The organism is Hyphococcus formosus, assembly GCF_046736345.1.
In the GTDB taxonomy this organism is placed as follows: domain Bacteria; phylum Pseudomonadota; class Alphaproteobacteria; order Caulobacterales; family Parvularculaceae; genus Hyphococcus; species Hyphococcus formosus.
The window spans coordinates 115,344-172,327 of sequence record NZ_CP157210.1; the positions used below are offsets into that span (position 1 = coordinate 115,344).

Below are 56,984 nucleotides of genomic sequence, written 5' to 3' on the forward strand. Positions count from 1 at the left end.
CCGTTGCGCCCATCGGGTGCCCCATAGCTAAATGGCCGCCATTGACATTTACCCGATCAAGATCCGGTTCATAATCACGCATGAATTTAACCGGCGTCACCGCAAAGGCTTCCATAAACTCAATCGCGTCCATATCCGATAATTGCATATTCGCTTTTTTCAAAACGGCATCCATTGCGCGAAACCCTGCGGTAAGCTGCAAGAGGGGACTATCGGCTGTCTCGGCAAAAGCGATAATTTTCGCAATCGGTTTGATACCCAGCGATTCGCCAGCTCCTTGTGTTCCGAGCAGGGCAAGACCCGCACCATCCGCGATCGGCGGGCAATGGGCGATCGAGTGACGGTGCTCTAAGCTAGATAAATCGGGCATTTTTGACAAAATAATGTCGTCAAACCCGGCTTCGCCCATCGATTGGAATACGGGCTCAAGGCTGCTCAGTTTTGAGCCATCACCATGGTCGCGGATGTTTTCGTCGTGATCGAGCGCAATAGAGCCGTCGTCATTTTTGATTGCTAAAACACGATTATCGAATCGTTTTTCCGCCCATGCCTTCGCCGCTAATTGATTGGAGCGAAGGGTGAAAAAATCCATATCTGCAGCGGATATTCCCTCTACATTGGCCAGTAAGTCAGCCCCGACGCCAACCGGTGCCCAGCCCATTCGGTCCGCAAGCGTCATATCCGTATAAAAGTTGGCTTCATCGGTAAGAAAGCCGACCTGCGACATGGATTCGACGCCGCCGCTGATGACGAGTTCGTTCTCGCCACTTAATATTCGGCGCGCGCCCGCAGCAATTGCACTCAATCCACCAACGCAGAAATTATTGATCGATAGCGGAGCAACATTTGAAGGCAGGTCGGATAATAATTTAGACGCAACGGCAATATGCCCGCCCTGCGCGCCAATTTGCGTCACGCAGCTCAAGGTGAATGAATCAATCTTATCGACAAGCGCGCCTGCATTGCGTTGGCGTAATCCGTCGATCAACTGACTCACCAAGATCGGTGGCCTGACTTCCGCCATTGACCCATCAGCGCGCCCGCGCCCTCGCGGGCTTCGAACCGCATCGTAAACAAAAACTTCCATTAGATCCGCGTCCAGCCTTTTAGATTTTTTGTGTGCACCCGCAGCAATTCCCCCAGACAATTATAAGCCTGAAAAAGAGGGCTTGACCGCTCGAGGCTTTCTCTATCGTATAGCTTGCATTGTCATACCTAGCAAGGAGGGAACATAATGAACATAGAAATACGGCAATCAACGCGCGCTTTCGGGCTGTCAATCGTCGCCGCGTTTGCGCTTGCGGGCTGTTCTGCGGCCGATAGCGCAGACCCCGCGCCAAAAGCCAGCGCCAGCGAAAAAGCCGGTGCGGGCGAAGAAGAGATTGCTGTTGTCATGGAAATGGTTGATGCGTGGAATAACAATGATTGGGAAAAGGTCGTTGATCTTTTCGCCGATGATGGTGTTCTTCATTCAATGATGATCGAACCCATTACCGGTAAAGAATCAATCCGAGCACGAATTAACCATATGGGTGAGGGGCTTGAGACCATCACGCTGCACATTAAAAATATTGGTGTCGGCGGAGATGTCGTATTCATCGAGCGAGTCGACGATTTCGTTTATAATGGTCATTCTGGTCAGGTTCCCGTTGCTGGAGTCATCGAAATCGTTGACGGAAAGGTAAAAGTCTGGCGCGAATATTATGACCGCGCGGAACTTTTACGTGAAATGGGCGTGGCCGTCGATTTTGATTCTGAGGCTCGTTAATGAGTACGGAAATCGAAAATCCGCAAAAAAATAACTCTGGAAACCTAAGCTACCCAAAGCCCTTAATTGCCTGGTTTACTGTCGCCGCATTGTTTGTTGCGTATATTTTTTCGTTCATTGATCGAATGATAATTGGTTTGCTTGTCGAGCCAATGAAAGCGGATTTGCAGATTTCCGATACGGAGATCAGCCTGTTGCAGGGAATGGCATTTGCGGTCTTTTATACGATCGCAGGTATTCCTATTGGCAGGCTGATCGACCGCTCTTCGCGGGTGAAAATTATTTCGATTGGCATAAGCTTGTGGAGCTTGATGACGATGGTTTGTGGTTTCGCGAGCCATTATTGGCAGTTGTTTCTTGCACGCATGGGCGTTGGCGTAGGTGAGGCGACGCTTTCCCCCGCGGCCTATTCAATCATCACGGACAGTTTTGCCCCAAATCGATTGGGGCTCGCTATGGGCGTGTACGGATTAGGGTCGGCGATCGGCGCTGGTCTTGCTTTTATAATTGGTGCTGCGGTCATTTCTCTTGTGGCGAGTACAGGCGATGTTGTCCTACCGATCGTAGGCGAGGTCCGGTCTTGGCAGGCAGCGTTTCTGATCGTGGGGGCGCCGGGCTTTTTGGTTGCCGTAATTTTTACGATTTTACCTGAGCCTGCCAGGCGTTCAGTAACGGGTAAGCCGGTTGAAACCGCGCCCATGAGCGATGTGATCAAGTTTGTCAAAAGCCGTTTCTCCGTACTCGCAGGAATATTTTTCGCGGTCGGATTTGTGAACTTGTCTGTCTTTGCGGCGGTGTCGTGGTTGCCCGTTCTCTATATGAGAAGCTATGGGATGGCGCTTGCGGATGCGGGCTATGTCGCCGGCGGGGCGATGGTGTTTGCAGGGTTCGTTGGTCTATTGGGCGGCGGATGGATTTGCGACAAGCTTGGCGGTCTGCCGCATCAAAGAATTATGGTTTCTGCCGTAGCTGGTATAGGCGGTATTATTGGTGGCTTTTTGTTTCCATTAATGCCCGGGCCGATTAGTGCAACTATTCTATTTATAGTGTTTTTCATCGCCTGTACGACGCCCGTCGGGGCGGCGGTATCGGCCTTACAGCAAATTTCACCCAATACGATGCGTGCAACATTATCGGCAGCGTATCTTTTTGTGGTCAACATTGTTGGCATGGCGTTCGGTCCCACGGCTACGGCGCTGATTGGCGATGTTTTCTTCCCTCAAGATGGGGGTATCCGCTATGCGATGGCCATTGTGGCCGGGCTCGGTTTTGTCGTGGCTGTTGGTTTGTTTCTCAATACAGCGCGGCACTTAAAGGGATGGACACCGGATGAGGCTATCCCTGCGGAGCCAGTCAAATCACCAGCGCACGCGCCAAATCTCGGTCCGGCTGTGGCGGATGAAGGCGTTGTTTGAGTTTCGCCAAAGATTAAACTAAAACCAATTGGAGAGGCGATAAAAAAGATTATAAACGCAGGCAAATAATGAAACAGCCAAAGCTAATAAGAACCTGTTCCATTTGGCGGGCATTAGAGGTTATTGGCGATACCTCGGTTTTGCTGATCTTGGAATCGATTTGGCTAGGTGCCCATCGGTTTGACGAAATTCGTGGACGGACAGGTCTTTTAAAGGCCTTACTTAGCGATCGTCTAAAGCGACTGGTTGCAGCCGATGTTCTTGAAAAACGCCTGTATAATAAAAACCCGCCCCGCTACGAATATGTAGCGACGCAAAAGGGGCGGGACCTTTACTGGACTGCGCTTATGCTACTTCGGTGGGAGCGCAATTGGGGTACGAAAGTCGGTAAAATTAAAATCAAGCTGCGCCACAAGACATGCGGCGAGATTTTTGAGCCTGTCCCGCTGTGCGGCCATTGCAAGGAGCCGGCGCTTGCCCGTGAAGTAACCTGGAAAGAGGGCCCTGGTGTTGGCCTGATGGCCCCGAAATATAGCCGGCGTCGTCAGCACCGCGAGGTCGGAAGCGACGAAGCCGAAGCAACCTCTTTGATGGAAGATTCGGCGCAATTAATGGGCGACCGTTGGGCCGGTTTAATCCTTCGCTCGATTTTTACCGGTTTGCGCCGTTTCGAAGAGATTCGGAAAGATACGGCAATTGCCACCAACATACTTTCCGAACGTCTGGCATGGCTTCTCGAGAAAGAGATTATCACACAGCATCAATATTCCGACGTGCCCGTAAGATATGAATATCGGCTAAGCGAGAAGGGCCTTGATTACTATCCGGCTTTGCTGATGCTTCTTCAGTGGGGGGATAAATATTATGTTTCTCCCGAAGGGCCGCCGCTCTTATTGACGCATAAGCCGTGTAACAAGACGCTCGATGCAATCGTGGCGTGCTCTCATTGTCATGAAGCGATCCTTGCGCAGGACGTTGAATTCGAGATTGAAGAATCAAAAAGTTCGGCAAAAAAATCAGCATAACCTAGCTTTCATTATCGTACCGACTGAATTAGACTGGCCTAATCAGCTAAACGGGCGGAAGCGATGGGCGTAAACGCTGCGAGTGATAAAGGCCGGGTCGCCATAGTGACCGGCGCGGGCAAAGGGCTCGGTGCAGCTTATGCCCGTGCGCTTGGTGCGAGCGGGTATCGGCTGGTCGTCAATAACCGAAAGCGTGAAGGCGAACCGTCCTCGGCTGACCGTATTGTCGAAGACCTGCGAAACTCCGGTGTTGAGGCAGTTGCGGAATATTCCGACGTCGCGAGTGCTGACGCATCAGAAACCATCGTCAACAAGGCAATCACGGCATTCGGACGGCTCGACGTCGTTGTATTTAATGCTGGTATCGTTGGTGAAGTCGGATGGTTTGGCACCAATGACATTGAAAACTTCCGAAATGTATTGGAAGTCAACTATATCGCGAATGTGCAATTGGCATTAGCGGCGCTGCCCCACCTAAAAGAGTCAGGCTCTGGCCGGATGGTGTTCGTATCGTCGGCTGCCGGGTTATATGGCGCACGCGGATTGTCCCCCTATGCGGGTGCCAAAGGTGCGTTGACGGCATTTGCGTTGACCTTGAGTGACGAGCTCAAGCGATATGGAATCGGCGTTAATGTAGTGACGCCATTCGCAGTGACGCAAATGACAGAAGGTGATTTTGGTGCCGATAGCGAATATGCAAAGCCAGAACATACGGCGCCAGCAATTGTATGGATGGCGAGTAAAGACAACCCAATGACGGGCCAGATATGGGTGGCAGCCGGTGGTCATTACCGACGAGCAGTAAGTGTTGAGACCATTGGTGGGGCAGGCGAAAACACCGCCGAGTGGCTTATAGAAAATATCGACCTGTTGTCGTCGCTTGAAGAGATCAAGACATTTCCCGGCGCGCAAGAGGCCTTCCGTGATATTTTTAGCGAAATAATTCGTAGTCAGAAAAAGAACAATCAGGGCGAGAATTGATATGGGTTATAAAGTAATTCAGTGGGCTACCGGCGCGATGGGAAAAACCTGTTTGCGCGGGGTGGTTGATCGCCCTGATCTCGAACTTGTTGGCGTTTACGTCTATGGTGACCGAAAAAATGGTTTGGATGCTGGTGATATCCTTCGCCGCGAAAAGGTCGGCGTGACAGCCACAAACAATATCGATGAAATTCTTTCTCTCGACGCTGACGTTGTAATTCACGCAGCAAGACTTCAGCCTCCTTATGATGGGCATGATGATGGCATCTGCCGACTGTTAGAGGCTGGTATGAATGTGATTTCTATAAACGGGAACACATTTCCGGGGCACTGGCCTGAGAGTCGGCAAAAGCGGATTGCGGAAGCCGGTAAAAAGGGCAATGCGAGTTTCATGGGGGCGGGGCTCAATCCCGGCTTCGCTGCCGAAAAACTAACCACGGCAGCAACGGGAATTTGTTTGGGTGTCGAGAAGGTAACAATATCGGAAACGGTTTTGTGTCATGAAATGCGCAGTCCCGAATATGTTTTCGATCTTTTAGGTTTCGGCTCGGTCCCCGGAGAGATCGATCCAAATGCGAATGATTGGGCACCCGGTGCGTTGTTAAACGACATGTTCGAAGAAGTGGTGGCCTGCGTAGCGGATCGAATGTGTCTGCCGCTTGATGCGATAGAGCGGGACCACCGGATGTTACCGGCGAAAGAGGATTTGACGATTGCGGCAGGCGAAATCAAAAAGGGGACCGTCAGTCATCTCGACTGGTGCTGGCGCGGTGTTGTTGATGGAGCACCTGTCATCAATCTTGAGATTGCATGGGTTATGAACGCGGCCCATCTTGATCTATCCCCCGACGATTTATGGCGTATAAGGATAGATGGAACACCGACCGTCAATATAGCGCTCGGTCTAGAAGCCCCGGCTGGATTTGAGGGACGAACATCCGTCGAGCAATTGGCGGTCGCGGGCTCCGTGTTAAATTCAATTCCGTTTGTGGTCGATGCCGCGCCGGGACCGGTCGCGACACTGCCGTCGACGCCGTGGCAAAAACCGGTTAGCTAGTCGGCCATTCTGCATTCCATAAAGGTGTTGTTTTGCTTTCCTCTATGGCTTGTGCGTATCCCGCTTTAAGCTCGTCAATGATTTGCTTTGCTGGGCGAATTTCCCTGACGGCACCGACGCCATGCCCCGCAGACCAAAGGTCGCGCCATGCCTTTATGTCTTTTTGAGACTCGGCAAAGTCTGGGCGTCCACGGCCGGCAACTGCATCTAAATCAACGCCTGCGCGCTCTAGGCTCGCTTTCAGGTAATAGGCATTTGCACCGGTAATCGCGCTTGATGCGACGAGGTCGCGGAATTCTGCCGCAACGACAAATTTCCGATAATCAGGATGCGCAAGCGTTTCATCAGCACCAAGAAAATGTGTCCCAACATAGGCTAAATCTGCCCCTAGAATTTCAGCAGAGCGAACGGCGCGGCCAGTATTGATCCCGCCGCCCAATACGATGATCCCATCAAAGAACTCGCGAACTGCCGATACAAAGGCGAATGAACCCATCTCGCCGGTGTGCCCACCGGCACCGGCGCTAACAAGAACAAGCCCATCAACGCCTGCATCGGCGGCTTTTCTTGCATATTCGACGGAATTCACATCTGCGAAAACCAGCCCGCCATAGCCGTGAACCGTCGGGATAATTGGCTTCGGGCCGCCAAGGGCGGTAATCACGATTTCCGGTTTATACTTCTCCAGCATCTCAATTTCAGCGGATAGCCGATCATAAGAGGAATGGGTGATCATATTCGCCGCGAACGGGGCTAGCCCGTCGGTGTCGGTGAAGGTTGCCGACAGCCACTCTTCGAGCATTTCCGGGGTCCGCGCGAGCGGGAAGGGGAACGAGCCAATGATGCCTTCACGCCTGACGGCGCGCACAAGTTCCGGCCCAGAGACAAGAAACATTGGCGCAACAATAATAGGGAGTGCTACTCTGCCTTCGAACCGGGATAGTAATGTTCTTGATTTGGTCGTCATGTTCTTGGGTTTCCCTATTTATTGAGATGTATATGTAACTTGCATTAACGTACCTAAAGGGATACCAAACTTTATGTGGCAATACCAGACCCGGAATTTCCTCGGGTTCGCTTGCAGGAGACATTTCAATGACGACAAAAACTTTCGTTCTAGGTGGCTATCAGACAGATTTCAGCCGAAATTGGGCACGCGAGGGCCTGTCGTTATTTGATATGTTCAAAGAAACAGTCGAAGGCGGACTAAATGCAACCGCCCTTGAGCCGGATCAGATCAATGCGGCGCATGTGGGTAATTTTACCTCTGAGCTTTTTTGTAATCAGGGCCATTTAGGCGGTTTCTTTACTGCTACGGATTGGCGGTTTGATGGGATGCCGGCCCAACGGCATGAGGCCGCCTGCGCGTCCGGTAGCATGGCGATGATGTCGGCGATGGCTGAAATCGAAGCGGGCCGTTATGACGTCATTGCTGTATTAGGCATAGAGATGATGCGGAACGTGCCTGGCGATCAGGCGGCGAAATTTATTGGCGGCCCCGCCATGTGGGCAGATCGTGAATGCACGGATGTTAAATATCCTTGGCCGCATATTTTTTCTGAACTGGCTGATGAATATGATCACCGATATGGCCTGAAATTCGAACATTTGGCGGGCATTTCAAAGATCAACTTTGACAATGCAAGACGCAATCCCAATGCGCAATCGCGGAACTGGACGTTCACCGACGAAAGTTTTCAGGAGAATGATGAAGCCAATCCCCTAATTTCCGGGCGTATTCGCCGTTCCGATTGCGGGCAGGTCACTGATGGTGCGGCTGTCGTATTTTTAGCGAGTGAGCGCGCTGCGCGCGAATATGCGCAAAAGCACGGGAAATCTATTGAAAATATTGCCCGTATTGATGGCTGGGGACACAGAACCTCACATATTTCGTATAAAGATAAAATTGAAGCAAGCCGAAATGGAGACTATGTCGTGCCGAATGCGCGGCGAGCGATCGAAGACGCATTTGCGCGGGCAAATATTTCAATTGATGATCTAAGCGGAATTGAAACCCATGACTGCTTTACGTCGAATGAATATATGGCGATCGATCATTTCGGTATCACTGCACCCGGTGAAAGCTGGAAAGCCATTGAAAATGGAGATATCGCAATGGGCGGGCGCATTCCGGTCAATCCAAGTGGTGGTTTGATCGGGCTAGGCCACCCGGTCGGGGCGACTGGTGTGCGGATGATGCTTGATTGCGCAAAACAGGTTACCGGCACGGCGGGCGATTATCAGGTCGAGGGCGCAAATAAATTCGGTATTCTGAATATTGGCGGAAGTTGCACGACCGTCGCATCCTTCGTTGTTGCCGCATAAAAAAAGAGAGCGCCAAAGCGCTCTCCTTTTTGAGTTCTCACGGTTTAATCATTAAACCGGGGGGCGACCTCGTATCGCTCTTGCAACCAATGCAATGACGAACAATACAAGGAATACAAAGAACAAGATTTGTGCGATGCTCGCAGCGCCGGAAGCGATGCCGCCGAAACCGAAGATGGCTGCAATAATCGCAATCACAAAGAATGTTAGTGCCCAACCAAGCATGGTATCCTCCTTTGGTTATCACGATCGCCGCGCCAGTTTTATCAAACGCTGCGATTGAATTCCGAACACGGTCACTCGCGGTTGGTTCCGGTAAAAATATCCGCAAATTTAGGGCGTATGCTGTAAACGTTGTAATCCGCGTTTAACCGGACGAAACGTATCCGCTTCACCGATCAACAGGCCGATTGGGCGCAAAAAGTCTGAGTGATCGCAAATCGTTTTGAAGATCACGAATACCGGGATTGAAATTACCGCGCCAGCGGGGCCCCACATCCATGTCCAGAAACTAACATTGAGGATTATGGCAAGCGGGCTGATGGTAAGCCTTACCCCAATCAGCGTGGGCGTCACGAAATTTGATTCGATGAAATTAAACGCGATGAATATCGCCGGTACTGTTAAAATCTCGACCCAGCTGTCAAATTGAACAAGGCCGGAGATCGTCAGCAACGATGTCAATATTATTGGCCCAAGATAGGGGATAAAATTGAGAATAGCCGCTAGGCCGCCCCAGATATATGGCGAAGGCATGCCAATTGCCCACATCGCAAGGCCGGTGGCGACGCCCAAGCCAATATTGATCATCAGCATCGTGAACATATAAGCGCCCACTTTTTGCTCGATTGCCCGTAGCATCCTTGCTGTTTGGCGCATTCCCGACATCGTACCGCGCAGCAAAATTAATTTGCGCCGAATATCCAAACGCGAGGCGAGAAAAAAATAGGTTAGAACGGCCGTAAAAAGGATCTGGACGATGAAGGTTCGGGCGGAGGCAAATAAAATATCGCCGATTTCCGGGCCTTGTACGGTCACTTCTTCAGTCGTTTTGTCGTTTCCCAGTTTCGCCAGATCATTGACCTGTTCGGAAACGTCCTGGACCTTGGAGACAGCATTTTCGACCCCCGCAAGTTTGTCACGGGCCTGTTCCATCACCGTGGGTAGTTTTTCGATCCACGCTGCTCCCGGTTGGATAACCAGATATAAGCCGTAGATAAATAGCGTGAATGCCAACAATACAACGATGAGGGCGCGCAGGCCGGTTGGCACAGCGCGCCGACGTAACCATTCTGTGGCGGGGGCCAAGAGAATACTCAGAACGAAAGCTGTCGTAATCGGAATTAAGACAGGCCGCGCAAACCAAAGGCCTGTACAAACTGCGACAACGGCAATGCATGCAGTCGCGATTGCAGTGATAATGAGGAGCCGGTCATTAAAAGAGAGGCTTTCAGGTTGCCCGAGAAAACCAAATGCGCCGGGCAGGCGAAAGGTTTTCGGCCGATCGGTACTGGTCGCGGAATAGTCCGTTTGATCTGTGCTGATCGTGCCGTCCATCATCGAAATATCCCAAGAACCCGTAGCCCATTGCGCAAACAAAATCGGCTAGTGGTTGGTTCCGGTGAAGGGGCTAGGGCGCGTTTCCGACGGTGAGAAGGAAAAAGCCGGAATAAGCTGCGATAAGAACGATTACGAGAAACGCAGCGAGTAGCGCTCTCTTTTTAACGTAACCAAAGTCTGTTGTGCGTGCGACATCGGAGACGGCCGCTGCGACTTCTTCGGATATGTTATGGGCGTTGTATTTTGAAAGGGCGATCCATAGGCGATTTGGGCCGCTCTCGGTCGCGATCATGGCTTCGGCATAGGCGCGTTCAAATGCGATCCCCGCAACCAGTTCGACAAGCGCTTTCTTCGGATTCCATTGGTGCATGCGGATCAACTGTAAAGCCGGCGTTATAAAGGGAAGTGTTACCATCGCATCACGGACGAGATAAGCGCTGATCAAACAACCGACTACAATTTTTAGTCCAGTGGATGTCAGGTGCCCATGAGCATAAAGGAGATAAACCGCCCCAATCAGCCCGGCTTTGATGAGCAAATTCAGAGAGAAGGAAAGCAAGCGCTCGGAAATCACCTGACCGATTTCCTTATTCATCTCGGTCACTGCAATTGCGCGGGCGGTTTCAATTTCGGTAGGGATTTTATTTTCGATTTCGCGATTTATGGCGCGCCGACCGAGAATGGCAGCCCCGCCAAGTGTTGCCGCCATAATGATCAGTCTTGCAATCATTTATCTATCCGCGTGTCGCGCTCACCCAGTTCGAAAATCGCGCAAAATCTCAACCGGTCCACGCGATGCTGCGCGATCAATGAATTGCCGAAAGAGATCACGCATGTCCTCGCGGTATATTAGCAACTCCGGGTGGAACTGCACCCCCATGTAATAGTGCATATCGGGGTCTTCAATGGCTTGAACGATGCCGTTTCGCTCCCGCGCCGTGACGCGCAGATCTTTGCCCAGCCGTTTGATGGCTTGTTTATGAAGTGAATTCACGCGGCTACAGGTTGCGGCGAATGCCCGTTGCAACAAGGAGCCATGTTCAATGTCGATCGTTTTGCGGAAGAAGATCTTACCGGCCACGCCATTCGGATAGGCCGTATCTTCATATTCCGCCGTCACATCCGCATAGAGCGCGCCACCACGAACGACATTCATCATCTGCGCGCCGCGGCAAATACCGAGCGCAGGGATATCCTCCTGTTTAGCTTGTTTAGCCAGTTCTAATTCAAGCGCATCGCGATCACGATCATAAACATATCCTTGTTTTGGCGTTTGGTCATAAAGCATCGGGAACACATCCTGACCGCCGCCAAACAAAACACCATGAATGAGTGGACGCTTCCTTTGCTCATCCGGGGTCAGGGCAATCGGTTCACCGCCACAGATTCTGACGGCAGCGGCCACAGCCGCATAGGCCCAGTTGTCTTTCTTGACGGGCTTGGTGATACCAATGACAGGCTTGGTAAGCTTACGCATGGTCTTTATCTTTTAATCTCCGGCGGTAGTTTACCGTGGCGCGCGAGTGAACTGAGAACGAAGAGAATGCCAAGACCTGCGAAGGGGTCGTTGACCTCCGAGAACTCGTCACTGCTATGTTTTGCGATGTCAAAGGCTTCGACGAGCCTGAAACACGCATCATCGAGATCGACAGCGTCGGATAACGCTGATGTAACATTGCCAAGTTTATGGAAAAAGCCACTATTCTCGTCACTCTTCCACGCCTCGCTGAGGCGGTCGAAGTGAATATCAGACTCGGCAATTTCCTGCGCCGTTGACGCCAACCATAGGCCAGGTGTTTTGGTAATCTCGCCAACACGTACCGCAGGCGGATCATCAATTTCGCCCGTTGTAAAAAGTTGATAGAGTAACCATGGGAAATCTATGCCCGATTTTACCGAATGAAATAGCCCGGCCCAAAAACGTGGATTGACTTCTATGATCGTCGGTTTGTCGTTCGAATTTCCGGTCCACAGAAAGTCAATTTCCGCAACGCCGGTCCAGTTGGTTGCTTTCATCAGTGCTGCGGCTGGTTCCACAAAGGGGCTATCTTCTACGGTTTCACGGATTGATCCCGCGCCGGTTTCCGCAGGAAAAGATTTCAGGTTTCGATAGGCCATATGGGCAATGAGCTCGCCGTCGCGGAATAGGCCAGTGAAGCAATAATCCTCACCATCGACCTTTTCTTGAATAAGCGGGGCTTCGCCAGTTTTTTTCAAAAACTTCTCATGCGCATTGATCGTCTCTTCGGCAGTTTTAAAGGTTTCTATACCGCGCCCGCCGACGCCAGCGATCGGTTTAATCATAAGAGGCGGCGTCATCTCCCGAATCTTCGATGCGGCGATTTCTGGATCATCGGTATGAAGAGTAACAGGAACTCGCGCTTTGGTTTCTGCGGCTGTATCGGCAAGGTGGTGTTTCGGGAATATTTTCTCGATGCTTTCCCAACTCGGCCCCGCGATTTTTATAAACGGCTCAAGGCGGTCACGATTTTTTGCGATTGCCCGCGTATTTTGGAATACCGGCATCAATAAATAGGGACGGTCATCGTCTGGCCGGAACTTTTTAATGTTCTCGATCATGCACTCGAAATAGGCGTCTTCGTCGTCTTCGAGCGCCGGGTGGACGAAAGTGTCCTCCACATGCCGGGAGAATGACTGGACCGTTAATCCGACATTGTCGCAGCCGATAACCTCGACGCCGCGGCGGCTCAGTGATTGTGCAATCACGAGGCTCATTAAACTTCGGCCATAGGTAACAATGACGCGTCCCGGTTTCACAACGTATCCTAACTTTCGCTAATTTTGCCCGTTGCCGCAAAAACGCGCGGAGTGGCCCCTTGGTTCCGCCGGATAGGCATTTGCCGGGTTCACAGCCTATTGGAACCACGAAAATGCGGCTGTGTTTACTACCCGTATGCTAACAGAAATGAGGCAGAAAATGCAGAAACTGGCAATCGCATCATTATTGTTTTTCGCGAGTTCAACGCTAGGTGGCTGCGCGCTTGGTGTCGCTGCTGGCGCTGGTTATGTCGCCCATGATGAGGCCACCGAAAACGACGGAAATTTTGACCCGCTTGAAGAGGTCCGCGGCGAAGGTGACGGCAAGAACTAGGGTTTAAGCCTTGCCACCAGTGAGTGAATTAAATCGTGATTTTCACGGTCAGGAGAAAATATGGCTATCACGGATGAAATAAAAAGTAAGGAAACAAAGCAGGCTTATGAAGAGTTTTTGTCTGACTTTGCGAAATTGCGTGAGGATATAAACACGCTCAAAAAAGACTTTTCCGAACTTACGAAACAAGGCGCGAGCGACGCAAAATCGGCGCTAAAAGAAGGCGCAAACACGGCAGAGGCCCAGACGCGGGAAGCCGTTGAAAGCGCCGCAGATGAGCTGCAGGAAATGCAGCGGCAGGCTGAGCGTGCAATTCGGAAAAAGCCATTGAGCGCACTCGCAGGTGCCGCAGCAATTGGCTATTTCATCGCAACATTGCGTAGGTAGATATGATTTTTCGGGCCATCGAAAAGGCGCATGATGCGGTCGAGGATGTCGCTATTGAAGCGGCCTATGGCATTGCTGCGATCTTGCTGACATGTTGCGCCTATATATTCGCGGCGGTCGGCGTCGTGCTTTGGCTTGCGACCATGATGCCGCTTTATGCGGCGTTGTTGATTGTCGCGATTTTTACGGTCATTTGTGCCGCTATTGTCTATCTGATTGGCCAACGCCCGCAGAGTGAGCCAAAAGAAGAGGAAGAGGCACCGACGGGAAGTAGTCAATTAACGTCCCTCGCCAAATCATTCTCTTCTATGGGAGCACCGCTGGATCTGGTGGCGTCGGGCTTGCTCGCGCGCCAAATGAAGAAAGCACCGATCGCGACGATCGCCGCGACCGCAGCGCTCGGCGCATTCATTTCGGTGATGGCCAATAGCGACGACGGCGAAGGTTAATCAACCGCTTTTGGGGCCAAAACGCGTAATGCTTTTGGCCTGATCTCCACGTTCACGGGGGCGGGCAGCTCCATAGCTTCACCGTCAATTGTAACGGATAAAAACCCGCTTTCATTATCAATGCGTAGCTCTTTGCAGGTGCCGACATCAATCATTGATGAGTCGGCGAGATTGCCTGTAACCGCATCCGTTAACGCCGTGATGAAATCCAATGTGGATGCTGCGCTTGCTACATATAAGCCCAAATCACCTTGGCTCAGCGAAGCGCGGACCGGACGAAGCGCTTCTGCACCTGTATAGATATTGTTTGCGACCATGATGGTGTTGGTTTGCGCATTGCGTTGGGTGCCGTCCACCAAAAGCCGGTAGTTTTCGATTTCCGTATGGGTCAACGCGCCCAAGATCTCGGTTACGGAATCGATGGTTTCGACAATTCCCTCTGCGTCGCGTAATTGCTCGCGCGAATCTGCAACCGCAGTATAAGTGCCGAAGACAATGTTATTTAAAAACGCAAATTCATTGATGAAAGCGATATCAACGCTGCGTTCCTCAAGATCGGGTATTTGCGCAATCGCAGTTCTCAAATCGGGCGAAAAGCCAAGATCCTGCGCAAAGGCATTCATGGTTCCGCCCGGCAAGGGAAGCAGACTGATTTCGTGATTCGTAATAATGCCGGCGATTGCCGCTAAGGTGCCATCACCCCCAAGTGTAATTATAGTATCTATACGACTTTCTTTTGTGGCTTTCTTTGCAGCTTCAATAAGCTTTCCTGGATGTCCGTTTGCAATAGTTACATCCGGCATATCGGGGATAAATTCTGCAAGCCCGGTCAAGGCTTCCTTAACCCCTAGCGTCCGAACGGCACCCGAGGATTCGTTAATGAGAATGAGGACGTTTTTCATAATGGCTAAACATCAACTATTGATCATTGTTCCGTCTTAGGGCGGGCGAACTAAATTTCTCGTCAGGTGTTTAAGGGGCATGTTGAGTGAAAAGCCCCATATCGAACTAAATATCGTCACGATGGATGACGTCCAGCAATATGTTGATGGCCGGCTACCCGCAAACCGTCGCGATATGATTGAAGAAACGCTGATCGAAGATGATCGCGTCCGCGAATATATCATGGTCAAGGCTGACGGACCCCAAGAGCCAACGGATGAGACGATCGACCTGCTCGGGAAAGCTGTCACGCCCTGTAACGACACAATAGCAAAATATCAGGATATGACTTTGTCGGAGTCTGGTGAGCGAATTACCGACTTCGTTAAAGGGCGGTTGTGGAGTCGGCGTCGGCTGTTGGATCAGCTTTTATCGCTGAGTCGCGTCTCTGGGCCCGCCAATGATCAGGACGATGGCGCATTTAGCAATAACGAACCGTCGAAATGCGTCGCGCTGGCGGCAATGGCCGATTTAGAGCTTATGATTCAGTTGCGTAGAGCGTTTGACGCGGCCAAATCCCCGCTCTGGAAAGCGAAAATTGCAGGTTGGATTTCGGACGTTGATAATGATCGTTTGCGCATATCCTGGCTTGCAAGTGACCTTATCTGATAAGAATTTTTGGTAAGGTATTGATTTCTATACCTCGTAGCAATGCTGCGAGGTTTTTTTGTGCTTTAAAACGACATAGGTGACCGATATTATTGGAGTAAGTTACATTTGTATGATAAGCGAAATGCAACTTATTGATTTCTCGTGATTTTGGATAAAAAGATGGCAAGTTCGGAAAATTTGAAGCGTACAGAAAAGCTTCAACTCATGCTGGATGAGGAAGAGTTGAAGGCGATCGACGACTGGCGCTTTGAAAACCGCATGCCTACTCGTGCGGCCGCGATTCGTGAGCTTTTGCGGCGTGGTTTGCTTGCAGCACCACATTTTGCAGAACCCGATACGGACGACGCTTCCACGCGGGATTTTGGTGTTGTAGACGAAAAAGTCCGCGCAACTTTGGGCGACGAGACCAACTAAAAATTCCGAAAATTTAATGCTGGGACGCAGCCGGGCCGGTACTAAACCGCCCGGTTTTTTCGTTGTGGAAAAATCCTCACGCATGAACAGAGGGTTGCCGCCAACGTACACAACATACGTATGTTGTGTACGTTGCCCATGAGCGCACCTAAACGTCATGACATGCCTTAACGCATGGTCTGTTCATTGCTTCACCCTAATGACCGGAGCTAGTTGTGTGCCTTGCTAAAGCCATGTTTCTTATACGCAATATGTACACGAATTACTTTGAAAAATATTTTTGTTCGGTATAGATGGTTAGGTGCTCGCAGCAATTTACAGGTGAAAAAAATGAGCACGACCTTTACAGCAGATGAACTAAACGATGTTCTACCGGCGCTAAATCGTTTTGCTCTATCTCTAACGCGAAACGAAGACGCTGCGCACGATCTCGTGCAAGACAGTGTAGAACGTGCACTGATGAAATCAGAATATTATGAGCCAGGTACAAATTTTCGCTCTTGGATGTTTACGCTCTGCAAGCGACTTTTCTTGAATCAAGTTCGCAAGCAAAAGTCGCGCGGCGTGAATGTTGAGATAAGCGACGCGCCACAGCAGAAAATAGCCGCAGATGCGCCGCAGGACGTGATTCTCGAATGCAGCGAGATGCTCGATTGCTTTGATAAGCTACCAAAGCGGGATCGGGTTGTCCTGTCCCTTATCGTGATCGAAGGCATGAAATACGAGGAAGCAGCGAAACGTTTGCGCGTACCTGTCGGTACGGTGCGGTCGCGTCTTTCACGTGCAAGATCACGATTAAAGGAGATGACGGCGGAGTGGGCTGCGTATCGTAAAGAACCGCTTGGCGACGCAAATAGCGCTGCGCAAATCGCTTAACCCCGATAAAGCGCCTAACAAGATTTAACCCGCCCCTTGGGGCGGGTTATTTATTTGTAATGATTGCGGTGGGGCGATTGCTAAGCCGGAACAATGATGTCGCCATTCTGTTTTTGCTCATGAAGAAGACAGGAGGTCTACAATGAATTCCAAGAATGGCGTGTTTGTTCTGCTGGCGGTGATTGTTATCGGTGTCGGCGCAATCTTTTTAATCAACGAAGCCAATGAAAGCCCATTAGAGAATGCGGCTGAAGATCTCGGTGAGGCTGCAGAAGAAGTTGGTGACGGTCTTGAGGATGCGGGAAATTAGACCCGTCTATATATTCATCGATCAATGGAAATGCGACGCGTTCCGACGGGCCGTCGCGTTTTCTAGCTTATCAGCAGAAATATAATAAATCCGGTTACCATTATACCCGCGATGAAACCAAATAAAATCCAAGCGATTCGTCGGTTGTTCGAGGCAATATCATCTACGTCGCGCATTAGCTGTTCGTGATAAGAGCCATGGGCATCACCCGATTTTAAAATAGTGCTGCGCAATTGATTTTCCTGTGACCGCTGATCGAGGATGGCCCGTAAGGTATCTGGATTGTTTGTAAGCCAGAGGAACACCCGCTCGCGTTCAGCAGGGGATAGCTCGTTATCCAAATAGGATTGCAATTCCAATTCGCTTGGTGGGGATGATTTGTGTATTTCGCTCACTTCAAACCCTGTTTAATTTCTGGCGTCTAGCACCAACATGGGTGCGGTAGAATAGTTCCTCAATTTGTAACAGAAAACCATCATTCCTCGTTCCAGTCGCCTGACTTGTCTCGAATGAATCGGTTTTCCGCTCCACCGGTAAATTTATTGCCCTGCAAAAACCGCGTTTGAACCGTTAGGCCAGACGCCGACGCGAAGATGTCATTATAGGCCGGTGGTTCCTGGCGCGTACGCACCGATGTTGCGGTTCCGGCCTGTATCATCACCAGTTTCCGGTTCTCGATTTCATATAATTTCGCGCTGGAGTGATGCACATGGCCGGTCAGGGCGATATCTAACCCTTTATCGGCGAATGCAGTCATTGCCTCGCGACCGCGCCCCACAATACGGGAGCCGGCTCTACCGGGGCCCTTTGTGAAGGGGTGGTGGGCGGCGATGACTTTGATGTTCTGGGATGGAGCCCGGTCAAGATAGTCGGCCGCATTGATGATTTGTGTGCGCGATATGCGCCCATAGGACCAATTCACATCGAGCGCAGCGCGTCGCGCGGTATTCAAGCCGGCAATCGTCAGCATTTCGTCCGTATAAACCGGATTAATCATGCCCGAGAGAAAGCGCTCAAACCGGTTATAAGGGGTGATAAAGCGCGACCAGAGATTTATAACGGGTAAATCGTGATTTCCCGGGACAATTAGTTTTTTCGCACTCAAAGCGCCCAAAAATTCACGCGCAGCCTCAAACTCTTTCCGGCGTCCCGCTTGCGTCAGATCGCCAGTAATAACCACAATATCTGGCTTGCTGGTTTCGAGATCATCAATTAGCGCGTTTACGGCGTATTCGGACGCCGCGCCGAAATGAAGATCTGAGATATGCGCGATATGTTTCTCGTCATTTGCCATCATATTACTAACACGTGGCGGCCGGAATCGGTCGCGATTCTTTAGCGAAATTCTGTATTCTCGATGTCAGCCTTTTAAAACGGCGGAATTCGGCGGCATCCCCATTTCCGCTTTGACCGAATGGTAAAAGGGGTAGCGCGTTTCCGGCGTAAGAATTGGCTTTCCGCCGATCATTGCAGCGACAAGTGAAAATGTAGATGCGCGATTACTTTGTGCAATTGCATCACATTTTGAAAGACAAAGTAGTTCGATCATAGCGTCTTCAATATTAGTTTTGCGAAGGTTGCTCTCTACTATTTGGTTGTCGTTATCTTGAACCGGCACCACCTTTTTTATCTTGCCAACTCGCATCATTTTCGAAAACGACGCTTCGCCGTCCATGCTATCGCTAAATACGGCATATTTATCGGCACCGTATTTTTTTATCATATTCATGATATGGGTGTTTTCGACGAAATGGACCATTCCCTGAGGTAAAACGCCATACATGATGTTCAAGTAAAGGGGCAATTCGCGATTGAGACCTTGCTTGCGCATCAAAAAGGCTCTGAATTGCTGGCGGTGATGAGCAGCCCGATCCGTTCTCCTTAGATGTACACCAACTAATTTTCTTGCCTGAATATTATTCCGCCACGCCGTTGCTTTTTCATTGAGTACGGTGCGGACCGGTAAGCTACGCAATGACTGGATGAACCGAAAGGCGAATTCGCGTTCCGTCATGCCAAGACTGAAATGCGCATCTAAAGAATTAAAAATTCTAAAGGGTTCCCAAGGATGGGTTTCTATCACTGTGCTATCAGGCGAAGGCGTATCGCACACTGACCAGTTTGGTGTTTCGTCAAAAAGGTCATGATAATTACCGGGGCAGGAGGCGTCGTTGATCCAACGAAATTGTACCGGCCGATCCCCAAAGCAAGCCCTTGCCGCCGCCAGCGCAATAAGCCGATTCCCCACGCCGCCGATTGGCCCCGACCACCAAATTTTTTCCGGTGCTTTGTTAATATTTTTACCCCGTTCTAGGTGGCTCTATTCAAAGGGTCGCAAATTCGTTTGCCGTAAACTTAAAGGTGAATGACGTTACTTATAAGTAAAATGTGCCCCGCTCAATGCGGGATGCCTAACGGGCCATTCACTTCGTCGCAATTTTGCGCGCAATGTCTATGCAATCGGGTTCCGGGATGAAACTATTATATAGGTAAGTCTAATTCGTAATTGTCGGTGATTGGTCGCTTCGGATAGTTTGTGATAATTATTGACGGGGCATATTGGGGGCGGTGCGTGCGATTTATTTATTTTCTATTCGCGATTTTTTTAACGACGGTCAGTGGGAGAGCGTCAGACACTATCGATGATTTCATAGACGCGGAAATGGCGAATGCGGGCGCGCCAGGCCTTTCCTATGCGATAGTGGAGCGCGGCCAGATACAGTCCGGCGCTCGGGGCGAGATCCGTCGCGGTAGCGACGAATTAATCACACCGGACACGCTTTTCCTCATTGGCTCAATTTCAAAAAGTTTCACCGCCGTAGGGGTGATGCAGCTGTTTGAAAAAGGCTCGATAGATTTAGAGAGCGAGATCTCTGCCTATTTACCGAGTTTTGTAGGCCGACCATCTGGCAAAATAACGGTACGACAACTACTGAGCCACACAAGTGGATATTCCACAGTTCAGGGCAACAGTTTCGACACTTCGGCCGATCATGATTTGTCGCGCCAGGTAGAAAAAATGGCGCAATGGTCACCCAAATATGCGGCAGGCTCGAAGTGGCAATATTCGAATGCAAACTATGTCATTCTTGGCGCGATCATAGAGGCGGTCAGTGGTCAAGAATATGCTCGTTATATAGAGAGTAAACTCTTTCTTCCGATCGGTATGACCCGAAGTTTTGTGGCGGAGGGGCGAGTAACTCATCCGGTTGCAATTGGGCATCGACCCTGGTTCGTCGGCAAGTGGCCTTATGCGGATGACCGTTCATACCGCTTAATCGCACCGGCAGGTGGCATTATTGCAACCGCGGATGATATGGCGAAATATTTAGCGGTTATGGTGAACGGTGAAGACGACATCATCAGTGCGCAAAGCAAATCCGCAATGATGCGTCCTGCAAGCGCCACGTCGCCTTATTACGGTTTGGGCTGGTCGGTTAACAGCCAGGCTGGTGTAGCCTTTCATGCAGGCACAAGCCCTGGCGTTGAAACGCTAGCGGTATTGGTGCCTGACGAACACAAGGGCGCTATTGTAATGGTAAATGGCGGTAGCGGGATGGGGTTCGGCGAAACAATAAATCTCCGCAACGGTATTGCCTCAACAGCACTCGGATTGGAATACGCGCCAGAGACAGGACAATTCAGTAGAAAACTGCTTTTCCTGACATTCATTGTGCTGCCCTTTGTATTTATCGCAAGCGCACTTAATGCCGTCATAAACCGGCGCGCATTGCGTTCGAAATCCGGGATCGCGGGCGCATTCAGTTTATGGTTTCCGTTGATTATGACGCTGGGGCTTGCTTGGTGCGCGATTTATTTAGTCCCAAGCCTCTTTGGTGTTTCGATCAAATCTTTAATTTTGTATCTGCCCGATATGGCATGGGCGATGGTGATAACGGCTATAACTGGCGTGTGCTGGGCAGTGCTAAGATTGGGCGTATATTACACTGACCGAAACCGAGGCCCTTGATTTTTTTCCGCCAATTTACGCTCAGGACGGTGATGCTTTTGACTTACCGCTGCGGCGCATTGCCTCTTGAGAATGGCTTGCAATAGAAACCGATTGGTGCCTATTTACTGTCCGGGCGGGAGAACGAAGTGCCACGGTCATTCGAAATGCGATTTCTGGCAATGCGCGCAATTTTGGTTGCGCTGCTCTCGCTCGCCCAATTTGTGCCAACCGGATTCGCAGTAGCGTCTGGCGATGAGGGTGTTGAGCTTGTCATTTGTACGGCCGACGGTGCTAAATCGGTTTCGTGGGATTCCTTAACCGGGGAAGCGTCACCTTACGATCAGCCGTCGGAACACTCAGATCCGGATTGTGCAGCCTGTCTTACATCTTGCCGAATTGCGGCGGCGGACATTAGTGCGCTTGTCCACTTTTCGCATACATGTCCAGAATACGAGTCCGTGGAGGTGGCATTTGCTGCCGCAGCGCCAGCAGTGCACGCGGCTCGTCCACCAATGCCATCCAGGGCACCTCCTGCGTCCTCAATCTAATTATTTGCATAAGTATCAGGCCATCTCGCTTCCGCCATTGGCGGAGTGTGGCCGTGTAAATTCTTTAGTTTGAGGAAATCAATGCGTAATTCAAACCTGCGCGCGATAGCGCTCGCGCCCCTTTATCTGTTCGCAACGCCAGTAATCGCGGCGGACGCCAATACTGATTTTGACGATAGTGATGTCATCACGGTCTATGGTGAACAAACGCTCGATTTTAATCCGGAAGTCGCTAGTCGGCTCGGATTGAGCAATCGTGAAACGCCAGCCATTGTTGACGTAGTCTCGCAACAATCATTGCAGCGCCAAGGCGCTCGCAATGCCATCGAAGCGATGAATTCGGTTCCCGGTGTTGCGTCTGGAAATTTACCGGGCTCGGTTGGTTCTGTGTCCATGCGCGGTTTTCATCGCGCGATCAATTACCTTTATGATGGAGTTCGTCAGCCAAATTCCGACGCCGGTAATCGCAATTATGACGCGTTCATGTTTGAGCGCATTGAGGTCATTAAAGGTCCTGCGTCAGTGTTATCCGGTGAGGGGGCACTTGCTGGCGCAATTAATTTTGTCCCGCGTCAGCCGCATATCGGTGAAACAAGCGGCGAGATCTTGGCAAGCTATGGGAGCCGCGACACGGCGCGCATAGCCGGTGATCTGAATGTTTCTTTGAACAATGCGGCCGCATTCCGCGGAAGCTTGTCTTACGGGCGATCTGACGGATGGGTTGAGGACACAGGCTCTGATAAATTGGCGGGGCGTTTTGCCGTTCTATTAAAGCCGTTAGACGACCTTTCGGTTACGCTCTCCGTTGACTACATCGAGGACGACTTCTCGACCGCCTATTACGGCACGCCTGTTGTATCACCCGAGATCGCGCTAAACCCGTCTAACGCCGTTTCCGGATCTGCGGGTCTCGTGCTTGACCGCGCGATGAGGAACATAAACTTCAACGTCACCGACGGCGATATGGGGTCCGAGACATTGTGGTTGCGAAGCCGCATGAATTACGCAATTTCTGAGTCCTGGAGCATCGTTAGTGATACCAGCTATTATGATTCTGATCGACGATGGCGTGATGCGGATGAATATACATTCAACGCAAGCTCGGGATTGATCGACCGCTACGCAACGCACATCACTCATGATCATCAATATTGGAATCAGAGATTACATCTAAATTATGATGGAGAATTATTCGGCCACCATAATCGGTTTACAGCAGGTTTTGAGATCGGTGAAACCGACTTCTTCACGTTGCGGCGGTTCGGATCGGTGCCCTCTGTGGACCCATTCAATCCGGTTCGCGGTACATTCCCCGAAGAAAATGCCTCGAACTTTTCTTATCGGCAGGACGTTACGGCTGATGTGACGTCAAAAGCATTCTTTGTAGAGAATGCCTTTAATCTGACCCCAGAACTCCTGCTGGTCGGCGGAGCGCGGCTGGATGATTTTGAACTCGACCGCGAAGTTTTGGATATCGGGACGGGAGATATCGATCAATATAGTCGCGACTATGATCCCATCACCTGGCGGTTGGGAGCGGTTTACAGCGTTGTCCCAGAAACGCAGGTTTTTGCCCTATTCACGAATGCAGCATCACCGGTAACCGGTCTGTTCTTCCTCAGCTCTAGCCGCGCATCTTTCGATGTTACAACCGGAAGGTCATTCGAAGTCGGTGTGAAATCATCGTTGATTGATAATCAGCTCCATTTAACCGCATCGCTTTTTCATATCCGGCAAGATGATATCCTAACCCGCGATCCAATTGACCCGTCACTAACGATTCAAGGCGGCGAACAAACATCAAAAGGGGCCGAGCTAGCGCTTTCATGGACGCCAAATGAGGAATGGACAGTAAGTTTAGGCGGTACACTGCTCAATACGACGTTTGAAGGTTTGATTGAGCGGGGCGGCGCTGATCGGTCTGGAAACCGTCCGGCAAATACGCCAGAGCGATTGGCAGATCTTGTTATCACCTATGCGCCGAAAACCCTTCCTGTATCGATTACGGGAATTGTCCGTCACAATGGTGATTTTTACACGGCGAATGATAATGCCGTTAAGGTCGAAGGTTTTACTGTGCTCGACGCTGCAATTTCGTGGGACGCCTCGTTCGGCGTTGTTTCCCTGCGCGGGCGGAATTTGACCGATACCTTCTACGCTGATTGGTCTGGATATTCGTCAGGCCTCGTCTTTATCGGTGAACCTCGTGGTGCCGAGGTTTCCTTTTCTCGCCACTTCTAAAGGTCAATGCGCCAGCTTGTGTTCCATCATGAGCTGGCCCTTATCGGAACAATCACCATGTCTGAATCTTCGATAAAAAGTGAGATTTTAGGGCGCAAAGCGCAATTTCACCGGTTGCTCTTTCGGTTGCATTTTTATGCGGGAATTATCGTCGCGCCCTTTTTGCTAATTCTTGCGGTTACGGGCGCGATTTATCTGTTCGTGACGGAAATAGAAGACCTTGCCCATCCTGATTGGCGCTTTGTAAGTGAGCAGGGTCGCCATCTCTCACCCGAAGAAATGATTGGCGGTGCGATAAAAAAATACCCCGGCGCGACACCAACGCGGATAGATCTTCCTACCGCGCCAAACCGAACCGCGGTGGTATTTCTTACCCCGCAAGAGGGGGAGCCTTTTCGGGTGTATGTCGATCCGGTCTCAGGTGAAGCACTCGGATCATTCATTTATGCGCAAACACTCGTGGGGTTTTCTGACCTTATGCACGGATCATTATTAATGGGCGATAGGGGGGACCTTATTGTTGAGCTTGCTTCGTGCTGGGCAATTATTCTGATCATCACGGGGCTTTACTTATGGTGGCCGCGCACGTCCAATAAACTATGGGGCGTATTTATCCCGCGATTTACCAAGGGCCGTTCAATGTGGCGCGACCTTCATGCGGTTACCGGGGTTTGGGTTTCGTTCTTACTTTTGTTTTTGCTGCTAACTGGTCTTCCATGGTCAACAAATTGGGGCGGATATTTGCAAAAGGCGATGGAATTGGCAGATATCAGTTACCCCGCATCCTACCGATCGCACATCGATCATGATGTAACCACAAGCGATGGGTCCGCGGCAGTGTTAGCGGATACCATGTCGGATATTCCATGGACGTTGGAGACCGCACCAGCACCGCATTCTCACCATGGCGGCAAAACACCAATCAGTATTGATGAGGCAACAAAGAAGTTCGCACAAGAGGGACTAATCACTGGTTATCGATTGGCACTGCCGAGCACGGCACAGGATGTTTATACCGCTTACACCTATCCTGATCAGCCACAGGGACAGCGCACAATCCATTTAGATCAGTATACGGGCGAAGTACTTAACGATGTCAGTTTTTCTGATTATGGTATTGGTGCCAAAGCAGTTGAGCTAGGCGTTGCCCTACATATGGGAAATTATTTTGGCGTTCCAAATCAGCTTTTAATGTTATTTGCAGCCCTTGGGGCCGCCTTGCTTGCGATCAGTGGGCCGGTGATGTGGATGATGCGGCGAAAAAGCGGCCTCGGTGCGCCAAAGGCGATTGGATCGGGAAGGGCAATTTGGGTGCTCGCATCAATTATGGTGGTGTTCGGAATATTGTTCCCCGTACTAGGTGTTACGGCATTGTTCGTCTTTGCGGTTGAGCGCCTTGTCTTGAGCCGCTTTGCGCCCACCCGTGAATGGCTAGGGTTGGCGAACTAGGCTGCATCACTGAAGGATAATAAAACAGAAATGTAGCACACCCGCTCTCGAAATGATGACACATGCCGGGCAGGTGGTTCAAAGCAATAACGTCGAAGTCATCGACGTTTCATGCATACGATCAAACTGATCAAGGCCCGATTTATGTTGGCTAAGGCAACGCTTAAAGATCAGCCTGATGACGAAGGAAAACAATTCGCCATCGGGCTGACGGAGCGGCTAGAAACCGTTGGAGTCAGGTTTCCAGCCACACCTTGGGGGAGATCGTCCGAACGGCTATTTCTTTGGACCCGCACCAACCGGACGTAGTTCTTTCCACCGATCAATGAACTGGACCGCAGCATTCACAAAAACTTCCGTATCTTTCCGGCCAATTTCGGCATTGGCCAGTGACAGGTCTTGCTCGCTCCAAACGCCGGTATCGGTCATGTCTTTGGTATCGGTACCTTTGCCGGTCGATTCCTGCTTCAGCGCCTCGACCAAAAAGACAAGGCGGGCCGTGTCGTCGCCAGCTTCAATCGCTGGCACCATGTCTCGCAGGTGAGGCAGCATATGCAGCTTCGTTTTTTTGGCCCGTTCCAGATCGACGAGATTCGGCTGCAGATAAAGCGAGCGGCTGGTTTCGTTTACGCCGCCATGGCGGTCGAAATGATTCCGTTTAGCTAACTTATCAGTTTCGAGAAAGGGCCGTACGGCCGTGCCAAGGTTGACAGCGATGCCGGGTGTTTCCTGATTGATGCGATCGACAATGTACGAGGTTGTCGCCGAATTACCGCCATGAGCATTCAATAAAAGGAAGCGCTTAAAGCCCTGTCCGATCATGCTCTGGACCGCTTCGAAGTAAACCTGCTGCAGGGTCTCAGGTGAAACAGAGATCGTTCCCGGAAAATCTAAATGATAGGGCGAGTTACCAACATTCATGATCGGCGCGACCAGCACATCGGTATATTGTGCAACCAGCTTGGCGCGTTCAGTGCCGTTCAGGAAATCAGTACCCAGCGGTCCTTGCGGCCCATGCTGTTCAATGGCACCGATTGGAATAATCACCATATCGTTGGTCTCAAGATACTCCGCTACCTCGGCCCATGTCATGTCGGGAATAAGGTTCTTGGTCTCCGCTGGCTTGGCCAATGGATTGGTTTCAGGGAGCGTGATCCATTCATGATCAGATTTGGATTCTGCGTGAGCCTGCATTGTAAAAGCAGAAAACAAGCAGAGGGACGCGCATGCCCGTATTAGGTTTCCTCTTAAAGTCATAAAGTTCTCCTTGTAATAGGCCGGACTAATTGTCCGGCCTTGATGAGAGTGGGGTTGCAACGATTAGAAATTGAACCGGACACCGGCTGTGTAGATGCGACCGATGGTGTCATAGATCGTCCGTGCGGTGCCGCTTTGTGTGAGCGGTGGATCGTTATCGAGCAGGTTCTGGATTGTTCCGTACAGCGCAATGCGATCATCACCGGTGTCGTGAATGGCGATTTCACCCGAAAGATCGAAGTAGAGCCGGCCGCTAACGCGTTCGACATCAACATTGTATTCTTCGGTCAGAATTCCGCCACCGACATAGCGGCCCGTTACACTGAAACGGTAGTCATTGTTCGAATAGGTGACCGATGTATTGGTCCGCCAATGCGGTACACCGCCGACGCCGCTGGTGCCGGTGACTTCGGTGTTACCCGCAAAGTGGCGCACACCATCAGCATCGACCATGTTCAGCTTGTCGACATAGGTGACGAGCGAATTAAGATCGAGATTTGCTGACCCCACCGGAACAGAATAGGCCAACTGGAAATCAAGACCAGATGTTTCGAGCTTCTGAACATTTGCCGGACCTGTTCGGATCACGGTGATTTCACCAGACGTGTCCGATCGGGTAATCTGTGAACAGACTTGTGGCGCATCAGTATAGCAACGTGTTACAATTTCTGATGCGCTGAGTGAGTTAATTGCGCCGTTCAGCGTGATATCATAATAATCCAACGACATTCGCAGACGCGGAATCGAGGTCGGTGTAAATACAATACCCGCCGTTGTTGTATCGCCTTTCTCTGGCACCAAATCAGGATTCCCGACGGCGAGATTCCGTACCGTATAAGTCGTGCCCAAAATCGGATCATCAATGGTCGCGGTGAAGTTGTTGCCTTGGGCAAAGAGTTCATCAAGACCCGGCGCGCGGATGTCACGCGATTGCGTAATCCGCACCCGGATAGAATCATTGATCGTATAGTTTAAGCCGGCTTTCCAGGTTTTAACCGTGCCCGAGGAACTGTAGTCCGTGATTCGGGCCGCGACGTTCAGGTCAAGATTCTGGGCCCATAATTGGTCCGCAGCCAGTGGGACGACAGCCTCGACAAAGCCTTCCTTCACATTCTGGCTGGCGCTCCACGGTTTATTGTTGCCAATCCGAAAAGCGTTGACGAGCGAGAGTTCATCCGATGTTACGTCGACAGACTGGTGCCGATATTCGCCACCGACGGCGACCGAAACAGGGCCAGCCCAAGTGTTAATCGGTTCGCCATTAATCGTCATGGCGACGACCTGTTGGTTGATGTCCCAGTCGCGTATCGAAGTGCCGTTCATCCAGGTAATTGCTTCATCAGAAACATTGCCATAACCAAAGAAATTGGCTGGGACACATCCGTTGCCGGGATCTGTTAACGTCGAACGGCAAACGATGCTGCCTGTGCTGGGGTCGAAGACGGCGTCAATCGACTGTCGCCACAGGTCCGTGATGCGATCGTCTGTATAGCGGGTGAGGACAAGCGTCCGACCGACAGCGCCGTAGGCATCAAACGACCAGCCGCCGCCGAGTTCGGCTTCAAGCCCGGCTGTGGCCTGCCAAGTCTTGGAATTGATGTCAAAAAGGCCACGTGCATAATCTTCGAAACCGCGGCCCATGGTGAATGAATCAATGCCGTTATCCGCCATAACCTGAGCGACGGAAGCCGGTAGATAGGCATTATCCGCCTGAATGGTAATTTGATCGACGCGTAGGTTACTACCCGTTTCAACGTCGCTGTAGGCATAGCCGAATTCACCGAAAATGGTGACATTGGGCATAACTTCGTAATCAGCGTGCGCAAACGCGCTGTAACGTTCGATAGGGCTTTCCAGTACGCGTATTCCGTTTGTCGAGATGCCGTCGCCGCCATCCATCCGCGTTGCACTGACATTGTCGCCATAGGTAAATGGTACCGCTGAGCCATCATCAGCAAACTGAATGCCTTGCAATAATGACGGCGAATTGATCACACCCCCGTCCGAGCCGTTGGCGTAACGCGCATCACCGACAAGTAAATAGCGCGGTTCGCCATTGCTGGCGGTGTAATTGGGATTCTGAATTGCGCCTGCCGTGCCCCATTCGCGATCGCTGAGCGCGCCGACGCCGCTGTTCTTCCGTGTTTCCGCGCCAATGACGAAATGACCGCGGCCGCCATCGAACGAAGTCCCATAGGCAACGCTACCAAAATAATTGCGATGGTCGTTGTGATCGGTAATGCCGCCTTGGAAGTTTCCTTTGAACCCTTCAAGCTCAGTGTTCAGATTCAGGTTAACAACCCCAGCAACTGCGTCCGACCCATAGGCCGCTGATGCACCGCCGGTAACGACATCGACGGAAGAGACCAGCGCCTGGGGAAGGAGGTTGATGTTTAGTGCGCCTGTGGTGGTGGTTGGTACATAGCGCTTGCCGTCGATTAGCGTCAGCGTGCGAAGGTAACCAAGGCCGCGCATGTCGAGAAAATTCCCGCCTGCAGCATTCGATAGGCTCGACGATGTTGCGGGCGTCAGTGCCGAGCGTAGGGCTGGCAGTTGGTTGATGGCATCCGCGATATTTGGCGCAGCAACCCGTTCGAGCATCTCTGTGCCCATGGTGGTGGTCGGCGTTGTCGCTGTAAATCCGTCCCGTTTGACCCGTGAACCCGTGACGACGATGGCGTCGCCGGTTGTAGTACTATTGTCATTTTCTGCGTCTATAGTCTGCGCAGAGGCTGCCGTGGTTGATAATGCGGCGAAGCTGACGGCAGCAAGCAGACAAAGCTTGTGACGTCGTAAAAATGCTCGCTGCATTCGGGTGGAATTCATTTTGTCCGATGTTGTAATCATACTGGCCTTCCTGTTTGGTGCCGCTCCCGCACCTGTTCGCTGAAATCAACGGACACAGGATCATCGAATTGCTCTTCGCGAAAAAAGCACCAAGTTCGCTCCCCCCTGTTGCAATATCCGCAACGTCGCGGAGGGGCGCGCAGCATATTCGTGCGTAAAGTTGCCGTTTATCGCAGAATCATGACCCCATGCTGGGCATTGCCGCGGCGCAACACGAAACGTCAATTTTACAACTAAACTCGCGGTGTGACTTTTTTGCATTGCACAAATCTGTCACAATGCCGTCGGGTGATCGCTGACGGAGGCTTATATATGTTCCCCGACCCTTTGCGGGCGTTCCGGAGTGTGGTGAAAACCGGATCGATGCGAAAAGCTGGTGACGCGCTTGGACTGGCACCGTCATCGGTTAGTAGGCAGGTGGCCATTTTGGAGCGGCAGATGGGCACGCAATTGTTTCGCCGATCGGTCAATGGCCTTTCGCTGACCTATGCCGGAAAAATGGTCGCCGAATATTCAGATGATGTCGTGATAGGCTTCGATTCGCTGCGCGCAGATCTCGACGATTTGCGCGGCAATCAGCGCCTCATCAAACTCGCTATGGTGGAAAGCGTCGTTTCGGCTGGGCCAGCGCAAGCGATTTATGAGTTCAATCAACAATATGAAAATGTTCACTTTGAATTCGAGATCCTTCCAGCGCCGGCGGTCGTCGAAACGGTCCGTCAGCAAGAATGCGATATCGGCATTACCTTCAGTGCCGACGTCGATGACCTGATCAGAACCGTCGCGCGGTTCGCCGAACCCGTTCTTGTGGTGGTGCCAAAAGACCACCCACTGGCCGAACGGCGCGCGATGCCGGTCGCTGAACTCGTGGATTACAATGTGGCCTTGCCTGCGTCTGATTTCGGCGTCCGGAAACGTTTTAACCGCGCCTTGGCCCAAGCCGAAATTCAATTGCAGCCGAATTTGCAAAGTAACTCGTTCGAGGCGTTACGCGATTTTGTTCGTTCTGGTGCGGGAATTGCGGTTTTGCCGCGTGGCGCGGCGTTACGCGAACAGGAGGTTGGGCGCGCCCATTGCGTACAACTTCAGGACGCAAATTTCGATGATAGCTCGCTTGATATGATCGTATACAAACAACAACGCATCCCACGATTGGTCAATCTTTTCATCAAGACCCTGCGCAGCGCCATTGAGGAGCATCGCTAGGATTACCGTTGCATGTTTCGCAACAGGGGAGGGTAATCAGCGTTCTATCTCTGACACGGCCAAATGTTGAATCTTGTCAGCAAATGCAATGACAAGGATCTTGTGCTGTATGAAGCGTGCGGCAATTTTCGGAATGGGTGCGATTGGGACATCGCTTGCGAGGGATTGGGCAAAGCAGGCACCGAAAGGGTGGGAATTGTCTGCGGTGTGCGCGCGACCTCGTCAGAGCGCAGCCATTCGCGATCTTCTGCCGAGCGGAACGGACGTGTTGGAAAGCGTCGAAGATCTACTTCGGATGCCGTTGGATGCGGTGATCGAAACGGTCGGCCATGCGTCTGCCCGCCGATATGGGGTAGACATTCTAAGCGCGGGTCGCGATCTCTATTTACTTTCCTCGGGTATCTTGGCCGATAAACAACTCCACGCCGATCTGATCGCCGCTGCCCGGCAAGGTCAATCGCGCATCATCGTTCCGACAGGTGCGCTTGCCGGTTTTGACGGATTGTTGGCGATGGCATTGTCTTCGGAAGCGACGGTGACCTATCGCTCAACGAAACCAGCCAAGGCTTGGCGCAATACGCCCGCAGATGGCGAGTTCGATCTTGATGCGCTGCGCGAACCGCTCGTGTTTTTTCGCGGTACGGCGCGAGAAGCGGCAAGCCTTTATCCGAAGAACGCCAATTTGGCCGCCAGTGTTGCAATCGGCGGCGTAGGCTTCGAAGCAACGAAAGTTGAACTGGTTGCGGATCCGGCTGCAAACGGCAACCTCGCAGAATTGGAAGTGCAAACGCCCAATTGCGTGTTGAAGTTGCAGATGGGTGGCATCGCAGAACGCGACAATCCTAAATCATCAGCCATTGTCAGCTCGAGCGTGCTGGCTGCTCTGGTGCGTCAGGAAAGCATTATCCGACTCGGCTGACCTAAGCGCGCTTAAAGGGACAAGTGCATAAATCCAGACAGTAAAAAGGGCGCGGTTCATGATGGCCGCGCCCTTCTTTGTATTTCTGGTTTATGATTTGGTGAGCAGTATCGTCGCTGTCAGTAAGATTATACCGGACTAGCGACAGGATTTTGCTCGACCTCGTCTTCGGCAGTTCGTTCGTTGCCTTCCCATGCTGCCACCGCGACTACCGCCACCGCATTGCCCAATACGTTGGTGCCTGACCGGCCCATGTTCAGTAGGTGGTCTACACCCAATAGCAACAAGATCCCTTCGTCCGGCAAACCAAATTGGGGCAGGGTGGCTGCAAGGGCGATTAGCGAGCCGCGCGGCACCGCCGCTATACCTTTACTGGCAAGCATGAGCATCAACATCATGGAAACGATCATGCCTAATGGCAGTTCGATACCATAAGCCTGCGCAATGAAGATCGATGCAAATGTGCAATAGGTCATTGATGCATCAAGATTAAAAGAATAACCGAGCGGTAGGATGAAGCTGACAATGCGCGGCGGTACGCCGAACCGTTCCAACGCTGCTAACAAACGTGGATAGGCGGCTTCTGAACTGGATGTCGAAAAGGCGATGGCTGCCGGTTCGCGCAACCCTTGCAAAAAGGCAGGCAATCTGTCGCGCAGAATAAACCATCCGATAGCGAGTAGAACAAGAATTAGAACGCCAAGCGCAATATAATAGCCGGCAATCAACCACGCGACTGCGCCGAACACGCCCGCGCCCTGTTTGGCGACTGTGCCGGCAACCGCCGCGAAAACACCGAGCGGCGCAAATAGCATGACATAGGTCGTGATCTTCAGCATCAATTCCGCTAGTTGCGCCACGGCCGTGCGTATGACTGAACCGCGCTCTCCCAGAGACGACAATCCCATACCTGCGAAGACCGAAAATACCACAATCTGCAGGACGTTATTTGTTGCGAGCGAGTTGACCACCGAAGTTGGGAACGCCCCCGTAATCACGTCTTCCGCTGAAAGCTCAGCCGCAAGCGGCGCTTCGGTCGGGCCCGTCGGCATCGGAATACTTAGCCCGGCACCAGGTTGAAGTAGCAGTGCCATCATTGTGCCGAGGACGAGCGACACAACTGATGCGCCTAGGAACCAAATCATGGCTTTGGCCCCAACGCGAAGGACAGATTTACCGTCTCCAAAATTGGCGATGCCGCTCGTCAGCGTGGCGAAGATCAGCGGACCGACCACCATCTTGATCAAATTAAGGAAGATTGTACTGATGGTCCTGAAGACTGTGGACATAAGTTCGATCATGCCGTCGGAGGCCACGGCGTCTAACGTCACGCCGACCAGCGCGCCAAGCGCCAGTGAGCCAAAGATGATCCATGAAAAACGTCCTGCATTGATAATCATTTTAGCCCTCTTTTTTACCAGTCAGTCGTGATCCGCTAAAACGCGAAAAAAACAAGGATATCAGGCACGAACGCCAGAGATATTCCTCATTCGCGATGCGCGCGTTGCGTGTTGTGCAACGGGTGCGGTCGAATTTTGTCGATCCCCATTGGCCAATCGAATGAAATGGGCGGGTCTATGCCATGTCCGGGAAATGAAACAGCACGGTCGTGCGCAGGCAAACAACATTTATTGCCGCTTTGAAAACAGCATCAGTTAGACCATCAGAGAAATAGATCAGCGAATCCTATTGGGCCTCGCTACACGACGTCACTAGCGTCTTGCGAAAATGGCCACCCCATTCGAAGGCCGCTGAATGTACGGATGAAGTTTCGTGTTGTGTTTCCCATTGAAAGGAAAATGCGCCTGATACGATCCTATCGAAGGGGAAGCGTTAACTGCGCGATCGGGAAAATCGGTACAAAGAGCGGCTGTCGCCTCTTTGGTTGTGATACGTTGGCGTTATGACCACATTATCTAAGAGAGACGGGCGTACACGAGTGAAGCAAACGTATCTGTTCCGCACCGCAATTCGGCAGCGTCAATGCAACGTGTATGGTAAATGGCGCACTGGGGTTCTGTTACAAATGTTGGGATCCTAAAAATATATCCATCAAAGGCCGTTCAGGACCATATTATGCTAATGTGTTGATTCTAAGTCTCTAAATAAGGAGCCGAATGATAATGGAAGCTCTCCAGCAATCTGAACCGTTCGACCTTTTACAAGACAGGTACCTAGGTAAGTACGTTTATGTTCTGATCGATCCTCAAGACCAATCAATCTTTTACGTTGGGCAAGGCCTGAAAGAGCGGGTTGGCTCACATTTTAATGAAACGCGAGATGCAATTCGTGGCCTTATAAAGTGGACCCCAAAAACCCGTCGGATATACCAAATCTGGAATACAGGCTTGGAGGTGCGCGTTGCTATTGTTCGCAAGAAATTGCGCGATTCGGATGAAGCAAGTCACATCGAAGGAGCCTTGATTCAAACGATTACCAATATCGGTTTTGAGCTAACGAACGAAGTACAAGCGCCGAAAACTGAAAACCATGGGTGGTCCGAATTATATCAAATTCGCAGGGAGGCAGCTTCCCCCATCAATCCGTCGCACCCAATTAACCTAGTGCATCTTTTCAAGGTTGAGAATGAGGTCAATAGACGGGTCAAGTCTGGTGGCAGTGCGGCGGATCCAAACCTACTTTTCGAGGCGTTAAGGCGGAGTTGGTACGGTCGCAAGAGTGCGCCACCTCCTTGCGGATATGCAGTGGGTTACGTCGGCGTTCCCGCCGTCAGCGTGATTGCATGTAAGATTGCAGCTTGGCAGCGTTGCTCAGTGAATCACGGAAAGTGGGAGATGATTCGCGAGGAACCTGACGATAAAATCGTTACGGAATTGCTCGAAAAGAACTGGTCTCTAATTATACGGGCGCGAGGCGGTGCCAAGTCTTTTGGTTCTCCAGCACAATTGGAGTTCGATGGAGCTGGACGATTCAAATTTCTCTATGGGCGTAACGATGGCGGACTTTACCATTCTCTCGATGTCGAACGCGGTGATTGATTGGCCTTATGAAAATATAATAACTAGTTCGAAACAATGGTGGAATGGCGCACCGGGGAAGATTCGAACTCCCGACCCCCAGATTCGTAGTCTGGTGCTCTATCCAGCTGAGCTACCGGTGCAGTGCGTCCGTAATGTGACGCGAGGCGCGGGTTTAACCCCAAGCTGCGGATAAAAGCAATACCCCAAGGCAAAGGATTCTCCACAGATTTGCGGGAATTTGTAGTTGTGACACTGTGGGGGTCGAAAGCACGGCTTGGCTGGCGTATGAAGAAAACCGACCGAATTCAGATGATATGCATCTGAGATATAGATTTGAGGGAAAGAATGAACGTTACCGGATTGAAGCTATTGGGGATTTCAAGTCTCGCGGCGCTGCTTGTCGCGTGCGGAAATCAAGACGCGAAAACGCCCGAAGCCGGGCAAGGCGCGGATGCGGCCCAAAGCGAAAACAAGGCCGGTGAAGGGCAGTGGTTTATTTCTGCGGCGAACCCTTATGCGGTTGAGGCTGGTGCGGAGATCCTTAAACGCGGCGGTTCGGCGGTCGATGCTGCGATCGCGACACAGGCGGTTTTGGGCCTTGTGGAGCCACAGTCCTCTGGGCTTGGGGGCGGCGCGTTCATGATCCATTACGACCCGAAAGCGGGGACGCTAGAGACCTATGATGGGCGAGAGGTCGCGCCCGCATCGGCAACGCCAGAGCGTTTTCTAAAGGAAAATGGCGAGCCAATGAATTTTTACGATGCGGTGGTCGGCGGGTTATCGGTTGGCGTGCCGGGCGCTGTGCGGATGTTGGAGCTCGCCCATCAGGACCACGGCAGGCTTCCGTGGGCAGAAAATTTTGAACGTGCCGCGACGCTGGCGGAAAACGGGTTTGAGGTTTCGCCGCGTCTGAACGGATTGCTTGATCGTATTCCGCGATTGAAACAGTTGCCTGCGGCGGGAAATTATTTTTATAGCGAGAATGGCGCGCCGCATCCGGTTGGGTACACGCTCAAAAATCCGGAATATGCGCAGACCCTAAAAACGATTGCTGCTGGCGGTGCAGATGCGTTTTACGAAGGGCCTATTGCGACGGCGATTGTCGAGGCAGTCAATAATGCGCCGAACCCAAGTGGGATGACGCTTGAAGACCTGGCGAACTACAAGCCCGTGAAACGAGACCCGGCTTGTGGCGATTACCGGGCTTATCATATTTGCTCGATGCCACCGCCTAGCTCTGGCGGCGTGACGGTCATACAGATACTTTCGATGCTGGAGCCGTTTGATATTGCCGGTGCGGGAGCCGGTTCGATAGAGGCACTACATCTTTTGTTTGAGGCCAGCCGGCTCGCATATGCGGACCGAAATCGTTACCTCGCGGATAATGAGAACCTCGCAAAAGATGGTGGTTTAACAGCGGAGCAGGTCGTTTCCGGTTTGTTGAACCCCGAATATCTCGCGGATCGATCAGCCTTGATTGACCCTGCAAAAGCCGCTGAACGTGTAGAGCCGGGTGACCCGTCTTCTTATGATTATGACCCGGCAAATGGGACATGGAAGCAATATGGCGCTGATGTGTCGCCAGAACCTCCGTCAACGAGCCATTTCGTTATCGTCGATAGTGAAGGCAATGTGGTTTCCATGACGGCGACGGTTGAGTTTGCCTTCGGTAGTCATTTGATGGCTGCGGGGATGGTTCTAAATAATCAGCTTACGGATTTCTCGTTCCTGCCAGTGCGTGATGGCCGACCGGTGGCGAATGCTGTGGCTCCCGGTAAGCGCCCGCGTAGCTCTATGGCACCGGTCATTGTTTTTGATGCGGAGGGGGACGTATGGGCTGCGGTTGGTTCGCCCGGTGGCCCTGCGATTATCGGTTATGTCGCCAAAACGCTACTCGGCATGATCGATTGGGGTATGACGACGCAAGATGCAATCAATCTGCCAAATGCTGTATATCCGCGCGGTAAGCCTGTGCTCGAAGAAGGTGCGTTTGACGCGCAAATCGTTGCGGGCCTAGAGGCGAAGGGGCATGCGATTACGCAGTCTGGCCTGACCAGCGGCGTCCACGCATTCAAATTGCTGCCTGACGGCACTTATGATGGGGGTGCAGACCCGCGTCGCGAGGGTGTTTGGCAGACAGGAACGGTCGAAACTGACTAATCGCTAATCAAGTTTTGTGGGGCAGGGTGATCAAAAACTCTGTCCCCGAACTATCGCTGCGCGCAAGGGTTAAGCGGCCGCCATGGGCGCGAATTATTTCAGCGGTAATCGCAATACCAAGGCCTGATCCGCCCGGTTTTTGCGACCCTTTGAAGGGTTCAAATAATTCGGCGCGGGCATGTTCGGGAATGCCGGGGCCCGTATCCGAGACGCGAATTTCAATGACATCGCCAACGATATTTGCAGTCATGCGAATTTCACCAACCACCGGTTGAACGTCACCATCAATGCCAGCGGGAACGGCTCCGGTTAGAGCTTCGGTTGCATTCCGGACCAAATTGAACAGCGCACGGTAAAGCTGGGTGCGATCAGCCAATATTTCCAATACGGGATCAATGTTATTGGCATTCGAAACCTGCATCGACGCGTTGTCCTCAAAGACCTCTTCGGCAAGGTCGTGCAGGATAATCGGCGATTTATCGAGAAGCCGTGCCTCCATCCGGCCGAATGTCAACGTATCGCGGCTAAGGGTGATCGCGCGATCAAGCGCCGATAGTAGGCGCGGTGTCAGTTTGCGAACGCTCGGATCATCGGATTTCGATAAACGGTCTGACATCAATTGCGCTGAGGCGAGGATATTGCGCAAATCGTGACTGATCTTCGATATACCTGCGCCCAAGGCCGCAAGACGTCGCCGTTCATTGAGAAGATCACGAACGCTGCGCTCCATATCCGAAAGGCTTTTTTCCGCAATGCCGATTTCGTCTGTTCGGCCTGATGGTTCAAGAATGCCGCGCGGATTTTCCGGATCGGCGTCAAACGCGGTGATATTTGCCGTCAACCGCCGAACCGGCTGAACAATAATCCGATTGAGCGCCCAATAAACCAGCATGGCCGTCAGGGTAGAGATGATTAGAGAGAGCACCAGAATATTACGGGCATAGGCATAAAGGTCGGCGCGCAAAGATCGTTGTGATACGATAATGTCGACATTCTGATCGGCCGCGAACTGCGGTGCACCTGTGGCTTGAATTAACCGGTCACCGCGGGAAAACATCGTACTCCACGCATTGACAATAAGACTGATCGGATCCTGATCCGAAAGATCCACGCGCTTCATGTTTGGTGCGCCGTGCGGGTTAACCTCAGGCGCAAGTATCAACATACGCATATCGTCATTGTTGATGGTCACGCCTTGTATATTCGCGGTGGAAAAAAGCTGGCGCACCAACTCATCATCCATGGATTCATTGCTGGGGCCTTCAAGGGCAAGCGCGACCAGATAGGCCGCCTCGATACGTAAGGTGAACCAATCAACGCGCTGTTTCGCAATTGACGGAACCATCACAACCAATTCAGCAATGAAGACGAACAAAACTGTCAGCAATAAGAGTTTTGCTGATAATGACCGCCTTGTTTTTGTCGCTGCTAGCGTTGGAATGGACGCCATCTCATGTCTCAGTCGAATACCGCCAAAAGGCTGATCAGTTTACGTGTACGTGAGGAGAATAGGGTTTTTGTGTACCAATCACCAGCCGCACGTTTATTCGCTTCGCCACGCGTGGGATAGGGGGCGATCATATCAGTGAATGATTTTATTTTCTCGCCGCTCGTAATGGCATAGGTCCAGGGTTGCAAAAGATCGCCAGCGCCTTTGCCGACAATGCCGGCCCCCAAGATAAGACCCTTTTTGTCGGTCACGACCTTTACCATGCCGCGCGTATCGCGTTCTGCGATGGCACGATCATTTTCTAAAAATGGCCAGCGAACGACTTTAATGGCGTCGCCGTGCTGTTCTCGTGCTGCTTTTTCGGCCAAGCCGACCTGCGCAAGTTCCGGGTCCGCGTAGGTGACATGTGGTGCCAGATGTTCGTTATTTTTCGCAGGCATTTTAAACAGGATATTCCGGACCAGAACGGATGCGTGATATCCGGCAACATGAGTGAACTGGCGGCCGCCAGCGACATCACCGATCGCGTAAATACGTTTATTCGAGGTTCGCAATCTGTCGTCAACTTTGATGCCGCGATGATCATATTGGACCTCCGCTGCTTCTAGATTGAGGCCGTCAACGGTTGGTTTGCGCCCAACCGCAACCAGTAAATGAGAGCCGACAATCGTGCGGTCGTCGATATTCACGGCGACACCATTATCCGCTTTGATAATCTTATTGGCCTTTGCGCCTTCAATAATGTCTATACCGTCATCGCGTAATTGTTGCGCGACGATGGCAGCAAGTTCAGGGTCGTCTTTGTTCAGCAGGCGATCCCCTTCGATGATTGTAACCTTTGCGCCGAGTCGGCGATGGGCCTGGGCCATTTCAACGCCGATCGGGCCGCCGCCAATCACCACAAGATGGTCGGGGCGTGTTCTGTTTTCAAAAATCGTTTCGTTCGTAAAAAACGGGACCGACGCCAATCCATCAATTGGCGGTACAAAAGGTGTTGATCCGGTCGCGATAACAAAATGCTTGGCTTTGATTTTCTGCCCGTTCGCGACGACCTCGCGCGGTCCGATGAAGGTGGCATGCTCCCTTATGACCGTGACGCCCAATCCTTCGAAACGTTCTTGGCTATCGACCGGCGCAATCGTGTCTATGACAGAATGAACGTGGTCCATTACGGCGCCAAAATCGATACCTGGTTCGGTGGATTTTATGCCAAATTTATCCGCATGCCGAATAGCATGAGCGCGACTTGCGGCAGCGATCAATGCTTTCGACGGAACGCAGCCCGTGTTCAGACAATCACCGCCCATATCGCCTTTTTCAATCAAAACGACTTTGCGGCCCAATTGCGCCGCGCCGGCGGCAACCGATAAACCGCCGGAACCTGCGCCGATAATGCAGATATCTGCAGAAATAGTTTTTGCCATGATTAGTTTTGTTCCTGCGTAGGAATAGAGCGATTTGAAAAACGCTTTATGATGACGGGAATGAGGGCGAGAATGATTAGACCGACAATCGGTATGATCGTCTCCGGTTTGAACAACACGCCAGAAAGGCTGATGTCTTCGCCCGCATCGAATGCGGCCCCCGCTGCTGCGCCAATGCTCGCATAGACAAATGAGCCGGGAATGATGCCGAAAAATGTACCGATGATGAAATTCCGCGTAGAGACGCCCATAAGGCCCGCAGCGATATTAACGGCCCAAAACGGAAAAACCGGCGCGAGGCGCAAAATAAACATGTAACTCAACTCGCCTTCGCGAAAGCCCTGTTCCATACGCTTGGCGAAGCCGCCGGCTTTTTTTGCGAGCATATCTCCGAGCGCTGTCTTGGCAGCGATAAAGATAATGGTCGCGCCCAAAGTTGCAGCAAAAACGATGAGGGGCGTTCCCGGCCAAAGCCCAAAAAGAAATCCGCCAAAGATCGTCAAAATGCTCGCGCCCGGAAACGAGATCGCAACCGCCGCCGCATAGGCAGCGACAAAAATTGCCATCGCCATGATCGGCTCCGCCGCGACCCAGTCACGAAGGGCGTCGCGATTATCCCGCAGCGTGTCGAGCGTGAAATATTGATGCAGACCGAGCGCAAAGAAAATCGCCAGCGCGATCAGAATCACAGCGATCGGCAAAAGCCGTTTAACGGCCGTTTTGGACGGGGAGAGTTCTGACGACATAATGATTGCGCTCTTTAAAAAAGAACCCTCAGGCGAGGGCGGAAATGGACCTTACCACAATCACGCGCGGCGCTGCCGCTCGATTAGGGGCATGATTCACAGAGGCTTTTAGCGGCTTTTTGCCCCTGTGGCGGTCACGAAGCCTTGGCGCGTGATCACATGCGCGAGATATAGAGATCGGCAGCCCGCAGAATCTATGGAAAGAGCGCCGTGGCCTAGAGCGGTATTCCTGCTGGTTATCCCCAGAATCGCTTTGTTTGAGGCGAATTTCGCGGCAATAGTGTTGACGATTGCGGCTAGCCGGTTTATGCCCCCGCCTCTTGTCGAGAATATTTATTTTCGCAGCCTGTTGCTGTGGAAACCCGCCTTTAGAGGACTGAACGATGAAACGGACTTACCAACCGAGCAAATTGAAGCGCAAGCGTCGCCATGGTTTCCGTGCGCGTAAAGCGACAAAGGGTGGTGCACGCGTATTGGCGGCTCGCCGCGCCAAGGGCCGTAAGCGGCTCTCAGCTTAAGACTTTCGTTGAAACCTGAGCAGTTTCAAGGCGATAGCGCCGAAACCGGCGCTCCCGGCGAAGTCGTAAAAGTCGGCGTTATACGGAAACGCCGCGATTTTCTGGCGATGCGAAACGCAGAAAAAGCCCATAGCCCTTCATTTTTAATGCTCGCGCGGCACAACCCCGAAAACGGTTCTGTCGCGCGTTTTGGGCTGACCGCTACAAAAAAATTAGGTGGGGCAGTGGTCCGAAATCGAATCCGTCGGCGCATAAGAGCTGCTGTACGGGAGATTTTTCCGCAATATGCCTGCGCTGGCGTGGATTATGTGCTGATCGCGCGGCAAGCGGCGTATGACCGCAATTACGACGCGCTGCTTGACGACATGAAGCGCTCCCTTTTAAGGCTCACCAGCAACCTTACATAACACGGGCGAGGCGAAATGGTTTTGCCCCGCTCATTTAACATATCCGCATTTGGCAAAACGCCGTCGGCGAGAAATCATCGGGATTATTCATGGACCGCAATCTGATCTTGGCGATCGCCCTTTCGATGGGTGTGCTGTTAGTTTGGGATATTTTCATCGCCGGACCCCAGCGCGAAGCTCAACAAGAAGCGCTGCGCGCAAAGCAAGCTGAACAAGCTGAGACAATCGCGAGTAATGACGACGCAGAAATGCTCGGTGGCGGCGCGGCGGTTGATGATAAAAAACAAACCGTAGAAGAGGCGCTGGCGACAGCCGGCAACCGGGTGAAAATCAAAACCGATACGGTAGAGGGATCGATCAATCTTAATGGCGGTCGTTTGGATGATCTGGTCCTTCTTCAATATCATCAGGAAACCGATGAGACGAGCCCACCAATTCGCCTTCTAAGCCCGTCGGAAACGGAACATGGTCACTTCGTACAGCAGGGCTGGATGATGGGCCGCGAAAACGCGACCAATGCCGTGTGGGAACTCAAAGAAGGTTCCGTGCTGACACCAAGCACGCCGATTACGCTGACGCGCACGAAAGGCGATTTGGTATTCGAGAAAAAAATCTCGATCGACGATAAATATATGTTCAAGGTCGAACAGCGCGTTACGAACAATAGCGCGTCCGAACGGACCTTGCGCTCTTATGCAACCGTGACCCAGCGCAACACACCCGAAGATTATCGTAACTTCATGATCCTTCATGAAGGTCCGCTCGGTGTCATCGGTAACACTCTATACGAGCGTAAATATAAAACGCTGACCAAAAACAAAGACAAAAAGGTAAATGCTTCCGGCGAAGGTGGCTGGGTAGGGATCACCAATAAGAACTGGCTTGCCGCTGCGATCCCGCCAAGTGACATGCAAATCGAGGCGCATCTTCTTAACCGGGGCGACAAGACAGACCCGATTTTTGAAGCCTTTTATCTCATGCCGAGTGAAGTTATCGCGCCCGGCCAATCGGTGGATATTACTTCATACATCTTTGGCGGCCCGAAGGATGTCGATCTCCTTCAGTCCTATGAAGCGCCGGTTGAAAAGGGCGGTCTTAATGTCCGCGACTTTGATAAGGCCGTGGATTGGGGACATCTGTTTTTCCTAACAAGACCAATATTTTACACTCTGAACTTCTTTGGCGATTTAACCGGTAATTTTGGTATTGCGATCCTGATTCTGACGCTCTGCATCAAGCTCATTCTCTTCCCCGTGGCCAACAAAGGCTACGAGTCGATGTCGAAGATGAAGAAGCTTCAGCCGGAGATTAAGAAGCTTCAGGAGAAATATGCTGACGATAAAATGAAGCTCCAGCAGGAGATGATGGCGCTCTACAAAAAGGAAAAGATGAACCCCTTGGCGGGCTGTCTTCCGATCCTGTTGCAGATGCCGATCTTCTACGCGCTTTATAAAACGCTGTTCGTCACAATCGAGCTTCGGCACCAGCCATTCCTATATATTTCAGATTTGTCTGCGCCGGATCCGACAACAATTTTCAACCTGTTTGGATTGTTGCCATTTGACCCGACGGTGCTTCCGCTCATCGGCGGTATGTTGGCGATTGGTGTGCTGCCGGTGATGATGGGGATCGCCATGTGGTTCCAGACCAAGCTGAACCCGCCGCCCGCAGATCCGGTTCAGGCACAGATTTTTGCGCTGATGCCATTCATCTTCGTGTTTATCTTCGCGCCATTTGCGGCCGGTCTTGTCCTCTACTGGTTCTGGAACACGGCGCTGTCGATCTTGCAGCAATGGCTGATCATGAAAAAGAACGGCGTTTCCATCGATTGGGGTGAGCGGTTCAAACTTCCTGGCGCAAAGAAAGACGCCGCTGGCGACGCAAAGTGACGAACCCAGACGAATTCACGCCAGAACAAATAGAAGCCGGTCGGCTTCTATTTGCGCGTCCGGCGGTCTTTATGCTTGGCGTTGCCAAGCTTGATGGTCTGCCTGATGAAGGGCCGCCCGAGGTCGCATTTGCGGGACGGTCGAATGTTGGCAAGTCGTCGCTTCTCAATGCGCTCGTCAATCAAAACGGTTTGGCCCGCGCATCGAACACGCCGGGCCGAACACGAGAGCTGAATTATTTTGACCTTGAAGGCCAACTCCGGCTCGTGGACCTGCCGGGTTACGGTTATGCGCGGGCATCGCGAAAGGAATCCGAACAATGGATTGCGCTGACCAAGGCCTTCATGCAGGGGCGGTCAGTACTGCGGCGGGTTTTTGTACTGGTCGATTCGCGCCATGGCCTCAAAGACAGCGATATCGAGATCATGGACCTCCTCGACGAGGCCGCTGTGATCTATCAGGTCGTGCTAACCAAGACTGATAAGATCAAACCGACGGCGCTGGAGCATCTCATGCGGACCACGAGCGAGAAAATATCGCGCCGGCCCGCCGCGCATCCGATTATCCGGGCGACATCGTCGGAAAAAGGCGACGGGATCGACCTTTTGCGTGCGGATATTCACGCCCTGATCTCTTCGTAAAGGTTTTGTTAACCCTCTCGGTGGCGTCTTAGGCGCATGGCAAAGTCATCTTCAGCGGAAAAGGCCCTTCGGCACTGGTGCACCCTTTTCGCCCAGCACCTCAAGGCGGAGAAGCGCGCAAGCATCTATACCCAGCGTAATTATCTCTCGGCGCTTGAACGCTTCGAGACCTTTTTGATCGACCATCTGGGTGGCCCGCCAAGCATTGACGATCTTGCGAAATTAGAAACCCGTGATTTTCGCGCCTATCTGGCGCAGCGTAGAAATGAAGGGCTGGCTCCGCCAAGCCTTAAGTTGGAATTATCAGCGCTCAAAACATTTTTCAGCTTTCTTCGCAAACGCGCCAATATCGAAAATGACGCGATCGCGACCATGCGCGGCCCGCGCGCGAAAGAACGACTGCCGCGGCCAATTTCGCAAAAAGATGCGGACGCGGTAATTGACGCTGCGGGCAAGTTGAAAACGACTACGCAAAAAGAGAATTGGGAATTGTGCCGCGACGCTGCGCTCATGACGCTTCTTTATGGGGTCGGGCTGCGGATTTCTGAGGCCCTATCGTTACGCTGGGGTGATGCGCCGATTGCCGAAGCGATTTCGATCAAGGGGAAGGGGGCAAAAACGCGGATTGTACCAGTCGTGCCGGCTGCGCGTGAAGGGATTGACGCCTATATTGCGGCATGCCCCTATGGTACCGACGCGGATGATCCGTTGTTTTTTTCAAAACGCGGCAAGCCATTGTCTGCGCGTCAGGCGCAATTGACCATGGCGAAACTTCGCGCAGCACTTGGCCTGCCGGATAGTGCTACGCCGCATGCAATGCGGCATTCATTCGCCACGCACCTTTTATCCGCAGGCGGAGACTTACGCACAATTCAGGAATTACTCGGGCACTCATCCCTCGCGGCGACCCAGCGCTACACCAAAATCGACAGCGAAAATATGCTTCGTATTTTTGATAAGGCTCATCCGCGCGCCTAGATATTGTGTTTCAATTCATAGGCTTTCACGTCGCGCTTAATTTCCGGCAACATCAAATACAGAACCAAGATGTTCGGAATTGCCATTGCGAAAATCATCGAGTCGATAAAGTCGAGAATTGAAGATACCGATAGTGCCGCACTGGCGCATAGCAACACACAGATTGCGACTTTGAATATTATGTCGATTTGTTTTGATCCATTGGTCAAATATCCGACCGCTTGCGCGCCATAGAACACCCAACTGACCACGGACGTGAAGGCAAATAGCGTCGATGAGATGAGCAAAATAATCGGGAACCAAGCAAAGGTTCCGGCAAACGCATTTGACGTGATTTGAATGCCCACAGCGCCTTCTTGATACATGAATGGCTCATACGCACCGGTTAGAATAACGACGAGTGCTGTGATCGTACATACGACAACGGTGTCGATAAACGGTTCAAGGAGTGCGACATAGCCCTCTGTCAATGGCTCGTTCGTTTTGACCGCGGAATGGGCAATCGCTGCGGACCCCACACCAGCTTCACTTGAATAGGTTGCACGGCGCATACCATTGATCAGTGCCCCGACCATACCGCCACCCGCAGCTTCGAGGCCAAATGCACTTTTGAATATGGTTACAATAACATCGGGGAGTGAGGAAATATTCAAAGCAATGATGATAATTGCGGCCCCGAGATAAAGAATAGCCATAAATGGAACCAGTCGGCTAGCCATCAAGCCAATGCGTTTGATGCCGCCCAGAGCGATAAAGGCCACGAGCGCAGACATGACCGTCGCAAAGGTCAATGGCGCTGATATGCCGGTTACATTCGCGAACTGTGCGTGTGATTGATTGATTTGGAAAAAGCTGATTGATCCGCCAATGGTCATCAGTGCGAAGAAAATTGCTACACCTTTACCAATGGTTTTTAGGCCACGTCGGTTGAACTCTGCCTCTATATAATACATCGGGCCACCGATGCTGCGGCCGTCGGGAAGGATTTTTCGGTATTTCACCGCCATGGCACATTCGGCAAATTTGGTGGCCATGCCAAAAAAACCCGCAATGATCATCCAAAAGACCGCCCCTGGGCCACCAATGACAATGGCTATTGGAACGGATGCGATGTTGCCGAGGCCAATAGTGCCGGAAAGCGCAGCGGAGAGCGCCTGGAAGTGAGAGATCTCGCCGTCAGCGCCATCCTGGTCATGCGGATTAAAGACCATGGAGACCGCATGTCGGAAGCCACGAAAATTGATAAAGCGCAGTGAGACGGTCATCACCACGCCTGCAACCATGAGCCAGACGACCACAAGCGGGAGGGAAACGCCGCCAACGTCGACCGCGTAGAATATAATGGATGCAACGAAATCGCTGACGGGGCTGAGCGTATTGTTGATTGTGTCGGCTAAGTTATTGGAATTTTCGACGCCGTCCATCATCACCCCCGAATGGGCTCACGCCCTTTAATTCAAGCGCGCAAGCCTATCAGGGTTGTTTACTTTGTCACGACCGTATTTTTATAGGCCGGAAAGCGCGTGATCGAGATCGCGGCGCAGATCCTCAAGATCCTCCACGCCAACGGACATACGCACCAACGCGTCGTCTACGCCCAACTCTGCGCGGCGTTCAGGCGGGATAGACGCATGGGTCATAATGCCGGGATGTTCGATAAGGCTTTCAACGCCGCCGAGGGATTCGGCAAGGGTAAAAAGCTCGACACGTTCCAGCATGGTTTTTGCGGCATCAAGGCCACCTTTCAGGAAGATCGTTACCATGCCGCCATAGGCATCCATTTGGCGTTTCGCCACCTCATGGCCGGGATGCGATTTGAGGCCCGGGTAATTGACGCGGTCTATCGCCGGATGCTTTTCGAGCCACTCTGCCAATGCCAATGCGTTGGAGGTTGATCGTTCGAGGCGGAGCGCCAATGTTTTCAGGCCGCGCAATGCGAGAAAACTATCAAACGGGCCTTGAATTCCGCCCACGGAGTTTTGCAAGAATGCTAATTTATCGCCAAGGTCGTTGTCGTTGACCACTAACACGCCGCCAATAACGTCCGAATGCCCGCCCAGATATTTCGTTGCGGAATGCATGACAATATCGGCACCAAAGTCGAGCGGCCGTTGGCAATAGGGAGAGGCGAATGTGTTATCGCAGCCGACCAGCAATCCGTGTTTATGCGCGATCTTGGCAATGGCTTCGATATCCACAATTTTCAAAAGGGGATTGGTTGGCGTTTCGAGCCAGACCAGTTTGGTTTCGGGCGTGATTGCCGCTTCGAGGTTTTCTGGCTTGGTCAAATCTACATAATTGAATGACATATTCGCGGAATCTTTCCGTACACGCTCGAAAAGCCGGAAAGTGCCGCCATAGACATCATCCATCGCAATCACATTGCTGCCCGCCGGCAGAAGCTCAAGCATTGTCGAAATTGCCGCCATGCCAGATGCAAAAGCAAAACCCCGCGATCCGTTTTCAAGATCGGCGATGCAACGCTCATAGGCGTGACGGGTTGGGTTCGCGCCGCGCGCATAAACAAAGCCCTTATGAACGCCCGGGCTTTCCTGAGCGTAGGTCGATGTTTGATAGATTGGCTGCATGACAGCGCCTGTGGTCGGGTCATGTTCCTGACCGGCATGAATTACGCGTGTCGCAAAGGCAGGGCGGTTTTTGTTATTGTCTGACATTGGTCATTGCCTCAAATTTTTCCGCGCAATAGGCGCGTCTCTGGCATTGGACTTGGCGCGCCTGACCGCGAAGGTCAACCCTGTCGCTTTAAGCGCACAATGGCTTCGTCGAGGGCGGAGAGAAATCGCGAACGATCCGCTTTTTGGAACGGGGCAGGGCCGCCGACGGCATCGCCACCGGCTCGCAGATCCGACATAATCGCGCGGGAGGCAAGGGCTGATCCGATGGAGTCCTTGGTGAAGGGAGTGCCCTTCGGGCCGAGCACCGTGGCGTCCATTTTAAGGCAACGTTCGGCTAAAAGAATGTCTGCCGTGATTACAATTGAATTCACATGCGCGTGTTCGGCGACATAATCATCTGCGGCGTCGTAATGGTCGTTCACCGTGATCCGTTTGATCAATGGGTGCCGGGGAATACGAATCGGCGCGTTCGCGACGACACTGACCGGCACATCATAGCGAAAGGCGACCTTGTAGGTTTCTTCCTTAACCGGGCAGGCGTCAGCGTCGATGAAAATTTCCAAAGTTTTGCTCATTGGTGATTTCTATCGATTTTTATGCCGACGAACAATTAATAGAGCCCGGATCATGTCCGGGATGACGAGGTGCATTGCCTGTCATCCGGACGGTAGGCAGAAACCAACAAGAAGCGCGGACTTATGATTTTATCCCAACACCGCTTCTTGCGTGTCTTTTGACCAACCAACGAAAACTTGCGTCGGGCCATTTACGATGATGGGGCGTTTCATCAACGTCGGGTTATCATGCATCAGTTTGATGGCTTTTTTCTCATTCAGACCATCCTTTTCGGCGGGGTCTAAATTGCGCCATGTGGTTGATGCTTTGTTCAGTAGCTTTTCGGTCCCGACTGCGGCGGCCCAGCGACCAATCTGCGTCGCGCTGACGGGCTCCTCGCGAACATCGTGAAACGCGTAGGTGATGTTTGCTCCATCAAGCGCTTTCTTGACCTTGCGGCAGGTGTCGCAGGTTTTTAGGCCGTATACGTCCATTATGCCACCTGCAGGCGAAGATAATTGAGCAAATCAGTGCGCGTAATCAAGCCCTCAAATTTGCCGCCTTTCAGCACAACCGCGACATGACCTTTTGCAAAAATCGGCAAAAGCGATTGCATATCCTGACCCGCGTCGAGGGTTTCTACGCGATAGGTCATGGCCGATTTTACCGGGTCTTTGAACTTGTCGCGATTTCTGACGACCGCGAATAACAGGTCCTCTTCGTCGAGCAGTCCCGCGACATTGCCGTCATCATCAAGAACCGGCAATTGCGAGATATCATAGAGTTTCATTTTGCCGTAGGCCGACATCAGCGTGTCATCAGGCTTTACGGTGACAGTTTGTTGTTCTGAGTGATGGCGCGTAATCAGGTCTGTGAGATCGCCTTTGGGCGCGCGCTTTAAAAAGCCCTGATCATACATCCAGTAGTCATTGAACATCTTTGAGAGATATTTGTCGCCGCGGTCGCAAACAAAAGCGACAACGCGTTTCTTTTTCTTTTGCGCGCGGCAATATTTAAGCGCTGCGGCAAGGATTGTACCCGATGACGACCCGGCGAGAATTCCTTCCTTACGCAGAAGGTCCCGCGCGGCTTCAAAGCTCTCACGATCTGTGATGCCATAGGCGGCCTTAACGCGAGAGAGGTCTGCGATATCGGGGATAAAGTCCTCGCCAATTCCTTCGACCAACCACGACCCGACTTCGTTCGGTATTGCGCCCGTATTGACATAATCCGTAAGGATCGAACCTTTCGGGTCCGCCAGAATGATTTCGACATTCGGCGCAGTTTCATTGAAAAAGTTTGAAAGCCCCGTAATCGTACCGCCAGAGCCGACACCAGCGACGATGGCATCGAGATCATTGTCCATCTGGCCCCAAATTTCCGGGCCAGTGCCTTTTTCATGGGCGACGGGATTCGCAGCGTTGCCAAACTGGTTGACGTAAAACGCACCGGTCTCTTTTGCGATGCGCTCGGCCATGTCCTGATAATAATCGGGATGGCCTTTGCCGACGTCAGATCGCGTCAGGCGCACATCGGCACCGAGCGCTTTTAGATGGAAGATTTTTTCCTGTGCCATTTTATCCGGCACAACGATGATGGTTTTGTACCCTTTTTGGGCGGCGACGAGCGCCAATGCGAGGCCGGTATTTCCGGCGGTCGCCTCAATGATCGTACCGCCGGGCTTTAGCTTGCCCTCGCGTTCTGCGGCTTCGATCATGGCGATACCGATGCGGTCTTTAATGGAGCCGCCGGGGTTCGACGCTTCGAGTTTGAGATACAACTCGCAAGGCCCCGTATCGATATTGGAGATCTTGACCATCGGGGTTTTGCCAACCCCTTCGAGTACATTGTCGTAGACAGGACCGAATGGCGTTTCTTTCATGGAGAAATCCTCAACTGGTGTTGAGGCGACTTAACCCAAAGCGGCTGTCATTCGCAAGCTGGCGCACTGACCGGTTTGGCATAGCCGCGTTTCAAATCGCGAATAAAAAAGCGGGCAGGATGAAGCGCCTCATAGACCTCGTGATCTGCGGGCGCAGGGGTGCCGGTCAAATCCGCCGTGATCATAGCTGCAACATAGGGGGCGGTAACCAGCCCGCGTGAGCCAAGGGCCGTCAAAATATAGAGATTTGGCCGCATTTGTCCGTCGGGGAAGGCTTCGCGACGCCCGTGCCTTAGGCCGTCATAAGCCCCCGCATAAAAGCCCCAATCGGGCACTGGGCCCGCAATAGGTAATTGATCGGGGGTTGTGCAGCGCACGCTGGCGCGGGAAACGGGTGTGTTCAGATTGCGCACAAGATCGGGCAGCGATTGCGCGACTGATGCAATATTGGCGTCGGTTTGGTCTTTTGAGGTCTTGGCGTGCTGGCCTAAATCTATGGGCAGATATGTTGCCCCGATCACGAGGCCGCCATCGGCACCAGCATCGGGCGATGGCGCGCAATATGGCCCGGTGACATGAATATGATCCGGCGGCGGCGCATCGGGAAAATAATCGATCTGTCCGGCCGAACCGGTAATCGGTAGTCCGCGCGCTTGGGTAAAGCGAAGCGCATCAAGACCATTTGCGATAATCACTGCGTCGAATTCATGGGTCTGGTTTTCGGTTGATACCAACCAGCCTTGTTCGGTTTGAACCAATCGCGAAACACGGGCGGTAATGACGTCAGTGCCGCCGATCAGGCATTCAACCAAGCGGGATGGGTTTATGACACCAGCTTGCGGAAAGAAAAGTCCATCCGCATGCGGTTCAATCCATCCATTGGGAAGAATCTTTTGGTTGATAAGTTTTTGGTGTCGTTCACGCTCGCGGTCATTGGTGGCATGTAACTTTGCGCCGCAAGGATTGAACAGGCCGGAGGTGTTCAGGACACCGATAAGGCGCAGAGAATGAATGTAAGCGCTGATATGGAAACGCCCGGCCGGGTAATCGCCGACATCAAGGCGCGGCATAATCAGGCCTGCCATATTGCCCGATGCGCCACTTGCGGGGGCGATTGCCTCGAAAAGGGTTGGTCGAAACCCCGCGCGGGTCAATTCATAGGCAAGACTGGCCCCGGCGACACCGGCACCAATGATCGCGACCGATGCGCGCGGATTGATGGGTCCAGCCCGTCGATGCCAAGGCGCGCTTTTCGAAATCCTATCGGCCTTATTCAGTGCACCAACCAGCATTTCTTTTTTGCGCCCGTGGCCAGGTGTTTTTTGCCACGCAAATCCCGCGCTTTCCAGATTTCGCCGCACCATGCCCGCGACCGTGAAGGTCGCGAAGCTGGCCTTGTCCGCGGAGAGGCGAGCCACTTCATTGAAGATTTCTGCCGACCACATTGCCGGATTTTTCGACGGCGCAAATCCGTCAAAAAACCACGCATTTATATTGGCATTTGCGCGCCCAAGCCCCTCTAGGGCATCACCGTAAAACAGGGTCAAGGTGACGTGGTCGCCGATCTCGATATGATGAAATCCCGGCAGGGGCGGGGGGAGTTTTGATCGCAGAACACCCGCGCGTTCGCCAAGATCCGGCCAGGCCTCATGTGCCCTTTCCAGATCGTCAGGGGCGAGAGGAAACCCTTCGACAGAGAAAAAATGCAAGGTTGCATTTTCCGGTTTGTTGGCCTTTTCCCAGCGGTCCCAAGCGACGAGGAAATTGAGCCCGGTCCCAAAACCTAGTTCACCAATTTGAAACTGCGCTGTGTGCTCGAACCGCGCTGGCAAGGAATTCCCACGCAGGAACACATAATCCGTTTCCGCAGGCCCATCGCCCGAGAAATAAACATCATCAAAGATTGGAGATCGGGGTGCGCAATCCGGTTGAATAGACGAATGGGGCGCAAGCTTGTCACTTGCACCCCATTCTAGGATCGCATGGTCAATTACCGTCGTTGTTCTTTCGCCGCTCATGGGCGACAGACATAACGGATGACCGTCAAATTGTCTCGCGTTAAGCTTTTACAGGAAACGCAAAGAATTTTTCGAAAGATTTGAAATTCGCGAATGGAACTTCAACCGGCGTCATCGTTTCACGGGCGGTTTCTACAGTTGTTTCTGTAAGCTCGCGTGCGCGTTCGATGCGGTTTTCGAAAAGCTTTTTCCAGTAAGACTGCTGAATGGTAAGCGCGTCCGCAAAAGATTTTGCGTTGGTCAGGTCGCTTGCAAACTGAACAGTTTCAGAAACTTCTTCCTGCGCCGCTTCCATAAGGAACGCATTGGTCTCGTTTACGCGCTCTTGCGAAGACTTGAACCGAGCCTGAAGCTCTTCAGCCAGTTCTTCGTTTTTCGCGCGGGCTTCTTCGAGGTTCTCACCGAATGATTCCATCATTGATTCGAACTGTTCTTTCGCCTTGGCGGTCCATTCTGCGCCATTTGAAAATGACATGATGTCCGCGACTGGGCTTGTGGTCTCAGCTTTTTTTGCCGTCGTCGACTTCGTGGTCGTCGTCTTCTTCGCTGCGGTCTTCGTGGTTGCCATGAGGGCCTCCTTTAAAAGATGGTTGCCGCCCGGACTTTGTGCGGTGCAGCATTGACCCTCATTTAGTGGATATTGTGCACCGCAACAAGGGGCGCCTCAAAAAATTTTTATGACAGCCAGAAATGGCTTATTTCAAGGCTTCCAGCACCTTGGCGGAGGCATATCCATCTGCCGGCAGACCCGCAGATTGTTGGAAAGTGCGCAAGGCGCGCTTTGTCCCGGCTCCGATAATGCCGTCAACGGGCCCTGGGTCATATCCGCGATCCTTTAGGGCCTGCTGTAGGTCTTTGCGTTCCGTAAGGGTCAATGGCCGGTCATCGCGCGGCCAAGCGGCAACAACTGCGCCACTCCGACCGGCGATTTCTTCGGAAAGGAGCGAAACCGCCAGCGCATAGGCCGTGGACCGGTTATATTTCAAGATCGCTTCGAAATTGTCGAAAACGAGGAATGCCGGGCCGTGTGCGCCAGCCGGAATGATCAGGCGACCGCGAATATTCGGATCAAAACCGTCAATGAGGCTTGGGCCGTTGATTGATGAAAGGCCTGCCGCAGCCCACTCGACCACGGCTTTTTTGATCTTGGTGTCGGCGAGGGCGTAATCAAACCCGGCGGGCAGGCGAACTTCGACCCCCCATGCTTCATTACCGCGATAGCCGGATACGCTGAGATAGTTCGCAGTAGAGGCGAAAACATCACCGAGATTATTCCAGATGTCGCGACGCCCATCGCCGTCATGGTCGATCGCATAGGAAAGATAGGTGGTCGGGATAAATTGCGTATGGCCCATCGCACCGGCCCATGATCCTTTCAGATCGTCGCGGCTCGCATAACCATGTTGGATAATTTTTAGCGCACCAATAAGTTGGCTCCGGCCATAGCCGGTCCGTCGTCCTTCAAAGGCGAGGGTCGCAAGGGCCTGTATCGTGTCATAGCTACCCATGATTGCGCCATAAGAAGACTCAAGGCCCCAAATTGCCGCGATGATTTCAGCGTCGACGCCATAGGCCTGATCGATCATCGTCAATAATTGGCGGTTCTCCTGAAATTTCGCGCGGCCATTCCTGACCCGCGTTTCGGAAACCGCGCTGTCGAGATAATCCCAGATACCGCGAGAGAATTCCGGTTGATTGTCATTCAGCTCATAAACGCGGCTATTGATCGTGAGGCCACTCAAAGCCTGATCTAGAACCTCGTCGGAAATACCAGCGGCCGATGCTTCAGCGCGGAAACCAGCAACCCATTGTTCAAAATCCGAAGGTTCAGCATGGGCAATATTGCTCAAGGACAGAATTGCGGCAGCGGCAATGGTGCCCAGTCGTTTCTTCATGCTGATTTCCTCATTTTTTGCGAATCACAAGATCGGCCAATAGCGCTTATGTTTAAGCAATATTCAAACCCTATCGCGCCTGCAAGGCCGGATTATGGCGGGGTTTGTAGATCGGCCACAAAGCGTTAAATTGGCACCAAATTCGGGCGGCTGTTCACGCCGCGTCCGTCGTAAAAGGGATCTGTATGAAAAACTCTATCGCCCGCTCCATGCTTTTTGTTTCCATGCTCGCACTGAGTGCTGCTTGTTCACCGCAGGACACAACAACGAAAACCGAGACAACGTCGGAAGCCCAAGAGCCCGCTGAAGCAAAGCTGCAGGTGGCATCCAAAGAAACCCTCGATACGATGCGGGATCAATTCGCAGTTGTGGAAATGAACGCGGACACGTCATTTCTGACCGAAGAAGAAAAAGCGGTCATCAATAAGCTCAATCAGGTTGGTGTGTTGATGTCGGAAATTTATCTCCGCCAGCGCAGCGAGAAAAACCCGGAATGGCGGGCGCAGATCGCCGCAAGCGATATCGAGAACAAAGACCTCGTGCTTGAGTTGTTCGATCTTCATTTCGGCCCGTGGGATACGCTCGACCACAACAAGCCTTTCGTCGGCGATACGCCTATGCCGGCAGGGGCTGCGTTTTATCCTGCCGATATGCCCAAGGAAGAATTTGAAAACTGGATAACTGAACATCCGGAAGATAAAGAGGCTTTCACGAGCGGCTACACCGTAATTCGGCGTGACGGTAATGGCGGCCTAAAGGCCATTCCTTACGCGGAGCATTACCGCGAATGGCTCGAACCGGCGGCGCAGCTCATGCGCGAAGCGGCCGAAATCACGTCAAATGAAAGCCTCAAGCGATTTTTAACCTTGCGTGCAGAATCATTCCTGACCGACGATTATTTTGAGTCGGAAATGGCATGGATGGATTTAGACGGGCCAATCGAAGCCGCAATTGGCCCATATGAAGTCTATACGGATACGCTTTTCGGGTACAAAACAGCCTATGAAGCTTTTATTACCGTCAAGAACCCGGAAGAGAGCGCCGCGCTCGCGAAGTACAAAAACTTTCTGCGCGACATGGAAGCCAATCTGCCGGTCGACGAGTCCTATAAAAACTTTAAGCGCGGTTTCGAATCGCCCATCGCCGTGACCTACCAGGTTCATGGTGGCGGTGATAATGTGCCGGGCGTTCAGACGGTTGCGTTTAATCTGCCAAATGACGAGCGAGTGCGAGAGGCCAAGGGCGCGAAGAAAGTACTTTTGAACAATGTGCTTGGCGCGAAGTTTGACCTTATTCTGGCACCAATGGCGCAGGATGTTCTTGTGCCTGAACAAGCCGCGATGTTGATGAAGAAATATATGTCGGGCGAAGTTCTTTTCCATGAATTGGCGCATAGTCTCGGACCGGGCTCTATCGCGAAGGATGGCGTCGAAACGTCTGTGAGCGCTGAACTCAAAGAGCTTTATACGCAGACGGAAGAAGGTAAAGCCGACGTCATGGGGGCGTATAATGTCCTTTATATGATGGAGCAGGGCGAGTTGCCGATTGCGGAGAAGGAAAACTTCCTTGCGACCTATTTCGTGGGGCTATTCCGGGCGATGCGCTTTGGCATCAACGAAGCGCACGGGGCCGGGGCCGCGTTCCAATATACTTACTTTCGTGAGGTCGGTGCGGTGACTGTTGAGGATGGCAAGTTCAAACTTGATTTTGCAAAACTTGAACAGGCGGTCTCTGATCTGACACGCGACATTGTGGTTGTGCAGGGAGATGGCGATTACGACGCCGCTAAAGCGTTTCTCGATCAATATGCGAAACTGGATGCGGATGCGGAAAATGTGATTGCCTCGCTGACCCATCTTCCGGTCGATATTCAGCCAATTTACGACGACGCGCTTTAATCGCTGAGAGGCAATTCGATGCGTAAATCAGTCATCGGATCAATTGCCGTTTTAACGGCGTCAATAATACAGGCAAATGCGCAGGAGCCAGATCTTGCGCATTTGTCACTAGTCGCAGGATATAAGGCCGCATTTACCTGTTCGGCGCATTTCAATGCGGGGCGGTCGCCGGAACAAATTGCGGGCGATGAACTTCATCGGATATATCCGGGCTATCGCGACGCTATGGCCACCTTGCCGGACGCGGTTATCGATAATGTCGCAAAAACGGTTTCCGTTACCTATGCCGATGATGCGGTGCGCATTGCGGCGTGGCGACCCCGATTGGGTTGTGTTCAATATCCAACGGGTGCAGATGAAATTTCTCTGCCCAAGATAAAATTTTCGAAAACACGCGATAAATCGAACGTCAATTGGCCAGCAGGGGACAAAGTCACTGACGAGGTTTTGGCGGATACGCCGCAAGGGTTTAATCTTGCGGGTGTGGTCGCGGATGCATTTGACAGACAGACCTATGGTGAGGGTACAGAAACGACCGCAGTTTTGGTCATCGAGAACGGTCGGATCATGGCAGAAAAATACCGCGACGGATTCGATGCTCATACACCCCAGCGAACATGGTCTGTCGCGAAATCAATTGCCGCGAGTATTATCGGCGCGGCAGTAGAAAAAGAAATCATAGCAGTTGACGAGCCCGCCGGACTTGCGGTCTGGTCGTCGCCGAATGATCCGCGCGGTGCGATCACGGTTGAAAACCTGTTGCATATGTCGAGCGGATTGACCTCGCCGACAGCGGGCAACCGTACTGATGATATTTATTTCGGCGGTGGGCGGGTTGTCGATCATGCGATCACCAATCGTTTGGTCGCACCCCCCGGAACCCGTTGGCGCTATGCCAATAATGATACCATGGTGGTCATGCGTGCGCTCCGTGAGCGGATGGGTGACGAGAAAGCCTATCTGACATTTCCATTCAAGGCCGTGCTCGAACCCTTGGGCATGGACCACACATTTTTAGAAACCGATTGGAATGGCGATTTCATTTTGTCATCGCAAGTTTGGACGACGGCGCGCGATCTCGGTCGTCTTGGCCTGTTATACCTGAATGATGGCATATGGCAGGGCGAGCGGATTTTGCCCGAGGGGTGGGCGCAATATGTAGCAACCCCTGCGCCAGATCAGCCAACCGACCGTGAAGACGGTTCAAAACGGCCCGGCTATGGGGCGCAATTCTGGTTATTCGACGAGACTTTT

52 protein-coding genes and 1 tRNA gene (2 of these 53 cut by a window edge) are annotated in these 56,984 nt (G+C 52.1%); 28 read left to right on the forward strand and 25 right to left on the reverse strand.

All coding sequences use genetic code 11. From position 1 onward, the window contains the following. Window positions 1-1,087, reverse strand: the 5' portion of a protein-coding gene (locus ABFZ83_RS00510) for an acetyl-CoA C-acyltransferase (protein WP_411817476.1). 119 nt of this gene lie to the left of the window's left edge; only the first 1,087 of its 1,206 coding nucleotides appear in the window; it begins with the start codon at window positions 1,085-1,087; its stop codon lies beyond the left edge, outside the window. 147 nt (window positions 1,088-1,234) lie between these two features. On the opposite strand from ABFZ83_RS00510, the gene ABFZ83_RS00515 reads away from it, so the two are divergent. The 5 genes from ABFZ83_RS00515 to ABFZ83_RS00535 all read left to right on the forward strand — a co-directional run bounded on the left by ABFZ83_RS00515 (window position 1,235) and on the right by ABFZ83_RS00535 (window position 6,246). Further along, window positions 1,235-1,768, forward strand: a complete 534-nt coding sequence (locus tag ABFZ83_RS00515) for an SgcJ/EcaC family oxidoreductase (protein WP_411817477.1) — start codon at window positions 1,235-1,237, stop codon at window positions 1,766-1,768. Then, entirely contained in the window at window positions 1,768-3,183 is a 1,416-nt protein-coding gene (locus ABFZ83_RS00520) for a spinster family MFS transporter (protein ID WP_411817478.1), read from the forward strand. Before ABFZ83_RS00515 ends, ABFZ83_RS00520 begins: the two co-directional genes overlap by 1 nt. Window positions 3,184-3,251: 68 nt before the next feature. Further along, window positions 3,252-4,208: a winged helix-turn-helix transcriptional regulator gene (locus tag ABFZ83_RS00525; RefSeq protein ID WP_411817479.1), complete on the forward strand. Its 957-nt coding sequence runs from the start codon at window positions 3,252-3,254 to the stop codon at window positions 4,206-4,208. Between the two features lie 63 nt (window positions 4,209-4,271). After that, the gene (locus tag ABFZ83_RS00530) at window positions 4,272-5,189 is read left to right on the forward strand and encodes an SDR family NAD(P)-dependent oxidoreductase (protein ID WP_411817480.1); all 918 of its coding nucleotides are present in this window, start codon (window positions 4,272-4,274) and stop codon (window positions 5,187-5,189) included. 1 nt (window position 5,190) lies between these two features. Continuing rightward, complete coding sequence (locus tag ABFZ83_RS00535; protein ID WP_411817481.1) at window positions 5,191-6,246, forward strand: hypothetical protein; 1,056 nt, start codon at window positions 5,191-5,193, stop codon at window positions 6,244-6,246. Here the strand turns inward: ABFZ83_RS00535 and ABFZ83_RS00540 are convergent. Beyond that, entirely contained in the window at window positions 6,239-7,213 is a 975-nt protein-coding gene (locus ABFZ83_RS00540) for an NAD(P)H-dependent flavin oxidoreductase (RefSeq protein ID WP_411817482.1), read from the reverse strand. The two genes, ABFZ83_RS00535 and ABFZ83_RS00540, sit on opposite strands and share 8 nt — an antisense overlap. Before the next feature lie 128 nt (window positions 7,214-7,341). Here ABFZ83_RS00540 and ABFZ83_RS00545 point away from each other — a divergent pair, with 128 nt between their 5' ends. After that, the gene (locus ABFZ83_RS00545; RefSeq protein ID WP_411817483.1) at window positions 7,342-8,571 is read left to right on the forward strand and encodes an acetyl-CoA acetyltransferase; all 1,230 of its coding nucleotides are present in this window, start codon (window positions 7,342-7,344) and stop codon (window positions 8,569-8,571) included. Window positions 8,572-8,622: 51 nt separating this feature from the next. Here ABFZ83_RS00545 and ABFZ83_RS00550 read toward each other — a convergent pair whose 3' ends face one another. The 5 genes from ABFZ83_RS00550 to ABFZ83_RS00570 all read right to left on the reverse strand — a co-directional run bounded on the left by ABFZ83_RS00550 (window position 8,623) and on the right by ABFZ83_RS00570 (window position 12,867). After that, the gene (locus ABFZ83_RS00550) at window positions 8,623-8,796 is read right to left on the reverse strand and encodes a DUF1328 domain-containing protein (RefSeq protein ID WP_411817484.1); all 174 of its coding nucleotides are present in this window, start codon (window positions 8,794-8,796) and stop codon (window positions 8,623-8,625) included. 108 nt (window positions 8,797-8,904) lie between these two features. Continuing rightward, window positions 8,905-10,131 (reverse strand): AI-2E family transporter, encoded by a 1,227-nt coding sequence (locus ABFZ83_RS00555; protein WP_411817485.1) that lies wholly within the window; start codon window positions 10,129-10,131, stop codon window positions 8,905-8,907. Window positions 10,132-10,201: 70 nt separating this feature from the next. Continuing rightward, window positions 10,202-10,861, reverse strand: coding sequence for a hypothetical protein (locus ABFZ83_RS00560; RefSeq protein ID WP_411817486.1), 660 nt, complete (start codon window positions 10,859-10,861; stop codon window positions 10,202-10,204). A gap of 21 nt (window positions 10,862-10,882) precedes the next feature. Then, window positions 10,883-11,608 carry a gamma-glutamyl-gamma-aminobutyrate hydrolase family protein gene (locus ABFZ83_RS00565; protein ID WP_411817487.1) on the reverse strand — a complete coding sequence of 242 codons (726 nt, stop codon included), beginning with the start codon at window positions 11,606-11,608 and terminating at the stop codon, window positions 10,883-10,885. Window positions 11,609-11,613: 5 nt separating this feature from the next. Next, window positions 11,614-12,867 (reverse strand): ATP-grasp domain-containing protein, encoded by a 1,254-nt coding sequence (locus ABFZ83_RS00570; RefSeq protein WP_411817488.1) that lies wholly within the window; start codon window positions 12,865-12,867, stop codon window positions 11,614-11,616. A 202-nt stretch (window positions 12,868-13,069) separates the two neighbouring features. Here ABFZ83_RS00570 and ABFZ83_RS00575 point away from each other — a divergent pair, with 202 nt between their 5' ends. From ABFZ83_RS00575 to ABFZ83_RS00585, 3 genes are read left to right on the forward strand one after another with little or no spacing between them, the layout of a single operon-like run. Further along, the gene (locus ABFZ83_RS00575; RefSeq protein WP_411817489.1) at window positions 13,070-13,243 is read left to right on the forward strand and encodes a hypothetical protein; all 174 of its coding nucleotides are present in this window, start codon (window positions 13,070-13,072) and stop codon (window positions 13,241-13,243) included. 60 nt (window positions 13,244-13,303) lie between these two features. Then, window positions 13,304-13,630 carry a YqjD family protein gene (locus tag ABFZ83_RS00580; RefSeq protein ID WP_411817490.1) on the forward strand — a complete coding sequence of 109 codons (327 nt, stop codon included), beginning with the start codon at window positions 13,304-13,306 and terminating at the stop codon, window positions 13,628-13,630. Window positions 13,631-13,632: 2 nt separating this feature from the next. Continuing rightward, window positions 13,633-14,079 carry a phage holin family protein gene (locus ABFZ83_RS00585; protein WP_411817491.1) on the forward strand — a complete coding sequence of 149 codons (447 nt, stop codon included), beginning with the start codon at window positions 13,633-13,635 and terminating at the stop codon, window positions 14,077-14,079. Here the strand turns inward: ABFZ83_RS00585 and ABFZ83_RS00590 are convergent. Next, a complete protein-coding gene (locus ABFZ83_RS00590; RefSeq protein WP_411817492.1) occupies window positions 14,076-14,981 on the reverse strand; it encodes a diacylglycerol/lipid kinase family protein in 906 nt (301 codons plus the stop codon). The genes ABFZ83_RS00585 and ABFZ83_RS00590 overlap by 4 nt on opposite strands. 79 nt (window positions 14,982-15,060) lie before the next feature. Between ABFZ83_RS00590 and ABFZ83_RS00595 the strand changes: the two genes are divergently transcribed. From ABFZ83_RS00595 to ABFZ83_RS00610, 4 genes are all read left to right on the forward strand, one after another. Then, the gene (locus tag ABFZ83_RS00595) at window positions 15,061-15,630 is read left to right on the forward strand and encodes a hypothetical protein (protein ID WP_411817493.1); all 570 of its coding nucleotides are present in this window, start codon (window positions 15,061-15,063) and stop codon (window positions 15,628-15,630) included. Window positions 15,631-15,792: 162 nt separating this feature from the next. Further along, a complete protein-coding gene (locus ABFZ83_RS00600) occupies window positions 15,793-16,047 on the forward strand; it encodes a hypothetical protein (protein WP_411817494.1) in 255 nt (84 codons plus the stop codon). Between the two features lie 330 nt (window positions 16,048-16,377). Continuing rightward, window positions 16,378-16,923 (forward strand): sigma-70 family RNA polymerase sigma factor, encoded by a 546-nt coding sequence (locus ABFZ83_RS00605; protein WP_411817495.1) that lies wholly within the window; start codon window positions 16,378-16,380, stop codon window positions 16,921-16,923. A 142-nt stretch (window positions 16,924-17,065) separates the two neighbouring features. Then, on the forward strand, window positions 17,066-17,233 hold the full coding sequence (locus tag ABFZ83_RS00610; RefSeq protein WP_411817496.1) for a hypothetical protein: 168 nt from the start codon (window positions 17,066-17,068) through the stop codon (window positions 17,231-17,233). 475 nt (window positions 17,234-17,708) lie between these two features. On the opposite strand, the gene ABFZ83_RS00615 is transcribed toward ABFZ83_RS00610, so the two are convergent. Beyond that, a complete protein-coding gene (locus ABFZ83_RS00615) occupies window positions 17,709-18,530 on the reverse strand; it encodes a metallophosphoesterase family protein (RefSeq protein WP_411817497.1) in 822 nt (273 codons plus the stop codon). Between the two features lie 63 nt (window positions 18,531-18,593). After that, complete coding sequence (locus tag ABFZ83_RS00620; RefSeq protein WP_411817498.1) at window positions 18,594-19,316, reverse strand: hypothetical protein; 723 nt, start codon at window positions 19,314-19,316, stop codon at window positions 18,594-18,596. Window positions 19,317-19,805: 489 nt separating this feature from the next. Here ABFZ83_RS00620 and ABFZ83_RS00625 point away from each other — a divergent pair, with 489 nt between their 5' ends. The 4 genes from ABFZ83_RS00625 (at window position 19,806) to ABFZ83_RS00640 (ending at window position 25,423) form a co-directional block, all read left to right on the forward strand. Continuing rightward, complete coding sequence (locus ABFZ83_RS00625; RefSeq protein WP_411817499.1) at window positions 19,806-21,203, forward strand: serine hydrolase domain-containing protein; 1,398 nt, start codon at window positions 19,806-19,808, stop codon at window positions 21,201-21,203. A 161-nt stretch (window positions 21,204-21,364) separates the two neighbouring features. Further along, window positions 21,365-21,733 (forward strand): DUF2946 family protein, encoded by a 369-nt coding sequence (locus tag ABFZ83_RS00630; protein ID WP_411818853.1) that lies wholly within the window; start codon window positions 21,365-21,367, stop codon window positions 21,731-21,733. 81 nt (window positions 21,734-21,814) lie between these two features. Continuing rightward, entirely contained in the window at window positions 21,815-23,974 is a 2,160-nt protein-coding gene (locus tag ABFZ83_RS00635) for a TonB-dependent receptor (RefSeq protein ID WP_411817500.1), read from the forward strand. Between the two features lie 57 nt (window positions 23,975-24,031). Further along, a complete protein-coding gene (locus tag ABFZ83_RS00640; RefSeq protein ID WP_411817501.1) occupies window positions 24,032-25,423 on the forward strand; it encodes a PepSY-associated TM helix domain-containing protein in 1,392 nt (463 codons plus the stop codon). 276 nt (window positions 25,424-25,699) lie between these two features. Here the strand turns inward: ABFZ83_RS00640 and ABFZ83_RS00645 are convergent, their stop codons facing one another. Next, on the reverse strand, window positions 25,700-26,680 hold the full coding sequence (locus ABFZ83_RS00645; RefSeq protein ID WP_411817502.1) for a creatininase family protein: 981 nt from the start codon (window positions 26,678-26,680) through the stop codon (window positions 25,700-25,702). Between the two features lie 63 nt (window positions 26,681-26,743). Next, a complete protein-coding gene (locus tag ABFZ83_RS00650; RefSeq protein ID WP_411817503.1) occupies window positions 26,744-29,527 on the reverse strand; it encodes a TonB-dependent receptor plug domain-containing protein in 2,784 nt (927 codons plus the stop codon). A 312-nt stretch (window positions 29,528-29,839) separates the two neighbouring features. On the opposite strand from ABFZ83_RS00650, the gene ABFZ83_RS00655 reads away from it, so the two are divergent. Together ABFZ83_RS00655 and ABFZ83_RS00660 are read left to right on the forward strand one after the other, a co-directional pair. Beyond that, on the forward strand, window positions 29,840-30,733 hold the full coding sequence (locus ABFZ83_RS00655; RefSeq protein ID WP_411817504.1) for a LysR family transcriptional regulator: 894 nt from the start codon (window positions 29,840-29,842) through the stop codon (window positions 30,731-30,733). A 109-nt stretch (window positions 30,734-30,842) separates the two neighbouring features. Beyond that, the gene (locus ABFZ83_RS00660) at window positions 30,843-31,652 is read left to right on the forward strand and encodes an aspartate dehydrogenase (protein WP_411817505.1); all 810 of its coding nucleotides are present in this window, start codon (window positions 30,843-30,845) and stop codon (window positions 31,650-31,652) included. 128 nt (window positions 31,653-31,780) lie between these two features. On the opposite strand, the gene ABFZ83_RS00665 is transcribed toward ABFZ83_RS00660, so the two are convergent. Next, window positions 31,781-33,052 (reverse strand): dicarboxylate/amino acid:cation symporter, encoded by a 1,272-nt coding sequence (locus ABFZ83_RS00665; protein WP_411817506.1) that lies wholly within the window; start codon window positions 33,050-33,052, stop codon window positions 31,781-31,783. Window positions 33,053-33,775: 723 nt separating this feature from the next. On the opposite strand from ABFZ83_RS00665, the gene ABFZ83_RS00670 reads away from it, so the two are divergent. Then, window positions 33,776-34,651, forward strand: coding sequence for an LEM-3-like GIY-YIG domain-containing protein (locus tag ABFZ83_RS00670; RefSeq protein WP_411817507.1), 876 nt, complete (start codon window positions 33,776-33,778; stop codon window positions 34,649-34,651). 45 nt (window positions 34,652-34,696) lie between these two features. On the opposite strand, the gene ABFZ83_RS00675 is transcribed toward ABFZ83_RS00670, so the two are convergent. After that, window positions 34,697-34,773, reverse strand: a tRNA-Arg gene (locus ABFZ83_RS00675). 205 nt (window positions 34,774-34,978) lie between these two features. Between ABFZ83_RS00675 and ggt the strand changes: the two genes are divergently transcribed. After that, window positions 34,979-36,793, forward strand: coding sequence for a gamma-glutamyltransferase (gene ggt, locus ABFZ83_RS00680; RefSeq protein ID WP_411817508.1), 1,815 nt, complete (start codon window positions 34,979-34,981; stop codon window positions 36,791-36,793). 7 nt (window positions 36,794-36,800) lie between these two features. Here the strand turns inward: ggt and ABFZ83_RS00685 are convergent, their stop codons facing one another. The 3 genes from ABFZ83_RS00685 to ABFZ83_RS00695 are packed head-to-tail and all read right to left on the reverse strand — an operon-like array spanning window position 36,801 to window position 40,413. Further along, a complete protein-coding gene (locus ABFZ83_RS00685) occupies window positions 36,801-38,243 on the reverse strand; it encodes a sensor histidine kinase (protein WP_411817509.1) in 1,443 nt (480 codons plus the stop codon). 8 nt (window positions 38,244-38,251) lie between these two features. Then, window positions 38,252-39,667 carry a dihydrolipoyl dehydrogenase family protein gene (locus tag ABFZ83_RS00690; RefSeq protein ID WP_411817510.1) on the reverse strand — a complete coding sequence of 472 codons (1,416 nt, stop codon included), beginning with the start codon at window positions 39,665-39,667 and terminating at the stop codon, window positions 38,252-38,254. A 2-nt stretch (window positions 39,668-39,669) separates the two neighbouring features. After that, window positions 39,670-40,413: a TVP38/TMEM64 family protein gene (locus ABFZ83_RS00695; RefSeq protein WP_411817511.1), complete on the reverse strand. Its 744-nt coding sequence runs from the start codon at window positions 40,411-40,413 to the stop codon at window positions 39,670-39,672. A 383-nt stretch (window positions 40,414-40,796) separates the two neighbouring features. On the opposite strand from ABFZ83_RS00695, the gene rpmH reads away from it, so the two are divergent. The 5 genes from rpmH (at window position 40,797) to ABFZ83_RS00720 (ending at window position 44,846) form a co-directional block, all read left to right on the forward strand. Continuing rightward, a complete protein-coding gene (gene rpmH / locus ABFZ83_RS00700) occupies window positions 40,797-40,931 on the forward strand; it encodes a 50S ribosomal protein L34 (protein ID WP_411817512.1) in 135 nt (44 codons plus the stop codon). Between the two features lie 8 nt (window positions 40,932-40,939). Then, window positions 40,940-41,338: a ribonuclease P protein component gene (gene rnpA / locus ABFZ83_RS00705; RefSeq protein ID WP_411817513.1), complete on the forward strand. Its 399-nt coding sequence runs from the start codon at window positions 40,940-40,942 to the stop codon at window positions 41,336-41,338. An 89-nt stretch (window positions 41,339-41,427) separates the two neighbouring features. Then, window positions 41,428-43,227 carry a membrane protein insertase YidC gene (gene yidC, locus ABFZ83_RS00710; protein ID WP_411817514.1) on the forward strand — a complete coding sequence of 600 codons (1,800 nt, stop codon included), beginning with the start codon at window positions 41,428-41,430 and terminating at the stop codon, window positions 43,225-43,227. Beyond that, the gene (gene yihA / locus ABFZ83_RS00715) at window positions 43,224-43,868 is read left to right on the forward strand and encodes a ribosome biogenesis GTP-binding protein YihA/YsxC (protein ID WP_411817515.1); all 645 of its coding nucleotides are present in this window, start codon (window positions 43,224-43,226) and stop codon (window positions 43,866-43,868) included. Before yidC ends, yihA begins: the two co-directional genes overlap by 4 nt. 36 nt (window positions 43,869-43,904) lie before the next feature. Beyond that, window positions 43,905-44,846 (forward strand): tyrosine recombinase XerC, encoded by a 942-nt coding sequence (locus ABFZ83_RS00720; protein WP_411817516.1) that lies wholly within the window; start codon window positions 43,905-43,907, stop codon window positions 44,844-44,846. Here the strand turns inward: ABFZ83_RS00720 and ABFZ83_RS00725 are convergent. From ABFZ83_RS00725 to ABFZ83_RS00760, 8 genes are all read right to left on the reverse strand, one after another. Next, a complete protein-coding gene (locus tag ABFZ83_RS00725; protein ID WP_411817517.1) occupies window positions 44,843-46,273 on the reverse strand; it encodes an alanine/glycine:cation symporter family protein in 1,431 nt (476 codons plus the stop codon). The genes ABFZ83_RS00720 and ABFZ83_RS00725 overlap by 4 nt on opposite strands. 78 nt (window positions 46,274-46,351) lie before the next feature. Then, entirely contained in the window at window positions 46,352-47,521 is a 1,170-nt protein-coding gene (locus ABFZ83_RS00730; RefSeq protein ID WP_411817518.1) for a cystathionine gamma-synthase, read from the reverse strand. 74 nt (window positions 47,522-47,595) lie between these two features. Beyond that, the gene (locus ABFZ83_RS00735; RefSeq protein WP_411817519.1) at window positions 47,596-48,057 is read right to left on the reverse strand and encodes a YaiI/YqxD family protein; all 462 of its coding nucleotides are present in this window, start codon (window positions 48,055-48,057) and stop codon (window positions 47,596-47,598) included. Between the two features lie 129 nt (window positions 48,058-48,186). Next, on the reverse strand, window positions 48,187-48,531 hold the full coding sequence (locus tag ABFZ83_RS00740) for a Spx/MgsR family RNA polymerase-binding regulatory protein (protein ID WP_411817520.1): 345 nt from the start codon (window positions 48,529-48,531) through the stop codon (window positions 48,187-48,189). Further along, complete coding sequence (locus ABFZ83_RS00745) at window positions 48,531-49,919, reverse strand: pyridoxal-phosphate dependent enzyme (protein WP_411817521.1); 1,389 nt, start codon at window positions 49,917-49,919, stop codon at window positions 48,531-48,533. Before ABFZ83_RS00745 ends, ABFZ83_RS00740 begins: the two co-directional genes overlap by 1 nt. Before the next feature lie 47 nt (window positions 49,920-49,966). After that, window positions 49,967-51,937, reverse strand: coding sequence for a bifunctional tRNA (5-methylaminomethyl-2-thiouridine)(34)-methyltransferase MnmD/FAD-dependent 5-carboxymethylaminomethyl-2-thiouridine(34) oxidoreductase MnmC (gene mnmC, locus ABFZ83_RS00750; RefSeq protein ID WP_411817522.1), 1,971 nt, complete (start codon window positions 51,935-51,937; stop codon window positions 49,967-49,969). 40 nt (window positions 51,938-51,977) lie between these two features. Continuing rightward, the gene (locus tag ABFZ83_RS00755) at window positions 51,978-52,505 is read right to left on the reverse strand and encodes a phasin family protein (RefSeq protein WP_411817523.1); all 528 of its coding nucleotides are present in this window, start codon (window positions 52,503-52,505) and stop codon (window positions 51,978-51,980) included. Between the two features lie 127 nt (window positions 52,506-52,632). After that, window positions 52,633-53,832, reverse strand: coding sequence for a lytic murein transglycosylase (locus ABFZ83_RS00760; RefSeq protein ID WP_411817524.1), 1,200 nt, complete (start codon window positions 53,830-53,832; stop codon window positions 52,633-52,635). 185 nt (window positions 53,833-54,017) lie between these two features. Here ABFZ83_RS00760 and ABFZ83_RS00765 point away from each other — a divergent pair, with 185 nt between their 5' ends. Beyond that, entirely contained in the window at window positions 54,018-55,730 is a 1,713-nt protein-coding gene (locus ABFZ83_RS00765) for a dipeptidyl-peptidase 3 family protein (protein ID WP_411817525.1), read from the forward strand. An 18-nt stretch (window positions 55,731-55,748) separates the two neighbouring features. Beyond that, a protein-coding gene (locus ABFZ83_RS00770) for a serine hydrolase domain-containing protein (RefSeq protein WP_411817526.1) crosses the window boundary here: on the forward strand, window positions 55,749-56,984 show its 5' portion. The gene runs 162 nt beyond the window's last position; 1,236 of the gene's 1,398 nt are visible here — the first part of the coding sequence; the start codon lies at window positions 55,749-55,751; its stop codon lies beyond the right edge, outside the window.

What these genes read in the sequence shown, in the direction of transcription:
- ABFZ83_RS00520 (WP_411817478.1), top strand. Translation starts at nt 1,768, where the DNA reads ATGAGTACGGAAATCGAAAATCCGCAAAAAAATAACTCTGGAAACCTA.
- rpmH (WP_411817512.1), top strand. Translation starts at nt 40,797, where the DNA reads ATGAAACGGACTTACCAACCGAGCAAATTGAAGCGCAAGCGTCGCCAT.
- ABFZ83_RS00685 (WP_411817509.1), bottom strand. Translation starts at nt 38,243, where the DNA reads ATGGCGTCCATTCCAACGCTAGCAGCGACAAAAACAAGGCGGTCATTA.
- ABFZ83_RS00545 (WP_411817483.1), top strand. Translation starts at nt 7,342, where the DNA reads ATGACGACAAAAACTTTCGTTCTAGGTGGCTATCAGACAGATTTCAGC.
- ABFZ83_RS00690 (WP_411817510.1), bottom strand. Translation starts at nt 39,667, where the DNA reads ATGGCAAAAACTATTTCTGCAGATATCTGCATTATCGGCGCAGGTTCC.
- ABFZ83_RS00530 (WP_411817480.1), top strand. Translation starts at nt 4,272, where the DNA reads ATGGGCGTAAACGCTGCGAGTGATAAAGGCCGGGTCGCCATAGTGACC.
- ABFZ83_RS00740 (WP_411817520.1), bottom strand. Translation starts at nt 48,531, where the DNA reads ATGGACGTATACGGCCTAAAAACCTGCGACACCTGCCGCAAGGTCAAG.
- ABFZ83_RS00580 (WP_411817490.1), top strand. Translation starts at nt 13,304, where the DNA reads ATGGCTATCACGGATGAAATAAAAAGTAAGGAAACAAAGCAGGCTTAT.
- ABFZ83_RS00635 (WP_411817500.1), top strand. Translation starts at nt 21,815, where the DNA reads ATGCGTAATTCAAACCTGCGCGCGATAGCGCTCGCGCCCCTTTATCTG.
- ABFZ83_RS00550 (WP_411817484.1), bottom strand. Translation starts at nt 8,796, where the DNA reads ATGCTTGGTTGGGCACTAACATTCTTTGTGATTGCGATTATTGCAGCC.
- ABFZ83_RS00525 (WP_411817479.1), top strand. Translation starts at nt 3,252, where the DNA reads ATGAAACAGCCAAAGCTAATAAGAACCTGTTCCATTTGGCGGGCATTA.
- ABFZ83_RS00630 (WP_411818853.1), top strand. Translation starts at nt 21,365, where the DNA reads ATGCGCGCAATTTTGGTTGCGCTGCTCTCGCTCGCCCAATTTGTGCCA.
- ABFZ83_RS00605 (WP_411817495.1), top strand. Translation starts at nt 16,378, where the DNA reads ATGAGCACGACCTTTACAGCAGATGAACTAAACGATGTTCTACCGGCG.
- ABFZ83_RS00590 (WP_411817492.1), bottom strand. Translation starts at nt 14,981, where the DNA reads ATGAAAAACGTCCTCATTCTCATTAACGAATCCTCGGGTGCCGTTCGG.
- ABFZ83_RS00655 (WP_411817504.1), top strand. Translation starts at nt 29,840, where the DNA reads ATGTTCCCCGACCCTTTGCGGGCGTTCCGGAGTGTGGTGAAAACCGGA.
- ABFZ83_RS00760 (WP_411817524.1), bottom strand. Translation starts at nt 53,832, where the DNA reads ATGAAGAAACGACTGGGCACCATTGCCGCTGCCGCAATTCTGTCCTTG.
- ABFZ83_RS00570 (WP_411817488.1), bottom strand. Translation starts at nt 12,867, where the DNA reads ATGAGCCTCGTGATTGCACAATCACTGAGCCGCCGCGGCGTCGAGGTT.
- ABFZ83_RS00755 (WP_411817523.1), bottom strand. Translation starts at nt 52,505, where the DNA reads ATGGCAACCACGAAGACCGCAGCGAAGAAGACGACGACCACGAAGTCG.
- ABFZ83_RS00720 (WP_411817516.1), top strand. Translation starts at nt 43,905, where the DNA reads ATGGCAAAGTCATCTTCAGCGGAAAAGGCCCTTCGGCACTGGTGCACC.
- ABFZ83_RS00765 (WP_411817525.1), top strand. Translation starts at nt 54,018, where the DNA reads ATGAAAAACTCTATCGCCCGCTCCATGCTTTTTGTTTCCATGCTCGCA.
- ABFZ83_RS00585 (WP_411817491.1), top strand. Translation starts at nt 13,633, where the DNA reads ATGATTTTTCGGGCCATCGAAAAGGCGCATGATGCGGTCGAGGATGTC.
- ABFZ83_RS00615 (WP_411817497.1), bottom strand. Translation starts at nt 18,530, where the DNA reads ATGATGGCAAATGACGAGAAACATATCGCGCATATCTCAGATCTTCAT.
- ABFZ83_RS00560 (WP_411817486.1), bottom strand. Translation starts at nt 10,861, where the DNA reads ATGATTGCAAGACTGATCATTATGGCGGCAACACTTGGCGGGGCTGCC.
- yidC (WP_411817514.1), top strand. Translation starts at nt 41,428, where the DNA reads ATGGACCGCAATCTGATCTTGGCGATCGCCCTTTCGATGGGTGTGCTG.
- ABFZ83_RS00575 (WP_411817489.1), top strand. Translation starts at nt 13,070, where the DNA reads ATGCAGAAACTGGCAATCGCATCATTATTGTTTTTCGCGAGTTCAACG.
- ABFZ83_RS00600 (WP_411817494.1), top strand. Translation starts at nt 15,793, where the DNA reads ATGGCAAGTTCGGAAAATTTGAAGCGTACAGAAAAGCTTCAACTCATG.
- ABFZ83_RS00515 (WP_411817477.1), top strand. Translation starts at nt 1,235, where the DNA reads ATGAACATAGAAATACGGCAATCAACGCGCGCTTTCGGGCTGTCAATC.
- ABFZ83_RS00730 (WP_411817518.1), bottom strand. Translation starts at nt 47,521, where the DNA reads ATGTCAGACAATAACAAAAACCGCCCTGCCTTTGCGACACGCGTAATT.
- ABFZ83_RS00640 (WP_411817501.1), top strand. Translation starts at nt 24,032, where the DNA reads ATGTCTGAATCTTCGATAAAAAGTGAGATTTTAGGGCGCAAAGCGCAA.
- ABFZ83_RS00565 (WP_411817487.1), bottom strand. Translation starts at nt 11,608, where the DNA reads ATGCGTAAGCTTACCAAGCCTGTCATTGGTATCACCAAGCCCGTCAAG.
- ABFZ83_RS00555 (WP_411817485.1), bottom strand. Translation starts at nt 10,131, where the DNA reads ATGATGGACGGCACGATCAGCACAGATCAAACGGACTATTCCGCGACC.
- ABFZ83_RS00535 (WP_411817481.1), top strand. Translation starts at nt 5,191, where the DNA reads ATGGGTTATAAAGTAATTCAGTGGGCTACCGGCGCGATGGGAAAAACC.
- mnmC (WP_411817522.1), bottom strand. Translation starts at nt 51,937, where the DNA reads ATGAGCGGCGAAAGAACAACGACGGTAATTGACCATGCGATCCTAGAA.
- ABFZ83_RS00735 (WP_411817519.1), bottom strand. Translation starts at nt 48,057, where the DNA reads ATGAGCAAAACTTTGGAAATTTTCATCGACGCTGACGCCTGCCCGGTT.
- ABFZ83_RS00660 (WP_411817505.1), top strand. Translation starts at nt 30,843, where the DNA reads ATGAAGCGTGCGGCAATTTTCGGAATGGGTGCGATTGGGACATCGCTT.
- ABFZ83_RS00610 (WP_411817496.1), top strand. Translation starts at nt 17,066, where the DNA reads ATGAATTCCAAGAATGGCGTGTTTGTTCTGCTGGCGGTGATTGTTATC.
- ABFZ83_RS00745 (WP_411817521.1), bottom strand. Translation starts at nt 49,919, where the DNA reads ATGAAAGAAACGCCATTCGGTCCTGTCTACGACAATGTACTCGAAGGG.
- ABFZ83_RS00645 (WP_411817502.1), bottom strand. Translation starts at nt 26,680, where the DNA reads ATGACTTTAAGAGGAAACCTAATACGGGCATGCGCGTCCCTCTGCTTG.
- ABFZ83_RS00650 (WP_411817503.1), bottom strand. Translation starts at nt 29,527, where the DNA reads ATGATTACAACATCGGACAAAATGAATTCCACCCGAATGCAGCGAGCA.
- ABFZ83_RS00540 (WP_411817482.1), bottom strand. Translation starts at nt 7,213, where the DNA reads ATGACGACCAAATCAAGAACATTACTATCCCGGTTCGAAGGCAGAGTA.
- ABFZ83_RS00670 (WP_411817507.1), top strand. Translation starts at nt 33,776, where the DNA reads ATGGAAGCTCTCCAGCAATCTGAACCGTTCGACCTTTTACAAGACAGG.
- ABFZ83_RS00695 (WP_411817511.1), bottom strand. Translation starts at nt 40,413, where the DNA reads ATGTCGTCAGAACTCTCCCCGTCCAAAACGGCCGTTAAACGGCTTTTG.
- ggt (WP_411817508.1), top strand. Translation starts at nt 34,979, where the DNA reads ATGAACGTTACCGGATTGAAGCTATTGGGGATTTCAAGTCTCGCGGCG.
- ABFZ83_RS00595 (WP_411817493.1), top strand. Translation starts at nt 15,061, where the DNA reads ATGTTGAGTGAAAAGCCCCATATCGAACTAAATATCGTCACGATGGAT.
- ABFZ83_RS00665 (WP_411817506.1), bottom strand. Translation starts at nt 33,052, where the DNA reads ATGATTATCAATGCAGGACGTTTTTCATGGATCATCTTTGGCTCACTG.
- ABFZ83_RS00725 (WP_411817517.1), bottom strand. Translation starts at nt 46,273, where the DNA reads ATGATGGACGGCGTCGAAAATTCCAATAACTTAGCCGACACAATCAAC.